Here is a 57,671-nt window from a genome sequence, read left to right as displayed (position 1 = left end):
GAAGTGGGAAACGTAAGCATGCCGGTAAACAATTCATTGGTGCGTGGTGCGCAGAATTTATTTGGTGTGAAAACCAAATTACAGTTTGGTAGAACCACTTTAACAGGTGTTTTCTCTAGACAAACTTCCGAACGAAAAACCATTGTGGCAGAAGGCGGCGGTACCGTTCAAAATTTTGAAATGTTTGCTTTGGATTATGAACAAAACCGCAACTTTTTCCTTTCGCAATACTTTAGATATCAATACGATAAAGCATTAACAAATTATCCGTATATAAACAGCCGTGTGCGCATTACCCGTTTAGAAGTGTGGGTAACAAACCGCCAAAACCGTGTGGCGCAGACAAATAACAACATGCGAAACATCATTGCTTTGCAAGATTTAGGGGAAGCCCGATTAAGCAATGCTGCAACCGATCGTATTGTGGGGATTGATGTAACGGCAAACCCAACTTTTTTTGGAACTTCTCAAGTCGATGCACCTGTTGATAACGGCAATAACCAATTCAATCCCGAAGCAATTGGTACAAACTTTTTAAACGCGGGCATTCGTGAAATAAACACAGCCCAAAGTGGATTTAATATTCAAGTAACCGAAGGGCGCGATTATGCCAAGTTAGAAAACGCCCGCAAATTATCCGAAAACGAATATAAATTCCACCCGCAATTAGGATACATCACCTTGCAGCAACCTTTGAACAATGACGAAGTGCTTGGTGTGGCTTTTGAATATACCATTGGCGGAAAAGTGTATAAAGTGGGTGAATTTGGTACCGATGGCGTAGATGCTACGGTGGTTGGTCAAGATGCCAATAACCAAGACATTCCAACCACTCAAAGTTTAATTGTGAAAATGCTGAAAAGTACTTTGGCGTCGGTAAATGAACCGGTTTGGGATTTGATGATGAAAAACATCTATCAAGTGCCCAACACACGCTATTTAGAACGCGATGGTTTTCGCTTGAACATTATGTACACCGACCCGCAACCGCTCAACTATATTTCCCCTGTTTCGGGTACTACTTTGCCACAAGGTGTTGCAGATACTCCTTTGTTAAATGTTTTTAACTTAGACCGATTAAATGCTACAAATGATCCGCAAAACGGTGGCGATGGTTGGTTCGATTATATTGCTACCAACCCAACAAGCAATCCGGCAAACAGTAACAATCCAAACCAAGGCGGCGGGTATAATAACAACAGCGGGCAACTTCAAAACATGAACAAGTTTGAAGGAATCACCATTGACGAAGAAGGGGGAAGGGTCATTTTTACCACCGTTGAACCGTTTGGAGAACATTTATTCAACAAACTAGCAACCAATCCATCTGAAAACTATGATGTGGATGCCAGCTACAATCCCAACCAAAAGAAATACGTGTATAAAAACATGTATCGAAACACGTATGTAAAAGCCTTACAAGACAGTGAAAAGAATAAGTTTCAATTAAAAGGTAAAGCAACAAGTTCCTCAGGCGATGGAATTCCTATTCCTGGATTTAATATTGCACCAGGTTCTGTTACGGTTACCGCTGGTGGAAGAATGTTGGTAGAAGGGGTAGATTATACCGTAGATTACCAACGCGGAATGGTTCAAATTTTAGATCCGGGACTTAGAGAAAGCAACACACCGATTGAAATTTCTGTGGAAGAAAATTCTATGTTCAACCAAACTCGTCGTTCGTTTTTTGGAGTGCATGTTGATCATCAGGTAAATGATAAATTAATTTTAGGTGCTACCTATTTGCGTTTAACAGAGCAGCCTTTAACGGTGAAATCAAACTTTGGAGAAGAATCGGTAAACAATACTATTTATGGATTTAACGCCAATTATACAACCGATTTGCCTTTCTTGACCCGCTGGGTGAATAAATTGCCAAATATTGATACCGATGTAATGTCGAGTTTAACATTTAGAGGCGAATTTGCATATTTGAAACCCGGCGCATCGCGTTTAGATCAAGTGAATGGGGAAGCAACTTCTTATATTGAAAATTTTGAAGGAACACAAAGTAATATCGATGTGTTGAATCCAACAATGTGGTTTATGTCTTCGGTTCCTGTGGGCTTTGGTGAAAATTTCACAGACTTGCAATCTGGATTCCGCCGAGCAAAAATGTCGTGGTACACAGTAGATCAAATTTTTTATAATCCGTATCGACGTCCTGATAACATATCTGATGCCATGCTGTCGTCCAACAGAACACGCCGTGTTAATAAAGAAGAGCTGTTCCCAACAATGGACATTGCCAATGGAGAGTTACTTACTGTGAATCCACTGAATTTAACCTACTATCCAAGAGAACGAGGGCCTTATAACTTCAATCCACAATATTTAGCTGCTAATGAATTGCCTAATCCAAGTCAAAACTGGGCAGGGATTATGCGTTCCATTGCTTCGACCAATTTTGAACAGGCAAACGTAGAGTATATTGAATTTTGGATGATGGATCCTTATACCGGAAATGCGGGCGATACAGCAGATGCAGCAAATACAGGGAAATTATTCTTTAACTTGGGATACATTTCTGAGGATATTTTGCAAGACGGAATGAAGCAATACGAAAACGGTTTGCCTTCTCCCGCTAACAACACACCAACAATTAGTTCTATTTGGGGTAAAGTACCTGCTTCTACTGCTTTGATTTATGCGTTCGATTCAGATCCTGCTAATCGCGCTTTTCAAGATGTTGGTTTAGACGGATTAAATGATGAAGAAGAAAAAGCTAAGTTTCCGCAATTTGCAGGTATGGCCGATCCGGCAGCTGATAATTATGAGTTTTTCTTAACTGCCCAAGGTGATATCATTTCGCGCTATAAGAACTATAACGGTTTGCAAGGAAATACACCCATACAATTCACTGACACCAACCGCGGAAACAGCAATTTGCCCGATGTGGAAGATATTGATAATGACAACACCATGAATACGATTAATGCGTATTATCAATATGAGGTAAATGTAACGCCAAACCCAATAATTGGCCAGAACTATGTGGTGGATGTGCGAACAACTACCGAAAAGTTTTTAAACGGAAACACCACTCCTGTGAAATGGGTACAATACAAAGTGCCAATTATTGCAAGCCAAGATTATGCCGTAGGAGCTATTTCTGATTTACAATCTGTGCGTTTTATGCGTATGTTCCTAACAGGATTCACCGATGAAGTAACTTTGCGTTTTGGAACGTTGAATTTAGTTCGAAGCGATTGGCGCAGATATACAGAAAGTTTGGTGGAAGATCCAAATATTGTGGTTCAGGGAACAAATACAGGTTTCGATGTAACTACTTTGAATATTTTAAACAACTATTCGCGTACACCTATTCCTTATGTATTGCCACCGGGAATTATTCGTGAACAAATCAATCAAAACAACAGCATCATCAACCAAAATGAACAAGCATTGTCATTGCGTGTGTATAAAGCAAATGCAACCACCACACCAAATGGTTTAGAGCCTGGAGATTCGCGTGCTGTATTTAAGAATGTTGGAAATATCGATATGCGCCAGTATAAAAAGCTACGCATGTTTTTACATGCCGAAGCCACAGAAGCGCAAACAGATATCACCCGATTGAAAGACGATGAAATGGTTGCATTTATCCGTTTTGGAAATGACTTTACCAATAACTTTTATCAAGTAGAAATACCATTAAAAGTAACCGAATGGGGAGCGTCTATGGCAGAAGAAGTTTGGCCGCTTGCCAATGAAATTGAATTGCAGTTAGAGTTGCTAACCAAATTAAAATTGATGCGCAACCGCGACAACAACCAAGATCCTAATTTTATTTATTTTAAAAACGAAGACGAGTTGGCTCCTGAATTGGCATCAAAAGTCAATAAATTGCGTATTGGTGTAAAAGGAAATCCAAACTTTGGAATGTTGCGTACCATTATGATTGGTATTCGAAACAATACCAATGTGCTGTATGAAAACAGCATTGAACAGCCAAGAGATTTGCGTGGAGAAGTTTGGTTCAATGAACTTCGCATGTCTGATATGACCAACAAAGGTGGTTGGGCTGCTGTGGCTACCGTTGATGCTAAAATTGCCGATTTTGCAGCTGTAACTGCATCGGTAAACAAACAAACCATTGGCTTTGGAGCATTGGAACAAGGGCCGCAAGAACGCAGCAGGGAAGATATTTTTCAGTACAATGTAACTACCGCAGTGAATGCCCACCAAGTATTGCCCAAAAAATGGAATTTAAACATACCTTTTAGTTATTCGGTTTCCGAAGAAAAAATTACACCAGAATACGATCCAAACGATCCGGATATTCGCTTAGAAACTAAAATGGATGATGCCCAGTCTGCAGAAGAACGCAAACTGATTAAAGACCGCGCAATTGAATATACCAAACGCACCAGTATTAATTTTATTGGTGTGAACAAACAACGTGGGCAAAATCAAAAACAGCATTTTTACGATGTGGAAAACTTAACGCTTTCCCATTCATTCAATGAAGTGCAACAACACAATTTTGAAATAGACCGTTTGTTGGATCAGCAAGCACGTTCGTCTTTAGTATATGCTTATTCCTTCAAGCCATGGAATATTGAACCGTTTAAAAAAGCAGAAAATTTCAAGAAAAGCAAATATTTTAAATTGTTAAGCGATTTCAATATAAATTTATTGCCAACCAACGTAACATTCAAGTCGGATGTGTTAAGACAATACAACCAACAAAAATACAGAATGATCGATGTGGACGGTATTGAAATTCAACCCTTGTACCGAAGAAATTATTTCTTTAATTACAACTATGGCGTTAGTTTTAACCTTACCAAAAGTTTAGTGGTTAACTACACTGCTTCCAACAACAATGTGGTGCGAAATTATATGGATGTCAACCGCAATGTGGATAACTCATTAGATATTTGGGACGGTTATTTTGATCCGGGTACGCCAAACTTGCGCATGCAAACTTTTGATGTGAATTATAAATTGCCTTTTGATAAAATTCCGTTTTTATCATTCATCAACGCAGATTATACATACAAAGGCGATTACAGCTGGCAACGTGCTACCGATGCCTTTTCAAGCATTGATTACAACGGTGTGAATTATGATTTGGGGAACACCATTCAAAATGCCAATTCTCACAATTTAACCACCACTTTGAGCATGGAGACCCTATATAAATCTGTAGGTTTAGTGCCAAGTAAATCAAAAAAGAAAACACCGCAAGCTTTAACCCAAAAACCAAAACCGGGTGAAAAAGTAGAACGCAATAAGGAATTAACCGAAAAAGAGAAAAAAGAACAAGAAGAAAATGGTTCGGCAGCATTAGATGCATTAATAAATGTTGCAACAATGGTTAAAAATGTTCAAGTAAGTTATAATGAATCAAACGGTACGGTGCTTCCGGGTTATTTAGGCGGTTTAGGTTTCTTCGGAACAGCACGCCCAACACTTGGCTATGTTTTTGGTTCGCAAGAAGATGTGCGCTATGATGCTGCTCGAAAAGGTTGGTTAACATATTATCCAGAGTTCAACCAAGAGTTTAGCCGTATGCACACTGAACGATTGACTTTCTCAGCCGAATTGAAACCTGTTCAAGATTTATTGATTACTTTAAAAGCCAATAAAGATTATAGCTACAATATGTCGGAGCAATACGATTTAGAAAACGGTGTTTACAATTCGCGTTCGCCTTATGAATTTGGAATGTATCGCACATCAAATATCATGATTGGAACAGCTTTTGGCAGAAGCGATGTAAACGGATCAGCAGTTTTTGAGCAATTCAAAGCAAACCGTATCACAGTAGCAAACCGTTTGGCTGCTGCGCGAGGCATTGATTTGTCGGATCCCGCAAATATCGACCAATATGGTTATCCAGTAGGTTATAGCCGCACCAATCAAGAAGTGTTGATTCCTTCGTTCTTAGCTGCATATTCGGGCAGTGATATTTCGAAACAAGGCAATGGATTTATGCGTAATATTCCGCTGCCAAACTGGTCGTTGCGCTATACAGGATTAGCAAAATTGGGGTGGTTTAAAAAGAATTTGAATCGTTTCACCATAACTCACAATTATATTTCAGATTACTCTGTAAACAATTTCCAAACCAATTATGAGTTTTTAGAAAATCCGAATGCCTTAAATGCAGGCGGAAACTTTCCGGCAAGAAACGTGGTGAGCAATATCACAATGATGGAAAATTTCAGTCCGCTCATTGGTATTGATTTGTTGACTAAATCAAACATAGATGTTGGTTTTAAGATAAATAAAGACCGTTTGCTTTCTATGAGTTTTGATAACAATTTGCTAACAGAAGTGCAAGGAAATGAGTTCAGCGTAAAATTAGGTTTTATCATTAAAGATGTAGGTTTCACCACAAACTTTGAAGGTGTTGCCAACGGTGGAAGAATTGTTAGTGATTTACGAATTACAAGCGAATTTTCATGGCGAAGAAACGAAACCATTATTCGCTATTTAGATTATACCAACAATCAAATAGGGGCAGGGCAGGATATGACCAATATCAGGTTGAATGCCGAGTACGATTTAAGTAAAAATTTTAGAATGATTTTTTATTACGAACACATGATGCAAAAAGCAGTTGTTTCAACCATGTTCCCAATCACCAATATACGTTCGGGCTTTACCTTGCGATATAATTTTGGAAATTAAACCCTAAAAATTTTTCAATTCTTAATAATGTTATACATTTGCTTAAAATAATAAAACAATGAATATACCAGCTAATTTAAAGTACACAAAAGACCACGAGTGGGTTCGTTTAGAAGGCGATGTTGCAACTGTTGGAATCACCGATTTTGCACAAAAAGAATTAGGCGATATTGTTTACGTGGAAGTGGAAACACTTGACCAAACTTTAGACCAAGACGAGGTTTTTGGAACAGTAGAAGCAGTAAAAACAGTTTCAGATTTATTTTTGCCAGTTGCTGGCGAAATCATTGAATTCAATGAAGGTTTAGAAACAGAACCAGAATTGGTAAACACCGATCCGTATGCAGCAGGTTGGATGATCAAAGTAAAAGTTACCGATACTGCTCAGTTCGATGCTTTATTATCAGCTGATCAATACAAAGAATTAATTGGTGCATAACAAAAAGCTGCTTGCCATAGCGTGGAACGTACTCATCTTAGTTTTTTGTTTAATAAATTTATCAAACATTAACGAAGTTCAAAAAATACGCATTCCGCATTTAGATAAAGTAGTGCATTTTGTTTTTTACACCACTTCGTCTTTCTTATGGTCATGGGCTTTGCTCAACAAAAAATCATCGGCATATCCATTGAATCGCTTGCTAATAGTTTTAGGATTGATTTTATTTGGGTTGATGATTGAATTTCTGCAAGATATATTGCCCACTCATCGTTCATTTGAATGGTTAGATGTGCTTTGCAACACCGCAGGCGTTTTATTTGGAACCACCATTTATTGGATTTATACAAGATGGAAACCTCACAATTCGTGAGGTTTTTTTATTTTTGAAAGAATTTAGGTTTAAAACCATGAAACAAATCACTGAATTTTTAGATGCCACCTATCTGCAAACAGCCGAACAAGCAAATATAAGTGCCTTTGAAAACGATGCCATTGTAGCAGATTTATTGCAAAATGCCGTTGCCAAGAAGTACAAATGTGTAATGATTTTGCCCGAATATGTACAGCAAGCCAAGCAATTTGTAACCGCGCACAAAAGTAAAGTGTTAGTTGGAACCGTAATCAGTTTTCCACAAGGCACTGCATCAACCGAAGAAAAGTGTTTGCAAATCCAAAACGCTATAAACAATGGTGCAGATGAATTAGATGTAGTGATCGATTATCTTGCATTTAAAAATGGTGCTGTTTCCTTGGTTCAAAATCAAGTAAAAGAATGCACGATGATGTGTTTGCAACAATTCAAAACGATAAAATGGATTATAGAAACGGCGGCATTATCTAATAAAGAAATCATTCAAATCACCACATTGATTAAAAATGTTGTGATTAAAAACGGTAAAGAAAATGATTATGCACGCGTTTTTGTGAAATCATCAACAGGATTTTATACCACCGAAAACAACCTACCCAATGGCGCTACACCCGAGCATATTACGTTGATGCTTGAAAATGCTACACCATTGCCTGTGAAAGCTTCCGGTGGCATTAAAAAATTGACCGATGCCTTGTTTTATATACAAATGGGAGTGAAACGCATTGGGACCTCTTCCCAAAAACAAATTTTATTAGAAACAACAACCATATAAAGTGTTTTTTCGATTTTGTTTAACACTTTAAAAGTGTAAATAGTTAGTTTTAAGATTTTTTTTCAAGTATATTTGCACACCGAATTATTTAGGAATAAACAGCTTATTTTGGAAACATCTTCATCAGTCATAAAAGTTTCAGCGCTATCAGAATTTAAAAGCATGACCAAAGTAGGTTTGGCTATTAGTGTGGTTTTTTCTACATTGGCCGGATACCTTTTAGCGGTGGAAGACTGGCAGCAAATCGATATAATGAAATTGATGATGCTTGCTGTGGGTGGCTATTGCATGGTGGGAGCATCGAATGCATTTAATCAAATCATCGAAAAAGATTTAGATGCAAAAATGGATCGCACTAAAAACCGTCCGGTTTCTTCAGGGCGTGTTTCAAAAAACACAGCGTTTACATTGGCGGCAGCGCTTACTATTGTTGGTTTGGCAATTTTGTATATCGTGAGTCCTAAAACAGCTATGTTTGGTGCTATTTCCATCTTTTTATACACAAGCGTTTATACACCTTTAAAGCCCTTAACGCCATTGGCCGTATTTGTGGGTGCTTTTCCAGGAGCCATTCCATTTATGTTGGGTTGGGTGGCGCATACTGATCAGTTTGGTATTGAAGCCGGAATGTTGTTTCTTATTCAGTTTTTCTGGCAGTTTCCCCATTTTTGGGCATTGGGTTGGTTCTTGTTCAACGATTACGAAAAAGGCGGGTTTTATTTATTGCCCACACGAAAAAAAGACAAAAAAACCGCATTGCAAGTTATTTTATACTGTGTGTGGTTAATCATTGCATCTTTATTGCCAGCAACAGGTTACACAGGAAGATTGTATCTTTCACCAATCGCAGCAGTTTTGGTTTTGGCGGCAGGTTTATGGATGCTTTATGGCGGTGTTCAGTTATACCGCAAACAAACCGATAAGTCGGCAAAAACGCTAATGCTTATAAGCGTTACCTATATTACATTGATACAGATTATTTTTATATTAGATAAATTCTTGCGATAATGAATACTGAAGAACTTCAAGCAGAAAAAATACAAAAAGGAAAAGCATACAAAACCATGCTTATTTTTGCAATGGGTAGTATTGTGATGGTTTTTGCTGGCTTAACAAGCGCTTATGTGATTAGTAAAAACCGTCCGGATTGGTTAAAAGACTTTCAATTGCCACAAGCGTTTTTATGGAGTACGTTGGTGATTGTTTTAAGCAGTATAACATTTCATTTAGCCAAAAAAGCCATACAAAAAAACAACCGTTCCACCACAAGTTTAATGTTAGGGCTTACTTTTTTATTGGGAATTACTTTTGTGATATTGCAGTTTCAAGGATTTAATCAAGTTATTGAAGCCGGATATTATTTCACAGGAAGTGCAAGTACCATCACCACATCGTTTTTATATGTAGTGGTTTTAGTACATATTGCCCATTTGGCAGGTGGATTAATTTCATTGTTAATTGTAATTTATAATCATTATAAACAAAAGTATAATGCAACTCAAACCCTTGGAATAGAGTTAAGTGCGATGTTTTGGCACTTTTTAGGATTCTTGTGGTTGTATTTGTTTTTATTTTTTACTTTTTACAAATAATCTTTTTACTTTTCTTTAAAAGAAAAAAGATGTAAATTTGGGAACTTTTTAACAACTTAAACTTTTTATGGGAGCGACAGTTACTACAGCAGCGACTAAAGAACAAACTTGGGGAGGTGGCGAAGATGTCCAACCTCTTGGAGCGAGCTATGGGAAAATGATGATGTGGTTTTTCATTTTGTCAGATTCATTAACATTTGCCGGATTCCTTGCCGCTTATGGTTTTACAAGATTCAAATTTATTGATTCATGGCCAATTGCCGATGAGGTATTTAATCACTTTCCGTTTATGCATAGTGTAGATGCACCAATGTTTTACGTAGCATTAATGACTTTTATCTTGATCTTTTCATCGGTAACGATGGTATTGGCAGTAGATGCAGGTCATCAAATGAAGCAAAAGAAAGTAGCCGTTTATATGTTATTAACCATCGTAGGCGGTCTTGTTTTCGTTGGATCACAGGCTTGGGAGTGGAAAAACTTCATCACAGGTACTTATGGTGCTGTGGAAACAAGAGGTGGCGAAATTTTGCAATTCGTTAATAAAGACGGAAAACGTGTAGCATTAGCAGAGTTTGCAGATACAACAATTGCACGTGAAGACGCTGCATTAACAAGAAGCAAAGGCGTTTGGGGAATGTCTGGAGGATCTAATACATCTGTATCACTAAGCCAAGTGAAAGCAGGTTTAGAAAACAACCCAGATATATTGATTAGAACACAATATACCGACCCAGAAAATAAACATAAAAAAATAACGTTATCTCGCGAAGAAACTTTAAAACGTGCAAACGATTTCCAATATGTGGTAGAAGGTGCCAACTTGGTGCGCAACGAATACGGTCATAAAAGTTTTGGCGATTTATTCTTCTTTATAACAGGTTTCCACGGATTCCACGTTTCAGTAGGGGTATTGTTAAACATCATTATTTTCTTTAATGTGTTGTTGGGTACTTACGAAAAAAGAAGAACCTACGAAATGGTTGAAAAAGTTGGATTATACTGGCACTTTGTAGATTTAGTATGGGTGTTTGTATTTACATTCTTCTATTTAGTATAATCATCTAAAAAAAATTAAAAAAATGGGAGCACACGCATCAAATACAAAAAGAATTTGGCAAGTATTCATTTACTTATCAATCCTTACAATAGTAGAAGTTGTTTTGGGTATTTATAAACCCGATGCATTATTTCACAACAGTTTATTAAATTTAAGCTACTTAAACTGGATTTTCATCATTTTAACCATTGTAAAAGCGTACTATATCATGTGGGCGTTCATGCACTTAGAAGGTGAAAAATCATCATTCCGCTGGTCAATCGTTGCACCAATGGTTTTCCTAATTGCTTATTTGGCATGTTTGCTATTGATAGAAGGCGATTATATCCACGATGTTTTTAAAACCTCTTCCATGAGATGGATGTTTTAAGCTATAACAATTAAAAGCTAAAAAAGCGGTTTCAGTAATTTGAAACCGCTTTTTTTATTAGAGTTATAATAATGCCACACAAATGTATTATTACGGCGCTCGTTATTATGACCCAAGAATTAGTATATTTGTAAGTGTGGACCCACTGGCGGAACAGACGATGACGCCTTACCAATATGTGAATAATAATCCAATTATGTTGGTTGATCCTACGGGGATGAGTGCTGAAGGACCACCTGAGGGTGAATTTCCTCAAGGACATCAACATACTGACGAAGATGGTACAAAATGGAAATTAAATGGTGACTTATGGGAAAACTTGAGTGGGGGTACTAATGAATTGGTTGGTAGTACTACTTTACAAGAAATAACTATTGAACATGACAATAGAAATATAGGTACAAAAATAATAGATGGATTTGTAGACGATTTCCGTAAAGAGGCATTAGCTATGGTGCCGGGTAATAGCAGTGGCGTTGATCAAAGTTGGTTTGATGCAATGAGTATAGGTGGTAGCTTTGGGATCAGTTTAGGAATTATTAATTTTAATGCTACACTTTCATTAGCAGCAACAGGAGATGATGCCGCATTAGTATACGGATTTGATTATGGAGTAGGTGAATTTACAAAGCCTGGATTTGGTGGTGGAGTTACTCTTAATGCTCATAATTTATTTGGAGGTAGTACAGATATATTAAATGAACTAGGAGGAGAAGATTTGACATATAGTGCAGGCTATGTGGTTAAAGGTAGTTATGGAACTTCTTCTAGAACTATAGGAAATAACACTCAAGCCGCAACAAGAGGGGCTAAAACTTATGGGGTAGGATTTGGTTATGGATTAGGAGTTTCAAAATCTAATACAAAATCTTATAAATTAAGTAATCTTAAAAATGATATTCCTAATGGTATGTCTAGAATCCAAAACACAGTATTACAAGCAATAACTCCACCAAAAATGTTTTAAGCAATGAAAAAAAAAATTTTTATTATTAGTTCTCTTTTTCTATTTATATCTTGTAAAACAGATTGTGAATGGAATGCAAATGGATACAGAAACGAAGAGTGCTTAATAATTGTAGATGAATTATCGCCGGATAACACTACTACAATGTCAATTAAAGGTATTAGCATAGAAGATGGTAAATATACTGTTTCAAGTGAGAATCAAAGATGGTGGTATACATACAGAGATCAAATAGAGCGTGGAGATACTATAATTAAAAGAAAAGGAGAACTAACGTTTAATATCCATAAAAAAGATACAATCCTATCTTATAATTGGGAATGTGAAGGGCAAGTTTATAAATAAAAAAAGCAATGAAAAAATTATTATTAGTATTAGTTAGCGTGTCATTTTTGTATTCTTGTAATAAACTCAATATACAAAGAAAAAATACGATAACGGACAAAATTGAGGCTGAAAAAGTAGTAAATCTTTATTTTGAGAATCTTAAATTTGATAAAAGAGATGATAATTTAAAATTATTTAGCAATAGTTTTTTTGATAAAATATCTAAAGAAGATTTTAAAAAAGATAGTGGTATTGTCGATATTAAATTAGGCAAAGTTAAAGATAGAAAACTTCTAAAATGGGAAACAAATATAGTGGATGGTACTAATCCTAAATCCGAATATTTGTTGATTTATGATGTTCAAAGGGAAAACTATAATTCTAAAGAAACATTTTATCTTCTTAAAGAAGCAACAGACTCAATTAAAATAAACTCTTACCAGGTTGAATCAGAGGGTTTGCTGAAAGAATAATGATAATATTTGGTAGTGTATCAGAAGTGTTGATAAAATTTTCTACGGCTACAAAACCCGATGGCGCGGATTTGTAATCCGTGACTATAAAAACCAACAGCCTCTTTACACACGTATTGAGGCTGTTTTGTTATAAAACACTTTACTGTTGTTGCACATTTAATAGTTTGTGTTAAAAATTAAAACGCAAATGTGTCCTCGCTACCGCACGAATCCTTTCGTGTGGGGGTTAGTAAAAAAAACGCACGCGCAGATTTAAGGTTGCAATCCGAGTGTTAAATAAATAAAAGTGAGGTATGCCAACAGAGTATAAATTAACAGACCTTAATAGTGTAAATTTTATAAACATAACAACAGTAGGTTGGGTAGATAAAGTCACGGATTGCAAATCCGCGACATCAGGGGTTTATGCTGAGCCAGTCGAAGTAACCCAAGAATTAGTATATTTGTAAGTGTGGATGTTTTTGCGGAAAACTGTGCAAGCTGAATATGTTACCAGTACGAACATATGGACTATGATGGTGAGGATTTGCTATCCCTAGCTCCAATTAGCATTACTGAAAAGTTAATTTCAAATATCAATTAAATACTAAAAATGACAAAGATATTTTTTTTGATCAGTTTTCTATTGCTTGCTACTAATTGCAATAAACAAAATGAAGATTTATCGAAGGTACAAGATAAATATATCATGAGTTATCAAAGTTGGAATTTGCAAACTGATTCTCAGATAAAACGCGATTCCGTTTTGTTTTATATAGATGAATTGATAAATATTAGTGAAGATGATTTTTATAAAATAGAAAAAATAAAATTTTTATGTCGAATAGATAAACATAACGATGCTCTATTAGTCATTAAAACATTAAAAGAGCAAGATTCATTTGCGATTGAATTATTTAGAAGTCTTGTAGAAATCAAAGGGTATTCAAACGGAGCTGATTTTGGATTAAAGAATGTTTATGATAAATATGAAGGGAAAAAGTTAACAATAGAAGAAAATTTTTATAAAATAGCTTTAGATTATTATTTTAAAGGACGAAATTATGCACTTAATGAAATTAATACTATAATTGAAAGAGATGAGTTGTCATTGTCAAATAAACAACTTTATGAATTACTTAAACAAAAAATACAGGAAGAAGAGGATGGTTTAGAAGTATTATTTTGTATATATAATCTATAATTTACGGTAATGTAGGCTGGTACAGATTTGCAATTCCCCGCTACCGCGCGAATCCTTTCGTGTGATGGTAAGTAAAAAAAACGCACGCGCAGATTTAAGGTTGCAATCCGAGTGTTAAATAAATAAAAGTGAGGTATGCCAACAGAATATAAATTAACAGACCTTAATAGTGTATATTTAATAAACATAACAACAGTAGGTTGGGTAGATAAAGTCACGGATTGCAAATCCGCGACATCAGGGTTTAATTAAACTATTTATGAATATTATAATTTTTTTAAAAAACTTTTGGCTAGATTTTTTTGCGGCTAATCATAGTAGATTAATGAAGAATGCCAGTTACGAAACGCCAATTAGTACTTTATTACATTTATCATTTACTCAAGCAGTTAATTTTAATACTGTTTTTATATTAATCTTACATTTTTTGTTTGAAATAAAACTGAACTTTGTAATATTATTTTTACCAATTGTTATAATAGCTCTTATTAATAGTTATTATTTCTATAATAAGCTAAATTCTCGGCAAAGATCAGAAATAATTAATAGAAAGCCTAATTACAAGAGATTGATTTATGATATATATGATGTGTGTTCAACACTGCTATTTATATTGTCAATGATTTTAGTTTCAAAATACAGATAAGTCCTCAGCTACTCCCGCTACCGCACGAATCCTTTCGTGTGGTGGGCTTTTTATTTTAAACCTTTACAATCGGGATTTGTAATTAATTCCATAGATTTGGAATATAATAGCGCAAGCAATTATAAAAACAACAATAAACAGTTTTTAAAAATTGTTTTCAATTAAATGCGGCACGAACTAAATGATTGCGCGAGGAAGGAGATTACTTGAACGAAAAGAAAAAATGAAGAACTATTTTATATTTTTAATATTTTCTATTTATTATAATTCATCTGCTCAAGAAGTATATCAAAGTGATTTATTTGAGTTTAAAATAAAAGGAGATACTTTTGAATTGCATAATCGATATGATATAGAAGAAGAACTGTATCAAAGAAGAAAATCATTTTGTCCACTAATAGCAAAAGGATATATTAAAAAGGAAGATAAATTTTATTATAGCCTCAGGTCTATTCATTCATCCGAAGAATTTAAATCAAAGCTACTAAAATCTGAATATCGGAAGGAATTAAAAGACTCTTTATCCATCACTATTAAAATTTTAAACGTTAATAAGTTAGATATTAATAATTTTATTTTTAGTAGTATTTATAATGTAAACATCCAAGAAGATAATGATGGTTGTAAATTAGTATTTAAGGTTTCAAAGTTGTGGACACACAAAATATATTTATTGGCCTATCCTAAAAATGAGAATTTGTTATTAACTGACGATGTGATAAGCGTATCTTTTAGCAATCAATTAGTTATTGATTTTTTTCGATACGATTTGTCATTATTAAAACATGATTATAATGATTTTTATTTTGAAATACAGAACTTTAATCCATGCAATTTATATTTGAAATATTTTGATGGAGATTTTGTGAAAATAAAAAATGATAAATTATATTGGAAAGATAAAGTGTTTTTGAAAAAACAAACCTAGGTACGCAAAGTCTCACGACTTTGAGCAACAATAAAAAGCAAATAGTTTTTGTTGCAAAAAAAGTATGTTTATTTAAGAATAATTATACTATGAAAAACATGATATTTCAGTTGTTTCCTATCAAAACTTAAAATATTTATCATCAAAATAGATTTTTGGAACATTAGTTGGTTTTTAAACTATAAATAAGCGTTAAAAAGGCGGTAATTACACCGTCTTTTTTTATTTTTGTAAAAATTTTCACCATGAAAAAATTACTGCTCTTGGTAGCACTTTTTATAGTACCCATTGTTGCATATTTGTTTTTTGCATCGGGTGTAAATTCTTTTATAAAACTACCTGTTGTCACCGAAAAAATTGCAGAACTTCCTTCAAACTGGCAACCTCTTTCGGAAAATCCTGTGCAACTAAAAAATAAAATAACCATTTTGGGTTTTCCCGGAACCGATATAAAATATGTGGAGGGTAATATCACCAATTTAGCCCATAAAATTTATGATCGCAATAAAGATTTTGTAGATTTTCAAGTCGTAATGATTGCTCCAAAAGGCACTGAAGAAGCCATTAACAAGTTAAACCAGCAATTAGGCGTAAACGTTGACCTAAAAAATTGGCACTATGTTATGGCAGATGCCAACGAAATCAAAGAATACCACAAACAATTGGGTTTGGTGGGTGGTTTAGATGATAAATACGGAACTTCGAACGTTTATATTATCGATAAAGAATTGAACTTACGAGGACGAAAAGGCAAAAACAAAAAAGGAGAAGAAGAGTATCGCGAAGGATACAACACCATTTCGGCAGCCGATTTGCACAATGAAATGGCAGACGATGTAAAGGTGATTTTAGCTGAATACCGATTGGCACTCAAAAAAAACAACAGAATTGATAACGTAACCAATTAATAATGAAAAAGAACTATTCATACATTTGGATTTCACTGGTGGTTTTAGTTTTTGGTATTTACTTTGTACCAAAAATCGTAAACCGGTTTCAAAACGCATCGGTTGTAGAAAGCGATCGTTTAAATGTGGCAAACCGAAATGATTTACTAGAAGTGGGCAAAGCACCTGCTTTTTCATTCATCAATCAAAACAAGGAAACCATTACCAACAAAGATTATGATGGAAAGGTTTATTTGGTGGAATTTTTCTTTTCTACCTGTCCAACTATTTGTCCCATAATGAATGAAAATATGGTGAAGTTGCAAAACGAATTTCAGAAAGAAGAGCGTTTTGGAATTGTATCAATCACTATTGACCCAGAAACAGATACGCCCGAAAATTTAAAAGAACACGCGCAGTTTTTAGGTGCTACAATGAAAAACTGGCATTTTTTAACAGGGAAAGAAGACGATATTTTTGCCTTGTCGCGTAAATTTAATTTATATGTTGGCAGAAATAGCGAAGCTCCCGGCGGTTTTGAACATTCAGGCTTGTTTGCTTTGATTGATAAAAACGGAATAATTCGTTCAAGGGATATCAGTATAAACGGTGATTTTCCGTATTATGATGGAACCAACGAAGAAGGCTTAAAAATGCTTAAAGAAGATATTCAACAATTAATTAAAGAATAATGGAAAGTGCACAAATTGAAAAAAAATACAGCATTTGGATTTGGATCTTGTCTATTGCCATTCCGGTTGTTGTAGCTGTTTTATTCAGTGTAAACCTACACGATTTGGGGTACAACGTGAAACCACTCACTTTTTTACCACCAATTTATGCAACTATAAACGGGATTACAGCTGTGTTGCTCGTTTGGGCTGTGCGTGCTATTAAAAAAGGAAACCAATCTTTGCATGAACGTTTAATAAAAATATGCATTGGCTGTTCGGTTGCTTTTTTGGCAATGTATGTGGCGTATCACATGACATCTGTAGAAACTAAATTTGGCGGAGAAGGTGCATTAAGATACCTTTACTTTTTTATTTTAATTACTCACATTCTTTTATCCATCATCATTATTCCATTTGTGTTGGTAACTTTTGTACGTGGTATTGCAGGTGCATATCAGCGTCACAAAAAATTGGCGCGCATCACCTATCCCATGTGGTTATATGTGGCCGTTACCGGCGTAATTGTATATTTAATGATTGCTCCGTATTATGTACACTAAAAAAGCTATAACCTTATATCTATTCGCTATTTTCTGTTTGCTATTTTCTGTTGATGGAATTGCTCAGTGTGCCATGTGCAGAGCAGCGTTGGAAACCGAAGAAACCGGGATGAAAGCCGAAGCTGTAAACGATGGAATTGTGTATTTAATGGCATTTCCTTATCTTCTTTTATTGGTGGGTGGCATTGTGATTTATCGAATCATGAAAGGAAAAAAGAAAAACAAAGCATAATGGTTTATATTTTAAATATCGAAACAGCTACAAAGAATTGCTCTGTAAGTGTTGGTGCCAATGGAACAACCATCGCTTTTAAAGAACTTTCCGAAGAGCAATTTAATCATGCCGAAAAATTGCATGTGTTTATTAAAGATGTTTTAAACCAAGCTTCTCTTGATTTATCGCAATTGCATGCAGTAGCAGTTAGTAAAGGTCCGGGTTCATATACCGGTTTGCGAATTGGTGTTTCTGCTGCAAAAGGCTTGTGTTATGCCTTGGATATTCCCTTAATTGCTGTGGATACATTGGCAGTTTTGGCAGCACAAATTTCTGTTGCAAACGGTTTGATAATTCCAATGATCGACGCCCGAAGAATGGAAGTTTTCACCCAACAATTTAATGAACACAACAAAGCAATTACCCCTGCCGAAGCTTTAATTATTGATGAAACTGCTTTTGCAGATAAAAGCGGAAATATTCATTTGGTGGGCGATGGTGCATTGAAATGTAAAACTGTTTTAACCAGTGATACATTTGTTTTCCATGAAGATGTTGTTTATCCTTCAGCAAAACAAATGAGTCCATTAAGTTATGAGAAGTTTCAGCAGAATGATTTTGTAGATGTGGCTTATTTTGAACCTTATTACCTTAAAGATTTTATGCTTACCACCAAAAAAATAACAAATTAGATGTTTTCTTTGAATACGAACTTTGTCAAAGTTTAGAACTTTTTGGCAGAATTTATAAAAGCAGAAATTTTGTAACCTAACGCTTTTTTGGTTAACCACTAGAAAAAGAAAAGACTCCCAAAAAGGAGTCTTCATTGTTTTAAAGAGTAGCTAAGAAATGTCCCAGCTTAATCATATCGGCGTCGTTTTCCTTAATTTTATTTTCTTTATAGAATTTTTTAATTTCTGCCGATTTTCCTTCAATATTTTTATCTAAGGTTTTCTGTTTTCCATCAAATTCAAACGTTTGATTGTTATAGGTAATGTAATACAAATCATTGTTTTGTTTGTAAAAAGCTTGTGAATCACTTTCATAACTATTACTAGCTTTTGTTGCAGGATTCAATTTAACACTTTGAAATTTAGAAACTTTCACATTGTTTTGATCCATTAAAATTTTATGGTATCTGCTGTAAGAATTCTTGTCATCGGTATATTGCAACAATTCATAAACACTACCGTCTTCAAATACAAAATGCGTGTTTTTTTCTTTAATCAACTCTAAAATATCGCTTCCGTCTTTGTATTCCATCACATCTGCATAAGCATTGTATCTAATTGGGAAGTTTTGAGTGCCGTTATTCACTTTTGCACTTTCAAAAGATTTTTGAATGTATTTTGATCCTGCAACAGCAGCGTCGTTAAAATCTGCACTTCTTCTAAAGGTTAAATTATTTCCACCAGTTTGAACAGTAACTTGCGCGTTTGTAGCAAGTGTAAATAATCCGAGAGAAAGTATAAAGATTGTTTTTTTCATGAGGTTTAATTTAAAATTTTAGTAAAATCGTTTGTTTCTATTTGGCAACTATGTAATGTACAAACTTGAAATTTTTTGGTTTGATTTTTATAGCCGTCTAAAATAGGAATATTTAATGAATTATTCAGTATTATTTGATGCTTATTTGCTTCATAAATAGCACGGAATTCTTCTTGTGAAACATCTTTCAAAATGATGTACTCAAAATGATTGGTAACTAATAAATAGTTTGTTAACCATTCCGAATAAGCACTGGCGTAATTGATTTGTGCAAGCACCCTTTCAATCATTTCATTGGAAACTTTTGTGAAATATTCGTTTTTAAAAAGAAATCCCAAATAAAATAAATTTCGAGCCATGATTGCATTGCCCGATGGTATCACATTGTCTTCTATTTCAAAAACCGTACCAAGTGAGTTATCTTTCGATGCTTTAAAAAAGCCTTGTTTTTCATCAAAAAATACATCTAAAGCATAAAAGGTAAGTTCTTGAGCAAACTGCAGGTGCTGCTGTTGCTGTGTTTTATTGAAAAGCTGGATAAAAGCTTCAATGGTAAACGCATAATCTTCTAATGTGCCATCGATATACAATTTATTGTTTTTAAAAACTCTTCCTAATTGATTGTTTTGAAAGGCTTTTGTTTGCAGAAAATGAGTCAAAGATGCGATACTTTGGTTGATTTTTTGTGAGGGAATGATTCTTTCTGCCATTAATAAACCAGTTAAAAGTTGAGCGTTCCACGAGGTGATGATTTTGTCATCAAGCAATGGCTTTGTTCTTTTTTCTCGATTTTTCAACAAAAGTTGCTCCCAATTCATCTTTAGTTGTTCAAGATGGTTGAGGTTTAAATGATATTTTTTGGCAATTACGGCTAAATCTTCTTTTTGAAATAAAACATACGCCTGTGCTTCTTCCCAAAATCCATCGGTATTAATTGAAAAAACATCTGCAAACAAATTCCATTCACTTGGGTCAATTAAATCCTGAAGTTCGTTTTTTTGCCAAAAATAGTAAGCACCTTCTTGCAATTTATTTTCGGTATTAAAACTATCGGCATCGTATGCGGCATAAAATCCACCCGAAGCATCTTGCCAATTTTTTGTAACGAATGCAACTGTTTTTTCTACAACATTTTTATACAATGTGTTATTTGTGCGAAGATATGCTTTGGAATAGGTTGTGAGCAGTTGGGCATTGTCATACAACATTTTTTCAAAGTGGGGAATGTGCCATTTGTGATCAACACTATAGCGCGAAAAGCCACCTTCAAGCACGTCAAACAAACCACCATAAGCCATTTTAGAAAGTGTGAGCTCTACATGCTGGGTTAAGGAAGCATCGTTTGTTGCAATTCCATATTGATAAAGAAAATTCAAATTAGTAGGCATCATGAATTTTGGTGCCCGTTGATAACCACCAAACTCATCATCGAAACTTTTTTTCCAGTTAGACAAAAGAGGATTAAAGTCAAATTGTGTTGATTGTTTTGGATAAATTTCTAACATATTATTGGCAAGCGAAATACCATTCTGAAGTTTTTCTGCATATTCATACATTTTTTCAGGGTTGCTTGCAAAAAGTTCGGCTAATTGTTCTAAAACATCTATCCATTGCGCTTTAGGTACATAAGTGGCGCCCCACACAGGCAAACCATTTGGCAAAGCTACAATGTTTAGCGGCCAGCCACCTTGCTTGGTCATTAGCTGTAATGCCTGCATATAATATGCGTCTATTGCCGGTAATTCTTCGCGGTCAATCTTAAAACTGGTAAAAGAAGCATTCATCACATGTGCAACTTCATTGTCTTCAAAACACTCTTTTTCCATCACGTGGCACCAATGGCAAGCGGCATATCCAATACTAATGATGAGTAATTTATTGGATTCTTTTGCAAAATTTCTGTTTTGGGTATTCCACATTTGCCAAAAAACAGGATTTTGGGCATGTTGCAGCAAATAGGGGGAATGTGCGTTTTTAAGCTGATTTTGCATAATTGTATTTTTTAGAATAAATAAAAAAGGCTGAGAAAACTCAACCTTATCAATTAACCGTTTAATGCTTCCACCACAATATCATTGTTTTGAAGCATTTGTCGCAGCATATTTTCGATACCATTTTTTAACGTAAAAGTTGATGACGGGCACCCGCTACATGCGCCTTTTAGCGTTACAGTAACAAGTTTGCTGGTGTCGTCATAGCTTTCGAAGGTGATATTACCACCGTCTGATTGCACAGCTGGTTTTACATATTCTTCTAAAATATTGATGATTTGTTGAGAGGTTACATCTAAATTTTCAAAATAGTCTTCTTGTTGTTGTTCGTGCTCTTTTGTTTGCGAAATTAAACTCTCATCGATAACCGTTCCGCCATTTTCAATGAATTGTTTAATAAATGAGCGCACTTCTAATGTAATTTCATCCCATTGATACGCATCAAATTTTGTTACCGAAACGTAATTTTCATCAATAAAAACTTCTTTTACATAAGGCAATTTAAACAACTCTATTGCCAAGGGTGATGGTTTAGCGTCATCGATATTCTTAAATTCCACCGCTGTTTTGGTGAGTAGTTTGTTTGATACAAATTTTAGTACGCCCGGGTTTGGTGTGGTTTCGCCATACACTGTTACCGGAATTTTTTTAGAAGAAGTTGCTTCTGTTTCTATCAGTACTTTGCCACCATTGGTAACAAAATCTTCAATTTGCTTTTTAACTTCGTCTTGCACATCACTCCATTCTACAATCGAAAAACGCTCTACCGCAACAAAATTTCCTGAAATGTAAACCGTTTTTACAAAAGGGAGATAAAAAAGTTGACGTGCCAAAGGCGAATTTGCCGTTTCATCGATGTTTTTAAACTCAAAATTGCTTCCATAGCTTATAAAATCTGGGAATTCAAATTTAATTATAGCGGGGTTTTGAGTGTCCTTTATATTTATTTTAAACATTTTTTAAGATTTTTTTCAAAATTAACAAAGAAATATCAATTGAATATTTATATTTGGAATTTAAACGTAAAATTAACATATTTGAATTCGTAACATTTTTAGATATATTTTAAAACCATAGTATATATTGTATTATAGTTTTTTATATATTTGTTAACCATTTCTAAAGAGAAAAAAAGAATTTATGAATATATTTACTAAATCTTTATTAGTTGTTATATCTTCATTATTTGTGTCACAAATAAGTAATGCGCAAGAAGGAATTCCTGTGTATCAAGATTATTTAACAGATAACTATTATCTTATCCACCCTTCAATGGCGGGTATAGCAAATTGTGCAAAAGTTCGTTTAACGGCACGCCAGCAATGGTTCGGTGAAAAAGATGCACCCGCTTTGCAAACAGCAAGTGTTAATACCGCTATTTCGGAGCGATCAGGAATTGGTTTCATCGCTTTTAACGATAGAAATGGATACCATAAACAAGCAGGAGCAAAAGTAACTTATGCACACCATATCACTTTTTCACGAAGCGATTATGATTTGAATAAACTATCTTTTGGTATTAGTGCCGGTATGGTGAATTCGCAATTAGACCAAAGTGAATGGGGCAATATTTTTGATCCTTCAGTTACTGGAGAGGAATTAAGATACAACTATTTTAATGTAGATATTGGTGCTTCATACCACTTCTTAGACTTTTATGCACACGGTACGGTTAAAAACGTAATCACTACCGATCGTGAAATTTATTCAATGGTTGAAAACGATAACATTCGCCGATACATTGTTTCTGCAGGTTATGTGTTTTCTAAAAACCGAGGATACAGATCTTATCGCGACCAAGGTTTCTCATGGGAACCATCGGTTTTATTCCAATACGCTGAAGCTACAGAAGAGAAAATGTTAGACCTTAACCTTAAAATGTATAAGGAATTTTCTAACGGACAATTTTTTGCAGGTATTTCTTACAGAACCATGTTTGAAGGGGCTGAATACATGAAAGATGTAAACGGAGAAGTTAAAAAACAAAACTATCATTCTGTTTCACCGATATTGGGTGTTAAATTCAAAAACATTATGGTGGGTTACACTTATTCGCACCAATTTGGTGAAGTGCAGTTTGCAAATGGAGGTTTTCACCAGTTAACACTTGGTTTCAACTTCTTGTGTAGAGAAAGTAATTACAAATGTAACTGCCCGTCAGTTAACTTTTAATATTAACAGAAAATCCCGATATTTATCGGGATTTTTTATTTTATACTATGGCTTTAATTAAATCTATAAACGGAAAAGCACCTCAATTTCCAGATAATTGTTTCATTGCTGAAAATGCTACCATTATTGGCGATGTACAAATGGGTGAAAACTGCAGTGTTTGGTATAATGCAGTGGTTCGTGGTGATGTACATTTTATAAAAATGGGTAACAAAGTGAATGTACAAGACAATGCAGTAATACATTGTACCTATCAAAAGCACCCCACAATTATAGGAAATAATGTTTCAATTGGTCACAACGCCGTTGTGCACGGTTGTACGATTCACGATAATGTATTAGTGGGTATGGGAGCAATAATCATGGATAATTGTGTGGTACACAGCAACGTTATTGTAGCTGCCGGTGCAGTAGTTACCCAAAATATGGAATTGTTGCCAAATGGCATTTATGCCGGAATTCCCGCTAGACGTGTGAAAGAATTAGAAGCATCTGCCTTTGCGGGCGAGATTGAACGAATAAGTAATAATTACGTGTTGTACAGTAGTTGGCAATAAAAAACAAGCTTTTATGGCTTGTTTTTTTATGTTCTCCTTAAAAAATTCGATTTGCTGTAAAATAAAATAAACTGATAGATATGTAAGGAAGCTTCGCCTTCGGTCATTCCATTATAAAGCAATCTTCTCATTAATTTTTGGTAATCTAGGGTTTCTTTAAAACGACGGTATTGATAGTCTTTAAAAAGTTTTAACTGATTGTGAGTAAATGTTTCGGTTCTTCCGATGATGCCTTTTTTTACTTCAAATACAATGTATTGGTCATATAGAGGCATTAAAGAATCGTTTGCACTGAATCTTTCTGTACCCATGCCAATATCAAACAAGCCATTCACCCAGCTTAGAAACATGGGTTCGTTTGTAGTGTTTAATTCTTGTAAAACAGACAAGTCTTTCACTTTTTGATTTTTACCGTGAATGTACATATTGTTTAAGTAAAATTTATTTTCTTTCACTTCAAAAACAGCCAAGTACTTGCGGTTGATAATGGTGGTGTCTTTATTAGGAACGGGTCGTTTACTTGGATAATATCTAAAATATTGTTCCATGTGGTGGTAACGGTACGGATACGTTTTTCCGTTCCAAATGATTTGTTCGGGTTCATAATTTTTTTGAGCAGCTACGTTTAGCGCAATCAAAAGAAAGACAAAGGTGTAAAGTTGTTTCATAGGCTTTTAAAAAAAATACCGGACAATTTGCCGGTATTTAGTATCGTAGTATCATTTTTTTAAAAATCATCGAATTCTACATTTGTAAAACTTTTTGCATCAGCCAATTCTCTTTTGAAATCTTTTTGATGTCTTTCAGAAATAACTTCTTCGCCTTTTTGTTCTAGCACATAATCGGTCATTTCATTTAAGATTTCTTTAAAAGAGGTGAAATCTTCTTTATACAAGTAAATTTTGTGTTTTTTGAAGTGGAATGATCCATCTTCTTCCGTGAACTTTTTACTCTCTGTAATGGTTACATAGTAATCATCTGCTTTGGTAGATCGCACATCAAAAAAGTAAGTTCTTCTACCTGCTCTTAATACTTTTGAAAAGATTTCTTCTTTTTCTAGCATTTCATTGTCTCTCATAGTCCTTTCGTTCTGTTAAAGTTTTTACATCTCTTCAAAAGTCTAAAAAAAATCTAATAAAACAAAATTTAAAGTACATCTTTTTCGGCTAATTGTTTATTATACAAATCTGTGTAATAGCCGTTTTGTTTTAACAGTTGAAAATGAGTGCCTTGCTCTAATATTTCGCCCTCGTTTAAGATGATGATTTTATCTGCATTTTTTGCCGATGACACCCGGTGGGTTACAATTATAGTTGTTTTTTTTGCCGAAATATCTTTTAAGTTGTTTAAAATGCGTTCTTCGGTTTCGGTATCAACAGCAGACAAGCAATCGTCTAACAACAAAACAGGAGCATCTTTTATCAGCGCACGTGCAATAGAAACCCGTTGTTTTTGTCCGCCTGATAGGGTAATGCCGCGTTCGCCCAAAATAGTTTCATAGCCGTTTTCAAATCGAATAATGTTTTTATGCACATCGGCTATTTTTGCATAATGTTCAATTTCTTCTTGTGTTGCGTTTTCTTTACCGAATTGAATGTTGGTTTTGATGGTATCCGAGAACAAAAAGGCATCTTGGGGCACCACCGCAATCTGGTCGCGAAGGTTTTCTACATTCCAATTTTTAATATCGATTCCATCAATAGCGATAGAGCCTGATGAAACATCATACAAACGAGAAATCAACTGTAAAATGGTCGATTTTCCAGAGCCGGTTTTCCCTAGAAATGCCACGGTTTCGCCTTTTTCAATTGTGAAGGAGATATTGTTTAGTGCTTGAATATTGGTGTCTTCATAAGTAAAATGCACTTTGTGGAATTCAATTTTTCCTTGCAGAAGATGCTGTTCTGTTGTGTTTGATTGAATAGATGGTTCTTCGTTTAAAAATTCATTAATGCGTTTTTGGGAAGAATCAGCTTCTTGAATCATAGACGAAACCCAGCCCAAAGATGCAATGGGCCATGTGAGCATATTTATATATAAAATAAATTGTGCAATGATACCAATTTCGGTAATTACACCATTAATATACATGCGTGCTCCAATAAAAACAATTAATAAGTTGCTTATACCGATCAATAAAATCATCAAAGGACCAATTAATGCGTTGGTATAGGTTAACCGCATAAATTTGGTTTTGCTTTCGGTTGTGGCAAGGTCGTAAGCAGTATTTTCGCGATTTTCTAAGGTGTATGCTTTAATAACGCGGATGCCTGAAAAAATTTCCTGCGAAAAAGAGGATAGTTTCGAAAGATTTTGCTGATAAGCAAAACTGCGACGGTTGATTTCGGTACTTAATTTATACATTAAGATTGCCAAAAAAGGCACAGGAATTAGAGAATACCAAGTAAGGGTGGGCGAGATGATATACATCTGCACAATAACAACCGCCATTCTAAAAACAGTGTTGATTGAATACATCACTGCCGGGCCCACATACTGTCGCACCTTTGCAACATCTTCCGAAATACGGCTCATTAAATCACCGGTGCGCTGGCGTTTGTAAAAATCTAAACTTAATTTTTGATAGTGGTCGTAAATTTCATTTTTTAGATCAAATTCAATATGGCGCGACATCACAATAATGGTTTGCCGCATTAAAAAAGTTAAAAAACCTGCGGCTAATGTGGTGCCGATAATAAGCAGCATATTGTGCCATAGTGCTTTTTTAGTGGCTTCGGCGGTTAGTTCGTTTTTTAAGAAATGTTCTAAAACCGTAATTGCATCTCCAATATATTGCGGCGTGAAAACGGTAAATATCTGCGAGGCAATTGTAATAACAATTCCGATTAAGAAGCGATATTTGTATTTTATAAAGTATTTATTAAGCTTTTGAAGTTCTTTCATAACTTATGCGGCATTTCTGCTAATAATTAATAAACCAATGTTTTTTGTTATAGCTTTTTTGTGCTATGTATTATATATTTGTCAATTTAATAATAATGTAAACATAAAATAATAATAAAAAATAATTGTTTTATATTTGATACTATCAAATTAAGTAAAATTATGACAACAAACACATATACTCCAGAAGAGTTAAAAAAAATTGATCCGGTTTTTGGACAAATTTCCTTTGATCATCACGAACAAGTTGTTTTTTGCCACGACAAAGATACTGGATTAAAAGCAATTATTGGTATTCATAATACAGTATTAGGTCCGGCATTGGGCGGTACTCGTATGTGGAATTATACTTCAGAGTGGGAAGCATTGAACGATGTTTTGCGTTTATCGCGCGGAATGACTTATAAATCTGCTATTTCTGGTTTAGATTTAGGAGGCGGTAAAGCAGTAATTATCGGTGATTCTAAAAAAGATAAAAGCCCAGAATTAATCAAAGCATTTGCAAAATATGTAGATTCTCTAAGCGGAAGATATATCACTGCAGAAGATGTAGGTACTACCACTCCCGATATGGATTTAATTCACTCAATCACCCCACACGTTACTGGAATTTCTGAAAGTTTAGGTGGATCAGGAAACCCATCACCTGTTACAGCATATGGTGTTTACATGGGATTAAAAGCAGCTACAAAGTTCAAATATGGCTCTGACGATTTAAGCGGAAAAAGAGTTTTAGTACAAGGAATTGGTAATGTTGGCGAAACATTGGTAAAACACTTGGTAAACGCCGGAGCTTTGGTAACAATTACAGATATTAGCAAAGAGCGCGTAGAAGAAGTAGCTCAAAAATACAACACAGCAATCTATATGGGCGATGATTTATATTCCTTAGATGTAGATATTTATGCACCATGTGCTTTAGGAGCTACTGTAAATACCGATTCTATTGCAAAATTAAAAGCACAAGTTATTGCCGGTGCAGCAAACAATCAATTGGCAGACGAAAGCATCCACGGAAAAATGTTGCAAGAAAAAGGTATTGTTTATGCGCCCGATTTCTTAATCAACGCTGGTGGTATCATTAATGTGTTTGGTGAAATTGCAAAATACGGTTCAGACGAAGCAATCCGCAGAACAGAAAATATTTATAACACCACATTAGATATTTTAAACTACGCAAAAGAACAAGGTATCAGACCCAACCAAGCAGCTATGAAAATGGCAGAGCAGCGTATTGAAAAGAAAAAACAAGAAAATAAATAAAATTTAAAATATTGTTTTAATTTTGCAAAGCGAAAATCAATCAGGTTTTCGCTTTCTTTATAAAAATAAGTTCTTAGTAGCATGGTAAACCGTCGTCATATCCGTTCAAAAGTATTGCAGGCAATATATGCAATGACCCAAAACCAATCCGATCAATTAGATGTATATGAAAAATATCTTTTCAGTAGTTTAGAAAACATCCGTGAATTGTATCTATTAATGCTTTCTTCATTAGTAGAACTTCAAAAAGTAGAAGCAACTTTTTTAGAAGTATCGGCACAAAAACACTTAGCTACACCACAAGAAAAAAATCCGAATAAAAAGTTTGTAAACAACGCTGTGCTGCAAATTTTACTGCAATCTGAAACTTTAAAAAACTGGACAGAAGAGTTGCACGTGAATCAGTTTCAGGTAAACGATCACTATATTAAAGCGCTTTTGCAAGAAATAAAAACCAGCGATTTGTATAAAAATTATATGCGAAACGGGGTGAATACATTTGCAGAAGACAAAGAGTTTGTAATTAAACTTTTTACCGATTTTATTGCACCCAACGAGAAAATTTACGAATTTTTAGAAGATTATAAAATATCTTGGATCGATGATATTCCGGTTGTAAACACAGCGATTTTGAAACAATTGGAAGGATTGAAAAACGAAAGCAGCTACTTTAAATTAAACAAAGTTTTTAAAGACGACGAAGACAAAGATTTTGCCAAACAATTGTTTAGAAAAACAGCTTTAAACGCCGATGTTTTTGTGAAGGAATACGAAGACAAAACCCGCAATTGGGATTTGGATCGTATTGCAGAAATTGATAGCATTATCTTGAATTTAGGAGTTTGCGAATTACAAAAATTTCCATCGATACCCGTAAAAGTAACAATTAACGAATATTTAGAACTTGCAAAAGAATATTCCACACCAAAAAGTAGTATATTTATCAACGGAATTTTAGACGCTTTAGTCAAAGAATACCGCGAAGCAAATAAATTAAACAAAATAGGAAGAGGATTAATTGAATAAAATTATGAGAAAATTAATGTTTGTGGCGGGTTTAGCCGCTTTAAGTTTAACAGCTTGCAACAAAAAAGAAGACGCTTCATCTCGTATAGGTAACACTGCGTCAACCACCACCACCGAAACTACAACAACTACCGAAACCGATGCAAACGGTGCAGCAGAAACCACAACTTCTACCAGCACCCAAACAGGTTTTCCTAAAATCGCATTCAACGAAACCACCCACGATTTCGGCGAATTGAAAAAAGGTTCAAAAGGCGAAGTTGAGTTTGAAATTAAGAACGAAGGAACTGTGGATTTAGTAATCATCGATGCAAAAGCATCTTGTGGATGTACCGTTCCTGAAAAGCCAAACGAACCAATCAAACCTGGTAAATCGGCAAAAATGAAAGTAGTATTTTCTGCAAACAGCCTTGGTGCACAAAGTAAGACAGTTACTTTAACAACCAATACCGAAGCGGGAAGCGAAATATTAACGGTAAAAGCAAACGTAACAGAATAATAAAATGGATCAAGTACAACAGTTTTTACCTTTTGTTTTAATTATGGCAGCTATGTATTTTTTAATGATACGCCCACAACAACAAAGAGTAAAAAAAGAAAAAGAATTTGAAAGCAACTTAAAAGTAGGCGATAAAATTGTAACGAAAGCTGGTATTCACGGCAGAATTTCCGAACTTGCAGAAACAACAATGATTGTAGAAACAATGGCAGGAAAAGTGAAAATGGAAAAAGCAGCCATCTCGTTAGAATTAAGCAGAAAAGTAAATGCTTCTCCTGTAGTTGAAAAAAACTAAAAAAAACTCCTAAAGAAATTTAGGAGTTTTTTGCATTAGTTAAGGTCTGTTTCCAGTAATTAGTCGGTATAAAATGGCAATAACTGCCAACACCAATAAAACGTGTATAAAACTTCCTACGGCATCTGCGAAACCAAAATATCCCACAGCCCATAAAATAATTAATACTACGGCAATAAGCCAAATTAAATCTCTCATAGCATACTATTTTTTAAAATTAGTATATTAAAATTAGTAAAAAAATCGGCGCCATGCAATTTAACTTTTTATTTTTTTTAAACTTTGGCTGCTACAATACATTTTAGTACTTTTATCGCACATATTTTTAAGTAAACAAAAAGCTCTTATGCTTACAGAAAAAAAAGATATCGCTATTGCGGGTGCTGGTTTGGTGGGAACACTTTTAGGCATTTATCTTAAAAAGAAAAACTACAATGTAACGGTTTTTGACCGTAGTGAAGATATTCGAAAAATAAAATTTTCAGGTCGTTCTATAAATCTTGCCATGTCAACACGCGGTTGGAATGCTTTGGATAAAGTGGGTATCGGCGACGAAATTAGAAAAATTGCCATTGCAATGGATAAAAGAGCCATTCATTTAAAAGACGGTTCTTTGTCTTTTCAGCCCTATGGCATTAACGGCGAAGCCATCTATTCTATTTCGCGCGGCGGTTTAAACCGAATGATGATCGATTTAGCAGAGAAAGCCGGCGTGCATTTTGAATTCAACCAAAAAATTTGGGATGTAAATTTAGAAACAGCAACCTTATATATAGGTGAAAACGAACACGGCCCTTTTGAAGAACAGCAGTTTGATCAAGTATATGGTGCCGATGGTGCTTTTTCTCGCATTCGTCACCGCATGCAGCGCCAAAACAGGTTCAACTATTCGCAGTATTTTTTAAATATCGGCTATAAAGAATTGACCATTCCTGCCAATGCAGACGGCTCGCATAAGATCGATCCGAATTCGTTTCACATTTGGCCACGCGGTGAATTTATGCTTATAGCACTTTCAAACGATGATGGCTCGTTCACCTGCACCTTATTTATGCCTTTTGAAGGAGTAAATTCGTTTGAAGAAATTAATACGGAAGACAAACTAACTGCTTTTTTTAACGAATATTTCTCTGATACGAAGGATTTAATCATCGATTTAAAGAAAGATTATTTCACAAACCCAACTTCTTCATTGGTGACCATGCATTGCTATCCGTGGACATATAAGGATAAAGTAGCTTTAATTGGCGATTCGGCCCATGCCATTGTTCCTTTTTATGGACAAGGGATGAATGCCGGTTTTGAAGATATTACAGCTTTGAGCGAGTTGCTAGACGAATTTCCAAACGATATCCAAACTGTTTTTGAGAAATATCAGGAAAAGCGAAAGCCAAATGCCGATGCCATCGCAGAGCTTTCTTATAGAAATTTTATTGAAATGAGTACCAAAACAGCCGATGCTGATTTTTTATTACAAAAGAAAATAGAAGCATGGTTCACTAAATTGCATCCAGAAAAGTGGTTGCCGCTTTATGACCGGGTTACATTTAGTTTAAATCCGTATGAAGATGCCCTAGCAATTGGCGATTTTCAGAAAAATGTAATGGATCAAGTAATGAAATTGCCAAACATTCACAGCGATTGGCAAACCAAAGAAGTAGAAAATTTTATCTTAGGTTTATTAGATACAACAAAAGCAGACAGTTAGTCTGCTTTTGTTTTGAAATTATTTTTTGAAAATTTTGGTAAGCACTCCAAATGCACCTCTAATGAAAGTGGCACTCGTTAGCACCTTTATAATTTGTTTGGTAAAATAACTTTCTTCTTTTTTTGGTGCAGCACTTCGGCTGGATTTTTTTGCCGTGGTTTCTTGAGTACTTTCTTCCTGCGCTGAAAGTTTTTTGTGCAGCAATTCATAAGCACTTTCTCTATCAACCACCTGATTGTATTTGTTTTTAAGAGGCGATTTTTGTATCAACCCATCAATTTCGGTGGGCGATAAAACATCCATACGGCTCATAGGTGCTTGTATCATGCAAACCACCAATGGTGTTGGAATACCTTTTTCGTTCAACACAGTAACCAAGGCTTCACCTGTTCCCAATTGGGTGATGATTTCACTGGTCTTATAATAAGGAGTAGAGGGGAAGTTTTCCGAAGCCAATTTTATTGCTTTGCGGTCTTTATCAGTAAAAGCCCGAAGCGCATGTTGAATTTTTAAACCCAATTGCGCCAAAACACCATCGGGCACATCGGTAGGATTTTGTGTGATAAAATACAGACCAATTCCTTTAGATCGAATCAGTTTCACAATGGTTTCTATTTGATCTAAAAGTGCTTTGCTGGCTTCTTTAAAGATTAAATGTGCTTCATCGATAAAAATAACCAAATCGGGTTGACCGCTGTCGCCTTGTTCGGGCATGGTGTTGTACACTTCTGCCAATAAACACAACATAAATGTAGAAAACAATTTGGGTTTATCTTGAATGTCGTTCAATCGAAGAATGTTTACAAAGCCTTTTCCGTTTTCATCAATCCGCATTAAATCTTTTATATCAAACGAAGTTTCGCCAAAAAATAAATCAGCATCTTGCTGTTCCAGTTCAATTAATTTGCGCAAAATGGCACCGGTTGATGCAGTAGAAACGCGGCCATATTCCTTTTCAATATCTTCTTTGCCTTCGTTGGTTATAAATTGAATCACCTTTTTAAGATCTTTTAAATCCAGTAAAGGCAGTTGGTGGTCGTCGCAATATTTAAAAATTAATGACATAACACCCGATTGGGTATCGTTTAAATCTAAGATGCGCGAAAGCAATACCGGACCAAACTCAGAAATAGTTGCTCGTAAGCGCACGCCGTTCTGTTCAGAAATCGTTAAAAGTTCCACCGGAAATGCAGCTGGCTCATAGGGAAGATTCATTTTTGCATGGCGTTCTTCTATAAAAGCCGTTTTTTCTCCCTTAGCGGCAATTCCACTAAAATCACCCTTAATATCCATCATTAAAACGGGAATACCTTTGATGGAAAGTTGTTCCGATAAAACTTGTATGGTTTTTGTTTTGCCCGTTCCGGTTGCCCCTGCAATTAATCCATGACGATTTAATGTTTTTAACGGTATGTGTATCAGTAAATCGGCAATAGCTTGCTTGTCTGCCATTGCCCCCCCAAGCGTGATAAAGTCGGTTTTAAAAGTGTATCCGTCCTTAATAGTTTGTTGAAATTTTTCTAAATCCATCGAAATAAATACTATTTTTGATAAAGATAGGAAGTTCTTGCAACAAAAAAATGCAAGAAAATCTAATATTAATTAATTGTTATTAAAAAAGTGGTGTTAAAATACAATAATAAAGATAATGAAACGTTTATAATTTAGGGATATGATAAAAAAATATTAAAAAGTAAAATAATTGTTTCTTTTTCGTTAATTTTAAAATCTTTAAGTACACGAACTAAAAAATTATTTTTTTATTTCAACTAAACAACTAAATTTGCTTTGCTTGAATGAAAGCACAAAACTAATTTTAAAAATTGAGTAAACATTAAATTTAAATTTTATTAAGATGACACAAACAGTTGAGAAAAATCCAAGTAGTTCAGGATTATCAAACGTGGCTGCGGCGATTGCTATTATTCTATGTTTAGTTTTTGGGTATATTATCTGGAGATTTGTTCTAGGTTCATCCGTACACTTCATGAATGGTGATCGTAATGGCGATCCTCTTCCAGGTGACTTGTTGGGAATGATGTATAAAGGAGGTCCGGTAATTGCTTTATTAATTGGATTGTTAACAACAACTATTGTATTTGGTATTGAAAGATTCATTGTGGTAAGTAAAGCTGCTGGTGCTGGTGACGTGAAAGGTTATGTTGCAAAAGTACAGTCTTTAGTAAACGCTAACCAAATCGATGATGCTATTGAGCTTTCAGACAAACAAAAAGGTTCTGTTGCAAATGTGGTAAAATCAGCGTTAATTAAACTAAAAGAAGTAAAACGTGAAGGTTTTGATGCAGATAAAGCTACTGAAACTATTCAGAAAGAAATTGAAGAAGCTACTGTATTAGAAATGCCTATGTTAGAGAAAAACATGATTATTTTGGCAACATTAGTATCAATCGGTACCTTAGTGGGTCTATTAGGAACAGTAACAGGTATGATTAAAGCATTCTCGGCTTTATCAACAGCTGGATCACCAGATTCAACAGCTTTAGCAACAGGTATTTCTGAAGCGTTAATGTGTACAGCTACTGGTATTGGTACATCTGCATTAGCTATTGTTTTCTATAACGTTTTCACAACTAAAATCGATAAGTTAACGCATTTTATCGACGAAGCCGGATTCGCAATTACACAATCATACAGAAGACACAATAAATAATTTATTGTAACTCGTATTAATTGTATAATTCCAGATTTTAATCTGGTTAAAAAAGAAGAAAGAATATGGCAAAAATGAAAAAATCAAGTATAAGGATTGATATGACCGCTATGTGTGACGTATCATTCCTATTGCTAACATTCTTCGTTTTAACCTCTACAGCAAAAACACCAGAAGTATATCCGGTTGATTTGCCTGCATCTACAAAAGAAACTAAAATTCCTACAGATGATATTTTAACCATTACTGTAGGGCAAGAAAATGTTTTTGTTGGTTTGTCAGGTAGAGATGATAAGATAGATGTACTTAAAAGAATGGGGCAAGAGTATAATATTCAATTTACAGAAGAAGAATTGAATGCTTTTGCAGGAATGGAAAACTTTGGTGTTGATATCCGTGAAATGAAGAGTTTGTTGGCAAAACCTGCTAGCGAGCGTATGAGTAAAGATTTGCATAAGGGTATTCCTTATAAAGACTCTTTAAACAACCAACTTTCGTCTTGGGTGCGCAATGCACGTGAGTCTTCTTATATTAGAAAATCTACTGAAGATAAAAAGAATTTCTTGAAAGTAGCTATTAAAGGAGATGCAAACGAACAGTTTGGAACTGTAAAGAAAGTAATTGATATACTACAAGAACAACGTCAAAACCGCTTTTACCTTGTTACAGGTTTAAGAACAGACGATTTTTAATCTACTAAATTTTAAAAAGAAATGGCAGAATTAAATACGGGTGGTAACGAAGGCAAAGGCGGCAAAAAAGTAAGAAGTAAAAAACAAAATGCCGGCGTTGATTTAACGGCAATGGTAGATTTGGCATTCTTATTGATTACGTTCTTTATGTTGACCACCTCTTTATCAAAACCACAGTCTATGGACTTACAGATGCCTGATAAAAAGGATGTTCCTATTGAAGATAGAATTAAAGTGAAAGAATCTAAAACAATGACGATTCTCTTAGGTAAAAACAATATGTTGAAGTACTATGTAGGTATGTTTAGTTCTCCAATTGAAGGTCCAACTGATTCTACTTATGGTAAAGATGGCATTAGAAAAGTTATTTTACAAAAGATAGCAAATTTGAAAGCTCAAGGGTTAACTGGAGAACAAGGACAAATTGTTATTATCAAAGCTACAGATGAAGCTACTTATACCAACATGATTGATATTTTAGATGAAATGGCAATTACTGGTATAGAGGTATATGCAATCAATGATATTACTGAAGCTGAAAAGGCAATAATGCAGTAATTATATAATAAAAATAAACTACTATGGCTAATATTAATTTATTTGGAAAGGATTGGACGAATATTGTATTTGAAGGACGCAACAAAGCGTACGGAGCCTACAAATTACGTCAAGAAAATCCTAAAACAACCCTACTCGCTTTATTGCTAGGAGTGGTTTGTATTGGGTTAGCTTTTGGTGGATCTTTGGCGTATAAATCAATTTTTGGAGAAGTATTTAACAAAAAGAAGGATGAATCAGGCGTAGAAATTCTGGATGTACAATTGCCAGAACTTCCTGAACCTGAAGAACCTATTGAGGAAATCAAAGAAGAGCCTATTGTAGAGCCTCCAAAAGAAGAACCAGCTGATGCTTCAAAATCTGTTCAAGATGAAAAGAAATTCACTGAAATGGATGTGAAAAAAGATAATGAAGTTAAAAAGGAAGAACAAAAATCTCAAAAAGAGTTTAATGATGACACCCAATCTGGACGTGAGGACAGAAAAGGTGATAACGAGGGGGATTTTAAATCGAAAGGTGAGCAAACTGGAGGAGCTGATAAAGGTTCAAAAGGTGATGGAAAAGGAGATAAATTTTCTGAAGAAGAAAACCCTAACAAAGTACACACTTTTGTACAGAAAAAGGCTGCACCAAACGAAGGTCTTCAAGGCTTTTTCAATAACTTTATTAGAAAGTTCAACGCTCCAGATGTGGGCGGAAACGTGAAAGAGATTTCTGTTCGCTTAAAGTTCGTTGTTGAAAAAGATGGTTCTTTTACCGATATTCAAATTGCTGGAGCAGATCCGCACAACATTGGTAAAGAAGCAATCAGAGTACTAAAAAGTATGCCTAAATGGAAACCGGCAGAGCACAATGGTAAAACTGTGCGTTCAAGCTTTACGTTACCAATTAAAGTTAGAGTAAATAACTAATATGTTACAAAATTTTATAAATAACTTTAAACAAAAATCGCTTTTACAGCGATTTTTGTTCTTTGTGGGATTAGTGTTTTTAACACTTTATTTTATATTGGGATGTATGTTTATCTTTTGGAAATCAATCCCTTTAGAGCTTTCGTATAATCGAAGGTTGCTTTTCGGGATTTTACTAATTGTGTACAGCATTTTCAGATTTTATAGAATCATCAATAGCAGGCAGGAATAAACTTCCTGCTTTTTTTATGGGTTGCTATACAATAAATGCATATTTTTTACGTTTAACTATAAATAGCTGGTTTAATTTTTGTATATTTAGTTAAATGATAAAAGATATGGTTTGAAAAGTACACTTAACTTAAAAATGTTTTATTATGAGCAATTTGAATTTATTTGGAAAAGAGTGGACCAATATTGTGTTTGAAAACCGCAATAAATTGTATGGAGCCTATAAATTACGGCAAGAAAGTCATAAAACCACTTTTATTGCATTGGCAATTGGTTTAACAATTATCAGTTTAGGTTTCGGTAGTTCGTATTTGTATGCATCTAACAAAAATGAAAACACTGTATTTACCCCTGCTGATGATTCTTCTGAAAAAGTTACATTAGTAGAAACTGATTTAGATAAAATTGTAGAACCACCTGTTACGGAAAAACCTGCCGGAACAAAAGATGAACCAACAAAGGCAGTAGAAACCAAAACAGATGTGATGGACAATAAAAAACTGACCGATGTTAATATAGTGGAAGATCACAAAGTGAAAAATGATGACTTAACAGCGCAAGATGAATTTGACGATAACACCAATTCAAGCACTGATAATGTCGATGCAAATAAAAATGGGTCTTTAAATACCGATGGTACCAAACCAGGAGATAAAAACACAAAACCCGGTAAAGATAAAATTGGTGATGGATCTACCTCTGGATCTACTGCGCTAAAAGGAAATGAAATTGTAACATTGGTGCAAAAAAAGGCAGTGCCTGTGGAAGGCTACCAAAAGTTTTTTGATGCATTTGTGCGGAAGTTTTCTAAGAACACCACTGAAACAAGTTTAAAAGAAGTGACTATCAAATTGCGTTTTGTGGTAGAAAAAGATGGCTCGTTTACCGATATTCAGATCGTTGAAGATAAATTGGGAATGGGTCAAGAAGCAATTCGTGTGTTGCAAACCATGCCCAAATGGAAACCCGCAGAGCATAACGGAAAAACCGTGCGTTCAAAATTTACATTACCCATAAAAATTAAAATAAACAACTAAAAAAGAATCTCGCACAAAAGCGAGATTCTTCGTTATAAACTACATATAATTGTAAAATTTAACAGAGCGTAAAACCAGATTTTGGTCGCTTAGAATTTTTGTTTGTTAAAAATGCAAAATTTGTCAAGTTTATTAAAAAAAAAATTAGTAGATTTAGCAATCAATTAATGTGTAAAAAGATGAAGCAAGTAATTTGGTGTATTTTAGGTATAAGTTTGTTTATTTCATGTAAGCAAGAAACCCAGCAAAATAAAACCAAAAGCCAAGAAGCATATAATAAAGGAACAACCGAAATGTATGTGGAATCATCGGTTTTTCCTATAGTTGAAGATATAAATGAAGTTTTTAAAACATATTACAACGATACGGATATTCAGTTGAAAATGCTTTCGCAAAACGAAATTCTGAAAGCGGTTTACTCTGATTCCATTCGATTGGCGATTGTGCCAAAAACGTTTAACGAAAAAGAGCTTAACGTTTTTAAAGGCAGGGTAGTGCCCAAGATTACGCCAATAGCAAAAGATGCGGTGTTGTTTATCACACAAAAAAGCAGCAACGACACCTTGATTCATTATAACGATGTGGTGGCTATCTTCAAAGGAACAAAAGCTTCAGATAAAGTATTTGTTTTTCACGATGCCAATTCCAATATCGTAAACAAAATTATGAGTGATGCACAAGTGAAAGAGGTGAGTAAAAATGTATATTACGTGAACTCGGTTGAAGAGATTGTGGCTTATATCAATAAAAACAAAAATGCAGTAGGCGTTGTTGGAATCAATTGGATGGTGCAACCCGATGCAAAAATCAAAGAAGGAATTAAACAACTGCGTTCGATGTTGGTTTATAATGATTCGCTGAAACAATATGTACAACCGTCGCAAAGCACCATAGCCGATAACAGTTATCCGCTGATCCGTACAATAAGCATTATCGATGTGCAGGGAAAAGCAGGTTTGGGAACAGGTTTTGCAAGCTTTGCCGCTTCAGACAAAGGACAGCGTATCGTTTTAAAATCGGGTCTTATGCCCATAACATTACCAAAACGCGAAATTAACATAGTAGAATAATCTAGATTTTCAATACATTAGTAATTATGAATAAAAAAATTACCCTAAGTTTAGCTTTATTATCTTTTATTTTTAGTGCAAATGCCCAAGACGGCAATGAAATTGATACGGCAATAAAATATGGTCGTTACGATGTTGCTAAAAAAGAATTATATCGCCTTATTCGCTCACAACCCAATCAAGGAAAAAACTTTTATCGATTAGGGGTAATTCATTTAAACGAGAACAATAAAGACTCTGCCAGTTTTTATTTTAAACAAGGATTAAGAGCTGTAAAAAATGCCGATGTAAACAATATTGGTATTGCAAAAATTGGTTTACTTGACCAAAAAGATAAAGAAGCAAAATCAAAATTTAATGCAGCAACGCTAAACCTTTCACCAAGTGATTTTGAAACCTATTTGGTGATTGCAAACGCATATACTTTTGCGCCAAAACCCGATTTTGATGCCGCATTAGACTATGTGAATTTAGCAATGTTGGTAAACAAAGATACACCAGAGCCGCACATTGCTCGCGGAGATATTTATTTTGCAGAAAAACAGTTTGTAGATGCCCGCCGAGTATATTATGCTACTTCTAAAATGTTTCCGAACAGTTTGTTGCCAAAAATGAAGCTAGCCGATGTGTACCGTGCCGGAAATGAATTTGAAGAGGCAATAAAAGTTTATGATACCATTGTTTCAAAAGATCCAAATTATGCAGATGTTTATAAGCAGTTGGGATTAACTTATGCAGATTACGCTCGCTTCAAAGACGATCGTTCTTTGTTAGACAAAGGGGTGGAAAACTACTTTAAATACCACGGAATGATTGGAGAAAGTATGGATGTGGACAATGAGTTGGCAGCATATTTAATCAAAAATAAAGATTACAAATCATTAGGAGATTTAGTACGCACCAAATGGTACACACGCGGTGATAACTTCTTAATGTATCGCTACCGTGCCATTGCCGATTTCCAAAACGGAAAGTTCTTAGACGCAAAAGAAAGCATTGATAAGTATTTCGATGTGCAAGATAAAAAAGAACAAATATTACCAATTGACTATTTATACAAAGGATTGTCTGAATTGGAAGCATCTAGAAACGAAGACGGAACATTTAATGAAGGAGTTTACAAAAAATCCATTCAAGAAATGACTAAAGCCGTTCAAGATAATCCAAAATTGGGAGTAGCATTACACGAATTGGGTGTGGATTTGTTTAAAGATGAGCACTATGAGCAAGCCTATTTTGTGTTTGATTTAGCATCAAAAGATGAAAAATCACCTTATTATGTGTACGATATGTATTACAAAGGAAATGCATTATACATGGCAAGCGATAAGCCAATGTTTAACGATCAATTGCAAAAGGCAAAAACCAACTTAGACAGTTCGTTAAAGAAAACACCAACTTTTGAAGCATATTTGATCAGTGCGCGTGTAAACCGAAACTTAAACACGCAAACGTCTATGGCACAAATGGAGAAAGATTATGAAGGATTTATCAATCTTTTAACCCAAAAGGGTAGAGCCAACGACGCTGCTTTTAAAGACGCCTTAATCGAAGCTTACACGATGATTGGGAACTACAATCAAAATGTAAACAAGGCAAAAGCAGTGCAATCGTTTCAAAAAGTATTGCAATTAGACTCTAGCAACGAATATGCACGAAAGCAAGTGCAAAATTCTAAATCAACAACAAAAAGCAACTGAAAGGTTGCTTTTTTTGTATAACATAATTTTTAACCATAACAACAGTAGGTTGCGTAGATAAAGTCACGGATTGCAAATCCGCGACATCGGGGAGTTTCTACTTCACCCACATAAATACAATTAAGGCAATAAAAACAGCAATCTGAAAATAATTCATGTACACTTGGAAATCGTAATCTAAATAAATGAAGATTATTGCATAAAAAAGTTAAACTTGTGTTAATTTTAATTTTATTCATTTTTATGTTTTATATATTGCAAATTAAAATTTTCGCGAAATTTCTTGTAAAATTAATTTTATTAATTAAAATTTTTAAAGATATATGAAACGAGTAATTTTATTTTTTATGACTATTAGTTTGTTATCTTGTTCTAAAGAAGAAACTAATTTAAATGATTCCGCAGATTTTAATAATATTAAAGCAAAATCGTCCGGCTTTACAGTAGGAGAAATTCATAATGATTATATGGATTTAGTAAACAACAGTTTTATTGGAGACGAAACAATAACTAATCTTAATGATGGTTATGGGTTTTACTATTCTTTTCTTGAGAATTATACTAATACATATCCAAAATTTACAAATGATGAAAAATCTTTATTTTTAAATTCATATAATAATCATAAAAATCTATTACACTCCAATAATGTGGTTGGCATTATAAATAATAATGTCCTAATCGATAACCCTCTAAAGAATAAACAAACCACATTAAGCGAATTAATATTTGATTTAAAAGAGAATAATGTTATTGGGAATGATGAATTTACTAAAATAAACAATTTACAATATACACTTTCACAAGCTTTTGAAGGAAATATTAGTTATGAAAGTTTTGATTTGTTTATTAAAGATTTAGCCAACGATGTTAGCGAGAATGATTATTTATTGTTAGATCCCATTTCAAGTATTGCTGTACATTCTAATGATTGGTGGACTACTAATTCTCCTGAAATTTATTTGCCAGAACCTATAGGAAGTGTTAATCCTGAAGACAGTAATTACACAACTTATGCTGTTCCTGTAGTAGCAATGGATGCAGCAGGAGCACTAATAGGAGCTGCTGGCACAGCTATTAATCAACACTATAATAATAACGGTAAAATTACAGTTGGCGCAGTAGCTACAGGAGCTGTGATTGGAGCAGTAGTTGCGTCAACAGGAATTGTTGGTAGATTAGGCAAGTGGTTATCTAGAATATAATCTTTTTATTATGACATATAGTGATTGGATTTATGGTATTATTGGTGGACTTATAGGTGGTATTGCTGCCCCCTATATAGTTAAACTATTTTACAAGAAAAGAAATAAAAAAAATAATTAAAAAAAAGTAGAAGCTGTCCGAAAAGTCGGACAGCTTTTTTTTGTTGTATTTTTTCTCCAAAATAATTATCTTAGAGTTGCACAAAAAACCAACAATGGCTAAAGTAGTTTTTAAAAATCAAACAGGCAATAGTCCTGAACTTTTTCCGATTAATATTTTTGATAAAATCCCTAATAATCACCCTGTTCGATTAATCGAAGAGGTTGTTAACTCGTTGGGTATTAGCAATATAATTAAGTTGTACAAAGGAGGTGGTACCTCTGCATATCATCCAAGAATGATGATTAAAGTTTTGTTTTACAGCTATTTGTCAAACGTTTATTCTTGCCGGAAAAATAGCTAAAGCACTCACCGAAAACATCTATTTCATGTACATTTCGGGCAACTCTACCCCGATCGCGCGGATTTGCAATCCGTGCCATTAAAACCACCACAGCCTCTTTACACACGTATTCAGGCTGTTTTGTTATAAAACACTTTACTGCTGTTGTACATTTAATAGTTTGTGGTAAAAAGCAAAACGCAGGCAGGTAGCGAGGCTTTTTTTAGTTTTATAGATTCCAAGAGCGCATTTATAAAGATTTGTGATAACTATCGTATCTTTGCAAAAAAAAGAATGACAGCAACAGAAAAAATCGTTGAAAAATTACCTTTAATGGAAGCGTTTTACACCATTCAAGGGGAAGGTTTTTATACCGGTCATGCCGCATATTTTATACGTTTGGCAGGATGCGATGTGGGCTGTCATTGGTGCGATGTGAAAGAAAGCTGGGATGAAAACCTGCATCCTAAAATTTTGGTAAGCGATATTGTGTCGCAAGCGCAAGAAAACGGAAATTTGGTTGTAATCACAGGTGGCGAACCGCTAATGTGGAATTTAGATTATCTCACATCAAAGTTAAAAGAAAAAGGAATTCAAACAAATATAGAAACATCGGGTGCTTATGAGCTTTCGGGTTTTTGGGATTGGATTTGCTTATCGCCAAAGAAAAAGAAATTGCCCACGCAGAGTGTGTACGATGCTGCCAATGAGCTTAAATGCATCATTTATAACCACCACGATTTTATTTTTGCCGAAGAACAAGCTGCAAAAGTGAATAAAAACGCCAAGTTGTATTTGCAAGTAGAGTGGAGTAAGAAGGCAGAAATGCTTCCAACGCTTATAGAATATGTGAAAAACAATCCAAAATGGGCTATTTCTACACAAACACATAAATATTTGGATATTCCGTAGAAAATTATAATTTTACTCAAAAAAATGAGGTATGAAAAAAATTGTTGTAGTATTGTTTTTAACCGTTTTTACAAACACATTTGCCCAAGCTAATAAAGCCGATGTATTAAAATTGGTAGAACTTTCTGGTGAAGTAAAAGAGTTTTACAATATTGCCGATGAAATTTCGAAACAACTTTCTGTAAATAATAGAGAACGTTTTAAAAAAGATATGGAACCGCTCATTGCCAAACAAAAAAAGAACTTAATTGCCTATTATTCGCAAAACTTATCACAAAGCGAAGTAGAAAATTTGATTGAATTTTATCAAACACCATTGGCAAAAAAATTCATGATGGTAAAAAGCAATTATGCTGTTGTTTTAAGCAATCGGTCGGAGGCTTTTAAAGCCGAAATTCAAGGTATTATTATGAAATATATGATGTAAAAAAGAGAGGCAGCTGCTTCTCTTTTTTTTGATTTTAAGCCTAAGACTGGCATTCTGAGCGAAATGAAGTGTAGTGAAGACCCAAGTTTGCGAATTGGCAAAGCAATCTTATTGTTAGCGATTCCTTCTTCGTTGGATTGACAAGTTTGATTGATCGTATTTTTTTTTTCTTAACCACAGATTTTAAGATGAAAAGGATTTTTTAATCTGTGAAAATTTGTGAAATTCGTATTTAAAGTAAAAATTCTTGATGGTTTATTTTGTAATTCGGGCTAAATAATCAAAATTAGATCCTTCTAAAATCAATTCACATTTTAAATTTTGTGCCATACATGCGTTCTGCAAAGTATTAAAATCAAGGTACAACCAATCAAAAGGAGTTTCTTTTTCTCCTTTGTAAGATATATGAAAGGTAAGTTCGCCATAATAATCACCATACATCGGAATCCATTTTCCGCCGTCTTCGTCTTCATCAAACATGTAAATCAAATCCGAACTGTCAATTAAAAGCTGTCCGTTATCGGTTAATAATTTTTTTAATTTAGAAAGATATTGATCGATATTTTTCAATTTACCAAAGATTCCGGTTCCATTCATCAAAAGCAGAATGGTATCAAATTGTTCCGATTCATCCACCTGTAAAATATCCATCTGTACAGCATTTTCAACCCCACGAATTTTACAAGCTTCCACAGCATTTGCAGATATATCAATCGCCAAAACATTGCATCCCTTTTCCTGCAAATACAGCGCATGGCTTCCGGCACCACAGCCAACATCTAGCACTTTTCCTTTACAAAGCTTTAATGCTTTTTGTTCGATTTTTGGCATATCATTGAACGATCGAAAAAGATACGAAACATCCATTTCATCGGCTTCGCTGATATTGGTTTCGGTGACTATATTTTCGGGCTGATTATTTTGCACATAATCCAGCATGGCTTTGCCAAAAAGGTCTTTAAACATATAATTATTTTTTTTGCAACCACATAATAACATACATTTTCTGATTCTATTTTTGTTGAAACTTAGATTCAACTAATAAATGCAACATCATAAAAAAAACAGGGGGAACATTTTAGCCCCGCGGGGCTAAAATGTTCCCCCTGTTGGCGAAAAAATACCTTACTTTGTGGTTCCGACACTACAAAATAAAGATGGGACATTTAACGCTTGAACAAGATACAAAATTGAAACTTACCACAGCTTAGGTAAAACGAATTATTGAAATTGCCGACTATATCGGGGAAAGACAAATCGGTTGTTTCCAGAGAAATCAAGAGAAAATTCTGATGGCAGAAACGGCATCTATAAAGCCAGTTTAACATCGAAAAGCCCAAAAAAGGCATCAAATCAAGCCTAAAAAACTTACATTCACTCCAGAGGTTATAAGCAATGTAAAACAGTATTTAGCACAAGATTTCAGTCAGAGCAAATGGTGGGAAGAGCCGTTTTAGAAGGAAAAAAAATGGTTTCTCACGAACGTATTTATCAGTATATCTGGAAAGATAAGCGAGCCGGTGGCAACCTATACAAACATTTGAGAACCAAAGGTAAAAAATACCGCAAAAGAGGTAGTTCAAAAGACAATAGAGGCTTGATAGCCAATAGGGTAGATATCAGCAAACGACCGCAAATTGTGGGAGAAAAAAGAACGATTTGGAGATCTAGAAATAGATTTAGTTATTGGTAAAGATCATAAAGGTGCACTATTAAACGATTAACGACCGAGCCACAGGATTACTTTTTATGGGAAAAATTGACAGCAAAGAAGCAAAAGCCGTAGAAACCAAAACCATAGAACTTTTAAAAGACTGGAAACCTTTATTACACACCATTACATCAGACAATGGAAAGGAATTTGCCAACCACGAGCAACTCTCAGAAAAGCTCGCAATTGATTACTTTTTTGCAAAGGCCTATCATAGTTGGGAAAGAGGTGGTAATGAAAATTTAAATGGTTTAGTAAGACAATATTTTCCTAAAAGTTCTAACTTTGAATCGATAACCCAAGATCAAATTAATAGAGTTATTAATATTTTAAACAACAGACCACGAAAAAGATTTGGTTTCAAAACGCCTAACGAAGTTTTTGCTCTAAAAATGAACGAAAATAGACGAGTTGCATTTAAAACTTGAATCCACGAAAACATAGTGAACTATTAAACAGTTATGTACTCATTAAGCAAAAGCAATGAAATTCTATGTGGTTAAAAGTTTAAATGTCGGTATTTATTTTTTGTAATTTCGCATTTTAAAATTGCAATGGAAAACTATTTAAAACAATTGCCAAAGTTAGCAAAAGATAAGCACACTGAAAACAAGAAGTATTTTGATAAACTAAAGAAAAAAACACCCAAAGATTTAGATTATAAAATGCAGCAAATTCATGACGATGTGTTTAAAAAAACCGATTGTTTGTCGTGTGCAAATTGTTGTAAAACCACCGGTCCTTTGTTTACCATGGCTGATATTGAGCGTATTGCAAAACATTTGCGCCAAAAGCCCCAACAATTTATAGACCAATATTTGCGGATTGATGAGGATAATGATTATGTGTTGCAAAGCGTGCCTTGTACGTTTTTAGACCACGAAAATTATTGCATGATTTATGATGTGCGCCCGAAAGCTTGTAGGGAATTTCCGCATACCGACCGAAAGAAGTTTCAGCAAATAAGTCATTTAACCTTAAAGAATGTGGCAATTTGTCCCGCAGCGTTTGCTGTTGTTGAAGAAATGAAAAAGAAAATGCCTTTATAAAGCAAAGGCATTTTTTTATATAAAACTGTGTTCGTTGTCTAAATAATTCTTTAGAAAAGCTTGAGCGTCTTCTTCCGAGCTAAAAGTGTCGATTACATATTCTACTAATTTTAAAATAAATTCTTTAAAACGTTCAAATAAATCAACAACATTCCCAAGAATACGCAAAAACCATTCATAAATAGATTGAAAACGATCAATGATCGCAATTACAGCGTTGGTTGTGTCCATAACAATTAAATTTTTTTTACTTGAAATCAAATATAGTAAAAGTTTAGCTATTTTTAAACAGGCATATTGATAAATTGAAGTTAAAAAAGAGGATAAATTAAATAGTGCTCGCGCATTTTCTTAAATCGTTCTAAATCATTTTTCCAAGATTTTTTAATTGTTTCTTCCGATAATCCGTTCTCAATTTGCTTTTGCAACTGTTTGGTTCCGGCGAGTTTGATAAAAAAGTTGTTAAAGAATTTTTCTTTGTTTGCGGTGTTTTTATACGCTTTTAAGAGCCATTGCAGCGATAAACCATCAATTGGCTCTTGTTCAGATAAATCTTCGCCAAAACATTTTACACCGTTGTGCATTGGGTTTTTTGCGCCTTCGTTTGGTTCGGGTATAAAACTAAAATCCATATTTTTTAAAAAAGGCGATCCGTAAATTTGAAACTGCTTTTCGGTGCCACGCCCCACACTCACATTCGTTCCTTCAAAAAAACATAAGCTGGTGTATAGGTTTATCGATACATCATTTGGTAAATTAGGTGATGGTTTTACAGGCAATGAATAATGCATACCTTTATTGTAATTTTTGCAAGGAATAACAGTTAATTTTGCCTGAACGCCATTTTTCAACCATTTTTCACCATTAATCATTTGGGCATATTCGCCAATGGTCATTCCGTGCAAAACAGGGATAGGGTGCATGCCTACAAAACTTTTGTATTTCATATCTAAAACAGGTCCGTCAACCGTTGCGCCTTTCGGATTTGGTCGGTCCAAAACAATCACAGGAATATCGTTTTCAGCACAAGCTTCCATTAAATAGTGTAACGATGAAATATAGGTATAAAATCGTGCGCCTACATCCTGCAAATCAAAAAGCATCACATCTATTCCAGCAAGCTGCTCTTTTGTTGGTTTTTTATTGTTTCCGTAGAGCGAAATAATCGGTAAACCGGTCTTGGTATCTTTTCCGTCTTTAATAAGTTCACCAGCATCAGCAGTTCCTCGAAAACCATGTTCGGGTGCGTAGATTTTTTTAAGGTTGATTTTGTTCTGAATTAAAAAGTCAACCAAATGCATTTGTTTATAGTTTATTGTTGCTATTTTCAAATCATGTGGATGAGTTCCTTCATCTTCATATTTGTAATCAAAATTTATAATTCCCGTTTGATTAGTCAAAATGCCTACTTTTTTATCTTTTAACAATGGAAGATAATTTTCTGGTTGATCTGCTCCGGTTTTGATCTGTGCATTGCCTTCAAAACTTAAATTGGCAAAAACTATTACAAAGAAAAATAAAAATGTATTTTTGGAGTGAATTATATATTTCATAGTTTTGAATGTATCTTATTTTATAGCTAAACGTTTAGCAACTTCTAAAAAGTATAAAAATAGTGTTTCTGCGCCAATAATAAAAATTGCAATTGCCGCAGTTGCCATCAGTGTGATTATGATGCTGGTCTCGGTGGCAACAGGTTTGGGTTTGCAGGAAAAAATACGCGATAAAATTACATCGTTTAATGGGCATATTGTGGTGTCGAATTTTGATAACAACCAGTCCGAAATCACTTTAGAACCGCTTTCTACCCAACAAAATTTCTATCCAAACTTTACCGAAGTACCCGAAGTGACAGCGGTGCATCCGTTTGCTACCAAAGCGGGAGTAGTTCGAACCGAAAAATCGTTTGAAGGAATTGTATTTAAAGGAGTTGATAAAGATTATCAATGGAACTATTTAGCAGATTATCTCTCAGAAGGAAAGTTGCCGGAATATAAAGCAGAAGGAATGACCAACGAAGTGCTTATTTCGGGTTATTTAGCCAATCGACTAGAGTTGAAAGTAGGCGACAAGTTAGAAACCTATTTTTTAAGAAATCAAGAAGCCGAAATGCCCAATGTGCGTTCCTTTACTATTGTAGGAATTTATGATTCAGGCTTTCCTCAGTTCGATGAAACCTTTGTTATTGGCGATTTAAAACACGTGCAACGCTTAAATAAATGGCAACAAGACGAGGTGGGTGGTTTTGAACTTTTCATAAACGATTTCACCCAGATTGATGCCGTTGCTGATAAAGTGTATAGTCATATTCCATCAACCTTAAACAGTGAGCCAATAAGCACCAAATACTTTCATATTTTTGATTGGCTAAAACTATTCGATTTTAATATTTATATTATTGTAGGGCTGATGATTTTGGTAGCAGTTATAAATATGGTAGTTGCTTTATTGGTTTTAATATTAGAACGCACGCAGATGATAGGTATATTAAAAGCTTTAGGAGCAAGCAATTGGAGTATTCGGAAGATATTTGTGTACAATGCCACTTATATAGTATTGATAGGTTTAGTGATAGGAAACATCATAGGCTTAGGATTGTTGCTGATTCAGAAATATTTTGGTATTATCACTCTAGACCCCACGCAATACTACGTAAAAGAAGCCCCAGTGCAAATTTCACTGTTTTATATCCTTTTAATAAATGTGATTTTAGTAGTAATTAGTTATATAATCATGTTGTTACCTTCGGTGCTCATCACAAAAATTTCTCCCGTAAAATCGATTAAGTTTCAGTAGGAGTGTAGTTGTTTTTTATTAGTTTTTTTGAAAAGTTATTAGTGTTTGATGCAATTTGGATAATCGATATATGCCCATGTATATAGAAAATCTGGGAATTCCTAAATTATAGAAATGTTAATTTTAGTTTGATTAAGATTTTTTTATGATTTTTTATAAAAAATAAAATCTTTCGATGTATCTTGCATAAAATATAGATTAAAAATATTTGTATGTGTTTCACTTTTAGAAATAAGAAATTTTAAATATGAAGAAGAAATTATATTTAAGAACAAACAGTTTTTGGGTAGGTTTACTACTGTTATTTTCAGTTTTAGGTTTTAGCCAACCAATTACTGTTAATACTACTACCTATACGCCAGAGCAATTGGTTAAAGATGTTTTAATTAAAACACCTTGTGCCCAAATAACAAATGTCACCTGGTCAACAGGAAGCAGTTTTCCAACAGGTGACCAATCAAATGGTATTGGTTATTTTCAGAATACCAATCCCGCTTTTGATATGGCTGATGGTATTATTTTAAGTACAGGTAAAGCGATCGACGGTCCAGGTCCAAGAGGATTAAACGGAGGCTCAAGCAGTGGTACAGTGAATGCATGGCCTGATGATTTGCAACTTACCACCTACATGAATAATATATTAGGTAATACGGATGCGTATCATAATGCCACTATTTTAGAATTTGATTTTGTTCCTTTTACAAGTGAAATGCAATTTAATTTTATTTTTGCTTCTGAAGAATATGGGTCTTTTCAATGTGATTTTTCTGATGCATTTGCTTTTTTCTTAACGAATACAGTAGCTGGTACAACTACTAATCTAGCAATTGTACCCAATACTACAAGCCCTATTTCTGTAGTAACTATTAGAGATGCAGCGCATAATGCAAACTGTCCTTCTGTTAACGAACAGTTTTTTGATAGTTATAATGATGGAAGTACAACAAGTGCTATAAATTTTAGAGGACAAACCGTTAAAATGACGGCCGAATCTCCTGTTGTACCCTTTACTAAATATCATATCAAAATGGTTATTCAAGACAGAGGGGATTCTGCTCTTGATTCTGCTGTTTTTATCGAAGGAGGAAGTTTCAATATTGGTAATTTAAATTTAGGTAACCCTGTTTTAATTGAAAATGGCGAAGGTTTATGTGTGGGCGATAGCTACACTTTAAACGCTGGTTTAGACCCTAATTTATTTACTTTTGAGTGGTTTAAAGATGGTGTACAAATTCCAGGTCAAACAGGTCCTACTTTAACGGTAACAGAAACTGGAGATTATCATGTGGTTGCATTTGTTCCAAATGTACTATGTGATTTTGTGTCAGATCCCGTTCGAATAGAATTTTTTGATTATGTAACGATTTCCGCGCCCCAGAATATATCATTGTGTCCGAGTTCAGGTTCTTCGACCCGATTTAATTTAGACGATGCTTTGACGGGAGTAACGAGCAATCCAGATATATTATTCAGTTATTATTTAACGCAACAAGATGCGGAGAATGATACCAATGCAATTTCTAATTTTTATAATTTACCAAATAGTACTGTCGGTTCATTAACGATATGGGTTCGTGCCTACGAGTTAAACAATCCATGTCCTTATGTAACCTCATTTACAATCAGTTTACTAAATTGTAGTTTAACGTTAAATCCTTTACCGGACTTATCGATATGTGAAGGTGAAAGTGTACAGACATTTGATTTAACCGTTCAAACCCCAGTTGTTTACAACAATGCAGCAGGATATATAGTAACTTACCATTTAAGCAAACCCGATGCAGATACAGGCATCAATGCGATACCATCGGGAAGTTTAGCAACCTATAACGGAACAAATGGTGAACGTATATGGGTTCGCGTAACCGATAGTAACAACTCATTGTCATTTGGAGTAACTTCTTTCTATTTATATAGAAACTTATTACCGTTAATCCAAACCACAGTTTTACCAATCACAGCATGTGAAAACGGAAATACAGGTTTAGCAAATTTCGATTTAAATTTAGCTTATAGCACCGTACCTGTTAGTCCACTAGGTGTGTCTTTAGAGTTTTACAGCACGCAGCAAGATGCATTATTAGGCAACACCGCTTTAATGTTACCTGTAAATTACACCGGAGCAGCGGGAACCATTTATGTGCGTGTACGCAATTTAGATGGCGACTGTTTCACGGTAGTTCCTTTGCAGTTACAAATCATCAACACTCCAGTAGCTAACAGCATTGCACCATTAACATATTGTGATTTAAACAATGATGGATTTGGAGAGTTTAACTTAGATGTAACCCGCGTATTAATCGCAGGAAACCCAATGCCGGCTAATTCGGTAGTTACTTTCCACGAAACCCAAGGAGATGCAGATGCTAATGCCAATGCCATCTTCAATACCGGCGCTTACATCAATAAAGTAAAAGACCAACAAACGATTTATGTGCGCGTAGGGTTTACCAACTCTAGCTGTTATAACACGGTTCCTTTGGTGTTAATCGTAAACAAAACCCCTGCCATTACCCCAATTCGAGGTCTTCAGGTTTGTGACATTAATAATGATGGTGTAGAAACAGTAAACTTACGCAGCAAAGAATCAGAAATGTTAACCGGTTTAAACGCTGCTAACTATACAGTAAGCTACCATATAAGTTCAGCCGCAGCAATGGCAAATACGGGAGCAATAGGCAACCCAACCAATTTTTCAACCAATGTATCAACAGTAGTTTATGTACGTGTAACCGATAACACCACAGGCTGTTTCGTAGTAAGCCGCATCAATATTGAATTGGTAGCTATGCCGGTTGTAGCCAATCCGTTACCAACGGTTACAAAATGTGATACCAATGGCGATGGTTTTGAAGTGTTTGATTTAGCAAGCTTAAAAGCAGGAATCATCGGTACGCAACAAGGTTTAGATGTAAGTTTCCATTACAACAACATTGATGCGCAAACTGGGGTAAACCCATTGGCAAACCAATACCAAAATGTATCTGCCAACGTACAAACCATCTATGTACGCGTATTTAACGCAAGTACCGGATGTTTTGTAGTAAGCACTATGAATTTAGAAGTAAAAGCCAACCCTGTTATTGCCGTACCAAGTACACCTTACATAATATGTAGCGATTCAGGTTTTGGTACCATTAACATTTACTTATACGGAAAAGCATTGATAGATGCTACGGGTCAAAACTACGGATTCCAGTTTTTCGAAACCGAGTCTGATGCCATGAACAATATAAATAATATATCGAACCCGGTAGCCTATAACAATTTAACGCCAGGAAACTCAACGATTTGGATCCGCGTAAACGATCCGGTATCCGGTTGTTTCTCTGTATATCCAATTGCCTTCCAATTGGTAGTTCCACCAAAATTACCTGCGAGTTTACCAAAATTGGTGGAATGTGACGTGTTAGGAAGCACTCAAGATCAATTAAGCATATTTGATTTAACCGAGCAAAATGCGGCATTATTAGCGGCACAAACAGCTCAAGGAACCTACCAAATCCGTTTACTTTACTACCCAAGCATTGGCTAATAGTAATACGAATTGGATTGTAAACCCTACACAGTTCCAAAATACAGTAAACCCACAAACAATATGGGTTCGTATAGAAGATACATCAAAACCAGGTGGTTGTGCACGTGTGATGAGTTTCCAAATAGAGGTAGTTGCACCATTTGTGTTACAGCAGCCATTGCCAATCGTATTATGTGATACCGATCAAATAAACGATGGATTGCGCGAGTTTGATTTAACCATCCGCGAATATGAATTGTTTGGCGGTCAGCCACCATTTGGAACAGTAATCAATTATTACCTAACCCAGCAAGCAGCAGAGAACGATTTCAACAAAATCGCAAATCCAAGCAAGTTCTATAATACGGTAAACCCACAAACCATTTATATCGGCGTGGAGAACCAATACGGTTGTAGAAGTGTAACTACCTTAACATTACGCGTGTTACCAGTACCTGAACCGAACTATACACCAACACCATTGGAATTGTGTGAAGATACGTTTAATACAGGTATGGCAACCTTTGATTTAAGAGATGCAGAAGCAAGTATCGGTAATTTTGGTAATTATACCTATACGTATTATGCTTCAGAGATAGGTGCTCATACACAAGATCCTTTAAGCTTAATAGGTACACCAAGTAATTTCTTTACTGGTACATCACAAGTTTATGTACGTGTAGAAAACAGTTTCACAGATACAAACCAACGTTGTTATGTGGTTGTTGTTTTAGATTTGGTGGTACACCCATGGCCAACAGTAGGACCAATGACAACTTTGGCAGCATGTATGGATAACCCAACGCGTAGCACAAAGTTCAACCTACGCGATAAAGATGCGCAAGCCTTGGGTACGCAAGATCCAGCAACGCATATCGTAAGATATTTTGCTACCGAGGAAAATGCAGAAGACAATGTAAACCCATTGCCATATACCTATGAAAACACTACCTTAGATCGTCAGCAAATCTGGGTTCGTGTAGAAAACAGTGAAACAGGATGTTTTAATATATCTACCTTCTTTATCCAAATTGAGCAAGCAGTATATGCCTTTGCAGCGAGTGATACAGAATTCTGTGAAACCGATTTTGAAAACGATGGAGTATCGATAGTAGATTTAAGCGGATTAGACGCAGAGATTATTGGCAACCAACCAGCAGCAGCAGATGTATTTGTACAGTATGAGCGTTGGGATGGCACCATTGTAAACAAAAACAGCGTACAAGTTTTCGATGGGGAAGTAATAAGAGCAGTAGTAAAATACACCAATACGAATTTAGTATGTAGTGCAAGTGTAACCTTTACGGTTCGATTAAAAGACGCACCGGAAGTTTTACCATTAGAAAACGGAGTAGTATGTTACGAATACCGTGACCAATCTTCGATTATCAGTGGACATTACCTAGAAACAGGAATTCAAGAAGATACGGGTTATACCCTTGTTTGGACACGTGATGGGCAACCTTTAACGCCAACTGTAGCAGACGTGTTAAACGACGGCGGGCGATTATATGTAAAACGCGGTGGTACTTACCGAGTAGTGGTAACCGGTCCAAACGGATGTAGCACTACACGCACGGCAGTAGTAAATGAAGCGCCAAGCGTAACAATCGACGAAGTGAAGCTAACAGATAGCTTTGGTGATACCAACGCAATCGAAGTAATGGCTTATGCAGGTCCGGGCGTACAATTAGAGTATAAATTAGACAACGGTCCATGGCAAGATTCGAATATCTTTTTAGATGTAACGCCGGGTGAGCACACAGTTTATGTACGTATTCAAGGACAACCATGTGAGGCAAGTAAAGTAATCAACGTGATGGATTATCCAAAATACTTTACACCAAACAACGACGGTTACAACGATACTTGGAACATTTGGTCGTTAAAGAATCAGCCAAATGCCAAAATATACATCTTTGACCGTTTTGGAAAACTGATTAAACAATTAAGTGGAGCAAGCGAAGGCTGGGACGGAACCTTTAACGGAAAACCAATGCCATCAACCGACTACTGGTTTAAAGCAGAGTATGTAGATCCAAAAACAGGATTAACAAAAGAAGTTACAGGTCACTTCTCGTTGAAACGATAACCACTTGTAAATAACAACCAAAAAAGAGGAAGCGAAAGCTTCCTCTTTTTTTATAAACGAATAATTTTCGCATATCTTTTTTATATAATCTGTAAAAGATGTATCTTGCGAAGTCGAAATAAAATCAATAATGGAACAAAAAATATATACACCTATAAACAAAGTTCGTATCGTTACAGCTGCTGCTTTGTTTGATGGGCACGATGCAGCAATAAACATTATGCGCCGAATTATTCAAGCTACTGGCTGTGAAGTAATTCACTTAGGTCATGATAAATCGGTTGAAGACGTGGTGAACACTGCTATTCAAGAAGATGCAAATGCTATTGCCATGACTTCTTATCAAGGTGGACACAATGAATATTTTAAGTATATGTATGATTTGCTTCAAGAAAAAGGAGCAGGTCATATAAAAATAGTTGGCGGCGGCGGCGGCGTAATACTTCCAACTGAAATTAAAGAGTTGATGGATTATGGTATTACACGTATTTATTCGCCAGACGATGGTCGTGAGTTGGGGTTACAAGGCATGATTAACGATATGGTGCAAAAAGCCGATTTCCCAACAGGTTCACTCCAAATTCCTGCGGGGAAAGACATCTATCAATCGTTAAAAGACAAAGATATTACTACAATTGCCCGATTAATTTCATTGGCAGAGAACCGCGAGGAAGACTTTTTAAAAGTTTTCGATTTTAATAAAGTTGAAAACAAATCGGCACCCGTTTTAGGAATTACAGGGACAGGTGGTGCAGGTAAATCGTCGATGGTTGATGAAATCGTGCGCAGATTTTTGATTGATTTTCCTGAAAAAACCATAGCGTTGGTTTCAGTAGATCCATCTAAAAAGAAAACCGGCGGTGCTTTGTTGGGCGATCGTATTCGTATGAATTCTATCAATAATCCGCGTGTGTATATGCGTTCATTGGCTACACGTCAATCCAATTTGGCACTTTCAAAATATGTAGAAGAAGCCATTCAGGTTTTAAAAGCAGCACAGTATGATTTAATTATATTAGAAACATCAGGGATTGGACAATCTGATACCGAGATTTTGGATCATTCTGATGCTTCATTGTATATTATGACACCTGAATTTGGTGCAGCTACACAGTTAGAAAAAATCGACATGTTGGATTTTGCAGATATCGTAGCCATTAATAAATTCGATAAACGTGGCGCATTAGATGCCTTGCGTGATGTAAAAAAACAATACCAACGCAATCATAATTTGTGGGATGTGAATCCTGATGAAATGCCGGTTTTTGGAACAATAGCTTCACAGTTCAACGATCCAGGAACCAATCAATTGTATCAATCAATCATTGATAAAGTGGTGGAAAAAACCGGTGCAGATTTAAAATCTACTTTTGAAATTACAAAGGAAATGTCTGAGAAAATCTTTGTAATTCCACCAGCTCGTATCCGTTATTTGTCTGAAATTGCAGAAAACAACAGAGCTTACGATAACAAAACACTTTCACAAAAAGAAGTTGCTCAAAAATTATACGGAATCTTTAAAACCATTGAAACAGTTTCGGGTAAATTACCTATTCTAACACAGCATGGAATTGAAATTTCAGGAATGCAAAATGAAGATTTATCAAAACTTTTATTAGCCGAATTTGATAAATTAAAACGCGATTTAAATCCATACAATTGGGAAGTAATCACTACTTGGGACGAAAAAGTAAACAAGTATAAAAATCCGATTTATTCATTCAAAGTTCGCGATAAAGAAATTAAAATTCAAACACATTCCGAATCGTTATCACACTTACAAATTCCTAAAATTGCTTTACCAAAATACGAAGCTTGGGGCGATATTTTACGCTGGGTGTTGCAAGAAAATGTACCAGGAGAATTTCCATTTACATCAGGCTTGTATCCGTTTAAGCGAGAAGGCGAAGACCCAACACGTATGTTTGCTGGTGAAGGCGGTCCGGAGCGTACCAATCGTCGTTTCCACTATGTATCAAAAGGAATGCCTGCTAAAAGGTTGTCAACCGCTTTTGATTCGGTAACTTTATACGGAAATGACCCAGGTTTTAGACCCGATATTTACGGAAAAATTGGTAATGCAGGAGTTTCGATTTGTTGTTTAGATGATGCGAAAAAATTGTATTCTGGTTTCGATTTATCACACCCGGCAACATCGGTTTCTATGACCATCAACGGACCAGCGCCTATGTTGTTAGGCTTTTTTATGAATGCCGCAATCGATCAAAACTGTGAAAAATACATTAAAGAAAATGGTTTAGAAGCAGAAATTGAAGCAAAAATAAAAGCAATTTACGAAGACAATGGCTTAGAAAGACCAAGATACAATGGCGATTTGCCGGAAGGAAACGATGGTTTAGGTTTGATGCTATTGGGTGTAACAGGCGATCAGGTTTTACCGGCTGATGTATATGCTGAAATTAAAAAGAACACCTTGGCACAAGTTCGTGGAACGGTTCAGGCAGATATTTTAAAAGAAGATCAAGCACAAAACACGTGTATTTTCTCCACCGAATTTGCATTGCGTTTAATGGGCGATGTGCAGGAATATTTCATTGAAAAAAATGTTCGTAATTTTTATTCGGTTTCCATTTCGGGCTATCATATTGCCGAAGCAGGTGCAAATCCGGTGA

The 57,671-nt window shown here is 35.0% G+C and carries 50 protein-coding genes and 3 pseudogenes (2 of these 53 running past the window's edge); 42 read left to right on the top strand and 11 right to left on the bottom strand.

Features of this window, described 5'->3' with window-relative positions; all coding sequences use genetic code 11:
• The 18 genes and pseudogenes from sov to tsaB form a co-directional block, all read left to right on the top strand.
• Positions 1-6,642 carry the 3' portion of a T9SS outer membrane translocon Sov/SprA gene (gene sov / locus NPX36_RS01360; RefSeq protein WP_257499647.1) on the top strand. 675 nt of this gene lie to the left of the window's left edge, so 6,642 of the gene's 7,317 nt are visible here — the last part of the coding sequence; the start codon falls outside the window, past its left edge; it ends in the stop codon at positions 6,640-6,642.
• A 58-nt stretch (positions 6,643-6,700) separates the two neighbouring features.
• Entirely contained in the window at positions 6,701-7,081 is a 381-nt protein-coding gene (gcvH, locus tag NPX36_RS01355; protein WP_257499646.1) for a glycine cleavage system protein GcvH, read from the top strand.
• A complete protein-coding gene (locus NPX36_RS01350; RefSeq protein WP_257500705.1) occupies positions 7,074-7,454 on the top strand; it encodes a VanZ family protein in 381 nt (126 codons plus the stop codon). Before gcvH ends, NPX36_RS01350 begins: the two co-directional genes overlap by 8 nt.
• A 37-nt stretch (positions 7,455-7,491) precedes the next feature.
• The gene (gene deoC, locus NPX36_RS01345; RefSeq protein ID WP_257499645.1) at positions 7,492-8,229 is read left to right on the top strand and encodes a deoxyribose-phosphate aldolase; all 738 of its coding nucleotides are present in this window, start codon (positions 7,492-7,494) and stop codon (positions 8,227-8,229) included.
• A gap of 162 nt (positions 8,230-8,391) precedes the next feature.
• Positions 8,392-9,237 carry a heme o synthase gene (gene cyoE / locus NPX36_RS01340; RefSeq protein WP_257500704.1) on the top strand — a complete coding sequence of 282 codons (846 nt, stop codon included), beginning with the start codon at positions 8,392-8,394 and terminating at the stop codon, positions 9,235-9,237.
• A complete protein-coding gene (locus NPX36_RS01335) occupies positions 9,237-9,821 on the top strand; it encodes a cytochrome c oxidase subunit 3 (RefSeq protein WP_257499644.1) in 585 nt (194 codons plus the stop codon). Before cyoE ends, NPX36_RS01335 begins: the two co-directional genes overlap by 1 nt.
• A 67-nt stretch (positions 9,822-9,888) precedes the next feature.
• On the top strand, positions 9,889-10,881 hold the full coding sequence (locus tag NPX36_RS01330) for a cytochrome c oxidase subunit 3 (protein WP_257499643.1): 993 nt from the start codon (positions 9,889-9,891) through the stop codon (positions 10,879-10,881).
• A gap of 22 nt (positions 10,882-10,903) precedes the next feature.
• Positions 10,904-11,251, top strand: a complete 348-nt coding sequence (locus tag NPX36_RS01325; RefSeq protein ID WP_257499642.1) for a cytochrome C oxidase subunit IV family protein — start codon at positions 10,904-10,906, stop codon at positions 11,249-11,251.
• 79 nt (positions 11,252-11,330) lie between these two features.
• Positions 11,331-12,218, top strand: a pseudogene (locus NPX36_RS01320) (RHS repeat-associated core domain-containing protein); the annotation flags it as partial.
• Between the two features lie 3 nt (positions 12,219-12,221).
• A complete protein-coding gene (locus tag NPX36_RS01315; protein WP_257499640.1) occupies positions 12,222-12,563 on the top strand; it encodes a hypothetical protein in 342 nt (113 codons plus the stop codon).
• A gap of 8 nt (positions 12,564-12,571) precedes the next feature.
• Positions 12,572-13,018: a hypothetical protein gene (locus NPX36_RS01310; RefSeq protein ID WP_257499639.1), complete on the top strand. Its 447-nt coding sequence runs from the start codon at positions 12,572-12,574 to the stop codon at positions 13,016-13,018.
• Positions 13,019-13,613: 595 nt separating this feature from the next.
• Positions 13,614-14,204: a hypothetical protein gene (locus NPX36_RS01305; RefSeq protein ID WP_257499638.1), complete on the top strand. Its 591-nt coding sequence runs from the start codon at positions 13,614-13,616 to the stop codon at positions 14,202-14,204.
• A gap of 869 nt (positions 14,205-15,073) precedes the next feature.
• The gene (locus NPX36_RS01300) at positions 15,074-15,778 is read left to right on the top strand and encodes a hypothetical protein (protein ID WP_257499637.1); all 705 of its coding nucleotides are present in this window, start codon (positions 15,074-15,076) and stop codon (positions 15,776-15,778) included.
• A gap of 245 nt (positions 15,779-16,023) precedes the next feature.
• Positions 16,024-16,686, top strand: coding sequence for a hypothetical protein (locus tag NPX36_RS01295; protein WP_257499636.1), 663 nt, complete (start codon positions 16,024-16,026; stop codon positions 16,684-16,686).
• 2 nt (positions 16,687-16,688) lie between these two features.
• A complete protein-coding gene (locus NPX36_RS01290) occupies positions 16,689-17,357 on the top strand; it encodes an SCO family protein (protein WP_257499635.1) in 669 nt (222 codons plus the stop codon).
• Positions 17,357-17,899 (top strand): DUF420 domain-containing protein, encoded by a 543-nt coding sequence (locus tag NPX36_RS01285; RefSeq protein ID WP_257499634.1) that lies wholly within the window; start codon positions 17,357-17,359, stop codon positions 17,897-17,899. The genes NPX36_RS01290 and NPX36_RS01285 overlap by 1 nt, the downstream gene beginning before the upstream one ends.
• Complete coding sequence (locus tag NPX36_RS01280) at positions 17,889-18,131, top strand: hypothetical protein (protein ID WP_257499633.1); 243 nt, start codon at positions 17,889-17,891, stop codon at positions 18,129-18,131. The genes NPX36_RS01285 and NPX36_RS01280 overlap by 11 nt, the downstream gene beginning before the upstream one ends.
• Entirely contained in the window at positions 18,131-18,805 is a 675-nt protein-coding gene (tsaB, locus tag NPX36_RS01275; RefSeq protein ID WP_257499632.1) for a tRNA (adenosine(37)-N6)-threonylcarbamoyltransferase complex dimerization subunit type 1 TsaB, read from the top strand. The genes NPX36_RS01280 and tsaB overlap by 1 nt, the downstream gene beginning before the upstream one ends.
• Before the next feature lie 139 nt (positions 18,806-18,944).
• Here tsaB and NPX36_RS01270 read toward each other — a convergent pair whose 3' ends face one another.
• From NPX36_RS01270 to NPX36_RS01260, 3 genes are read right to left on the bottom strand one after another with little or no spacing between them, the layout of a single operon-like run.
• Entirely contained in the window at positions 18,945-19,601 is a 657-nt protein-coding gene (locus NPX36_RS01270; protein ID WP_257499631.1) for a hypothetical protein, read from the bottom strand.
• Positions 19,602-19,606: 5 nt separating this feature from the next.
• The gene (locus tag NPX36_RS01265) at positions 19,607-21,592 is read right to left on the bottom strand and encodes a thioredoxin domain-containing protein (RefSeq protein WP_257499630.1); all 1,986 of its coding nucleotides are present in this window, start codon (positions 21,590-21,592) and stop codon (positions 19,607-19,609) included.
• A 53-nt stretch (positions 21,593-21,645) separates the two neighbouring features.
• Positions 21,646-22,548, bottom strand: coding sequence for a NifU family protein (locus NPX36_RS01260; RefSeq protein ID WP_257499629.1), 903 nt, complete (start codon positions 22,546-22,548; stop codon positions 21,646-21,648).
• A 184-nt stretch (positions 22,549-22,732) separates the two neighbouring features.
• On the opposite strand from NPX36_RS01260, the gene NPX36_RS01255 reads away from it, so the two are divergent.
• Together NPX36_RS01255 and NPX36_RS01250 are read left to right on the top strand one after the other, a co-directional pair.
• Positions 22,733-23,764, top strand: coding sequence for a PorP/SprF family type IX secretion system membrane protein (locus tag NPX36_RS01255; RefSeq protein WP_257499628.1), 1,032 nt, complete (start codon positions 22,733-22,735; stop codon positions 23,762-23,764).
• Positions 23,765-23,811: 47 nt separating this feature from the next.
• Complete coding sequence (locus NPX36_RS01250) at positions 23,812-24,321, top strand: gamma carbonic anhydrase family protein (protein WP_257499627.1); 510 nt, start codon at positions 23,812-23,814, stop codon at positions 24,319-24,321.
• A 26-nt stretch (positions 24,322-24,347) separates the two neighbouring features.
• On the opposite strand, the gene NPX36_RS01245 is transcribed toward NPX36_RS01250, so the two are convergent.
• The 3 genes from NPX36_RS01245 to NPX36_RS01235 all read right to left on the bottom strand — a co-directional run bounded on the left by NPX36_RS01245 (position 24,348) and on the right by NPX36_RS01235 (position 27,225).
• Complete coding sequence (locus NPX36_RS01245) at positions 24,348-24,989, bottom strand: hypothetical protein (protein WP_257499626.1); 642 nt, start codon at positions 24,987-24,989, stop codon at positions 24,348-24,350.
• Positions 24,990-25,048: 59 nt separating this feature from the next.
• Positions 25,049-25,399 carry a PUR family DNA/RNA-binding protein gene (locus NPX36_RS01240; protein WP_257499625.1) on the bottom strand — a complete coding sequence of 117 codons (351 nt, stop codon included), beginning with the start codon at positions 25,397-25,399 and terminating at the stop codon, positions 25,049-25,051.
• A gap of 68 nt (positions 25,400-25,467) precedes the next feature.
• Complete coding sequence (locus tag NPX36_RS01235) at positions 25,468-27,225, bottom strand: ABC transporter ATP-binding protein (RefSeq protein WP_257499624.1); 1,758 nt, start codon at positions 27,223-27,225, stop codon at positions 25,468-25,470.
• A 162-nt stretch (positions 27,226-27,387) separates the two neighbouring features.
• Here NPX36_RS01235 and NPX36_RS01230 point away from each other — a divergent pair, with 162 nt between their 5' ends.
• The 4 genes from NPX36_RS01230 to yajC all read left to right on the top strand — a co-directional run bounded on the left by NPX36_RS01230 (position 27,388) and on the right by yajC (position 30,308).
• On the top strand, positions 27,388-28,488 hold the full coding sequence (locus NPX36_RS01230; RefSeq protein WP_257499623.1) for a Glu/Leu/Phe/Val dehydrogenase dimerization domain-containing protein: 1,101 nt from the start codon (positions 27,388-27,390) through the stop codon (positions 28,486-28,488).
• An 81-nt stretch (positions 28,489-28,569) separates the two neighbouring features.
• Positions 28,570-29,514 (top strand): transcription antitermination factor NusB, encoded by a 945-nt coding sequence (nusB, locus tag NPX36_RS01225; protein ID WP_257499622.1) that lies wholly within the window; start codon positions 28,570-28,572, stop codon positions 29,512-29,514.
• A 4-nt stretch (positions 29,515-29,518) separates the two neighbouring features.
• The gene (locus NPX36_RS01220; RefSeq protein ID WP_257499621.1) at positions 29,519-30,013 is read left to right on the top strand and encodes a DUF1573 domain-containing protein; all 495 of its coding nucleotides are present in this window, start codon (positions 29,519-29,521) and stop codon (positions 30,011-30,013) included.
• A 4-nt stretch (positions 30,014-30,017) separates the two neighbouring features.
• Positions 30,018-30,308 carry a preprotein translocase subunit YajC gene (gene yajC / locus NPX36_RS01215; RefSeq protein WP_257499620.1) on the top strand — a complete coding sequence of 97 codons (291 nt, stop codon included), beginning with the start codon at positions 30,018-30,020 and terminating at the stop codon, positions 30,306-30,308.
• 39 nt (positions 30,309-30,347) lie between these two features.
• Here the strand turns inward: yajC and NPX36_RS01210 are convergent, their stop codons facing one another.
• Positions 30,348-30,506, bottom strand: a complete 159-nt coding sequence (locus NPX36_RS01210) for a lmo0937 family membrane protein (RefSeq protein WP_124899743.1) — start codon at positions 30,504-30,506, stop codon at positions 30,348-30,350.
• A gap of 148 nt (positions 30,507-30,654) precedes the next feature.
• On the opposite strand from NPX36_RS01210, the gene NPX36_RS01205 reads away from it, so the two are divergent.
• Complete coding sequence (locus NPX36_RS01205; protein ID WP_257499619.1) at positions 30,655-32,016, top strand: FAD-dependent oxidoreductase; 1,362 nt, start codon at positions 30,655-30,657, stop codon at positions 32,014-32,016.
• 18 nt (positions 32,017-32,034) lie between these two features.
• Here the strand turns inward: NPX36_RS01205 and NPX36_RS01200 are convergent, their stop codons facing one another.
• Complete coding sequence (locus tag NPX36_RS01200) at positions 32,035-33,546, bottom strand: DUF853 domain-containing protein (RefSeq protein ID WP_257499618.1); 1,512 nt, start codon at positions 33,544-33,546, stop codon at positions 32,035-32,037.
• 325 nt (positions 33,547-33,871) lie between these two features.
• On the opposite strand from NPX36_RS01200, the gene NPX36_RS01195 reads away from it, so the two are divergent.
• The 11 genes and pseudogenes from NPX36_RS01195 to NPX36_RS01145 all read left to right on the top strand — a co-directional run bounded on the left by NPX36_RS01195 (position 33,872) and on the right by NPX36_RS01145 (position 43,873).
• Positions 33,872-34,687, top strand: coding sequence for a MotA/TolQ/ExbB proton channel family protein (locus NPX36_RS01195; protein ID WP_257499617.1), 816 nt, complete (start codon positions 33,872-33,874; stop codon positions 34,685-34,687).
• A 74-nt stretch (positions 34,688-34,761) separates the two neighbouring features.
• Positions 34,762-35,379 carry an ExbD/TolR family protein gene (locus NPX36_RS01190; RefSeq protein WP_317618266.1) on the top strand — a complete coding sequence of 206 codons (618 nt, stop codon included), beginning with the start codon at positions 34,762-34,764 and terminating at the stop codon, positions 35,377-35,379.
• A gap of 21 nt (positions 35,380-35,400) precedes the next feature.
• Positions 35,401-35,937 carry an ExbD/TolR family protein gene (locus tag NPX36_RS01185; protein WP_257499615.1) on the top strand — a complete coding sequence of 179 codons (537 nt, stop codon included), beginning with the start codon at positions 35,401-35,403 and terminating at the stop codon, positions 35,935-35,937.
• 23 nt (positions 35,938-35,960) lie between these two features.
• Entirely contained in the window at positions 35,961-36,848 is an 888-nt protein-coding gene (locus tag NPX36_RS01180; RefSeq protein ID WP_257499614.1) for an energy transducer TonB, read from the top strand.
• A gap of 377 nt (positions 36,849-37,225) precedes the next feature.
• On the top strand, positions 37,226-38,116 hold the full coding sequence (locus tag NPX36_RS01175) for an energy transducer TonB (RefSeq protein ID WP_257499613.1): 891 nt from the start codon (positions 37,226-37,228) through the stop codon (positions 38,114-38,116).
• Between the two features lie 179 nt (positions 38,117-38,295).
• Positions 38,296-39,186 (top strand): PstS family phosphate ABC transporter substrate-binding protein, encoded by an 891-nt coding sequence (locus NPX36_RS01170; protein WP_257499612.1) that lies wholly within the window; start codon positions 38,296-38,298, stop codon positions 39,184-39,186.
• Positions 39,187-39,212: 26 nt separating this feature from the next.
• On the top strand, positions 39,213-40,886 hold the full coding sequence (locus NPX36_RS01165; RefSeq protein ID WP_257499611.1) for a tetratricopeptide repeat protein: 1,674 nt from the start codon (positions 39,213-39,215) through the stop codon (positions 40,884-40,886).
• A gap of 323 nt (positions 40,887-41,209) precedes the next feature.
• Positions 41,210-42,091: a hypothetical protein gene (locus tag NPX36_RS01160; protein ID WP_257499610.1), complete on the top strand. Its 882-nt coding sequence runs from the start codon at positions 41,210-41,212 to the stop codon at positions 42,089-42,091.
• A 215-nt stretch (positions 42,092-42,306) separates the two neighbouring features.
• Positions 42,307-42,625 (top strand): annotated as a pseudogene (locus NPX36_RS01155) (transposase); the annotation flags it as partial.
• Between the two features lie 203 nt (positions 42,626-42,828).
• Positions 42,829-43,446 carry a 7-carboxy-7-deazaguanine synthase QueE gene (locus NPX36_RS01150; protein WP_257499609.1) on the top strand — a complete coding sequence of 206 codons (618 nt, stop codon included), beginning with the start codon at positions 42,829-42,831 and terminating at the stop codon, positions 43,444-43,446.
• Positions 43,447-43,477: 31 nt separating this feature from the next.
• On the top strand, positions 43,478-43,873 hold the full coding sequence (locus tag NPX36_RS01145) for a DUF2059 domain-containing protein (RefSeq protein WP_257499608.1): 396 nt from the start codon (positions 43,478-43,480) through the stop codon (positions 43,871-43,873).
• Between the two features lie 255 nt (positions 43,874-44,128).
• Here the strand turns inward: NPX36_RS01145 and NPX36_RS01140 are convergent, their stop codons facing one another.
• A complete protein-coding gene (locus NPX36_RS01140) occupies positions 44,129-44,839 on the bottom strand; it encodes a class I SAM-dependent methyltransferase (RefSeq protein ID WP_257499607.1) in 711 nt (236 codons plus the stop codon).
• A 191-nt stretch (positions 44,840-45,030) separates the two neighbouring features.
• Here NPX36_RS01140 and NPX36_RS14410 point away from each other — a divergent pair.
• Together NPX36_RS14410 and NPX36_RS01125 are read left to right on the top strand one after the other, a co-directional pair.
• A pseudogene (locus NPX36_RS14410) lies at positions 45,031-46,012 on the top strand (IS30 family transposase).
• Positions 46,013-46,138: 126 nt separating this feature from the next.
• Positions 46,139-46,633: a YkgJ family cysteine cluster protein gene (locus NPX36_RS01125; protein WP_257499604.1), complete on the top strand. Its 495-nt coding sequence runs from the start codon at positions 46,139-46,141 to the stop codon at positions 46,631-46,633.
• Between the two features lie 15 nt (positions 46,634-46,648).
• On the opposite strand, the gene NPX36_RS01120 is transcribed toward NPX36_RS01125, so the two are convergent.
• Both NPX36_RS01120 and NPX36_RS01115 read right to left on the bottom strand, forming a co-directional pair.
• The gene (locus NPX36_RS01120) at positions 46,649-46,864 is read right to left on the bottom strand and encodes a hypothetical protein (protein ID WP_257499603.1); all 216 of its coding nucleotides are present in this window, start codon (positions 46,862-46,864) and stop codon (positions 46,649-46,651) included.
• Between the two features lie 80 nt (positions 46,865-46,944).
• A complete protein-coding gene (locus tag NPX36_RS01115) occupies positions 46,945-48,186 on the bottom strand; it encodes an exo-beta-N-acetylmuramidase NamZ family protein (protein WP_257499602.1) in 1,242 nt (413 codons plus the stop codon).
• A gap of 4 nt (positions 48,187-48,190) precedes the next feature.
• Between NPX36_RS01115 and NPX36_RS01110 the strand changes: the two genes are divergently transcribed.
• The 4 genes from NPX36_RS01110 to NPX36_RS01095 all read left to right on the top strand — a co-directional run.
• On the top strand, positions 48,191-49,429 hold the full coding sequence (locus NPX36_RS01110) for an ABC transporter permease (protein WP_257499601.1): 1,239 nt from the start codon (positions 48,191-48,193) through the stop codon (positions 49,427-49,429).
• Positions 49,430-49,676: 247 nt separating this feature from the next.
• Positions 49,677-52,964: a choice-of-anchor L domain-containing protein gene (locus NPX36_RS01105; protein ID WP_257499600.1), complete on the top strand. Its 3,288-nt coding sequence runs from the start codon at positions 49,677-49,679 to the stop codon at positions 52,962-52,964.
• Entirely contained in the window at positions 52,957-55,038 is a 2,082-nt protein-coding gene (locus tag NPX36_RS01100) for a T9SS type B sorting domain-containing protein (protein WP_257499599.1), read from the top strand. Before NPX36_RS01105 ends, NPX36_RS01100 begins: the two co-directional genes overlap by 8 nt.
• 130 nt (positions 55,039-55,168) lie before the next feature.
• On the top strand, positions 55,169-57,671 hold the 5' portion of the coding sequence (locus tag NPX36_RS01095) for a methylmalonyl-CoA mutase family protein (RefSeq protein ID WP_257499598.1). The gene runs 914 nt beyond the window's last position; the window shows 2,503 of its 3,417 coding nt (coding positions 1-2,503); the start codon lies at positions 55,169-55,171; the stop codon falls past the right edge of the window.

The sequence above is a fragment of the Paenimyroides aestuarii genome, from assembly GCF_024628805.1.
Classification (GTDB): Bacteria; Bacteroidota; Bacteroidia; order Flavobacteriales; family Flavobacteriaceae; genus Flavobacterium; species Flavobacterium aestuarii_A.
Note: the sequence above shows the minus strand (reverse complement) of the source record. Positions and strands in the feature narration are given on the sequence as shown.

What these genes read in the sequence shown, in the direction of transcription:
- gcvH (WP_257499646.1), top strand. Translation starts at nt 6,701, where the DNA reads ATGAATATACCAGCTAATTTAAAGTACACAAAAGACCACGAGTGGGTT.
- deoC (WP_257499645.1), top strand. Translation starts at nt 7,492, where the DNA reads ATGAAACAAATCACTGAATTTTTAGATGCCACCTATCTGCAAACAGCC.
- cyoE (WP_257500704.1), top strand. Translation starts at nt 8,392, where the DNA reads ATGACCAAAGTAGGTTTGGCTATTAGTGTGGTTTTTTCTACATTGGCC.
- NPX36_RS01335 (WP_257499644.1), top strand. Translation starts at nt 9,237, where the DNA reads ATGAATACTGAAGAACTTCAAGCAGAAAAAATACAAAAAGGAAAAGCA.
- NPX36_RS01330 (WP_257499643.1), top strand. Translation starts at nt 9,889, where the DNA reads ATGGGAGCGACAGTTACTACAGCAGCGACTAAAGAACAAACTTGGGGA.
- NPX36_RS01325 (WP_257499642.1), top strand. Translation starts at nt 10,904, where the DNA reads ATGGGAGCACACGCATCAAATACAAAAAGAATTTGGCAAGTATTCATT.
- NPX36_RS01315 (WP_257499640.1), top strand. Translation starts at nt 12,222, where the DNA reads ATGAAAAAAAAAATTTTTATTATTAGTTCTCTTTTTCTATTTATATCT.
- NPX36_RS01310 (WP_257499639.1), top strand. Translation starts at nt 12,572, where the DNA reads ATGAAAAAATTATTATTAGTATTAGTTAGCGTGTCATTTTTGTATTCT.
- NPX36_RS01305 (WP_257499638.1), top strand. Translation starts at nt 13,614, where the DNA reads ATGACAAAGATATTTTTTTTGATCAGTTTTCTATTGCTTGCTACTAAT.
- NPX36_RS01300 (WP_257499637.1), top strand. Translation starts at nt 15,074, where the DNA reads ATGAAGAACTATTTTATATTTTTAATATTTTCTATTTATTATAATTCA.
- NPX36_RS01295 (WP_257499636.1), top strand. Translation starts at nt 16,024, where the DNA reads ATGAAAAAATTACTGCTCTTGGTAGCACTTTTTATAGTACCCATTGTT.
- NPX36_RS01290 (WP_257499635.1), top strand. Translation starts at nt 16,689, where the DNA reads ATGAAAAAGAACTATTCATACATTTGGATTTCACTGGTGGTTTTAGTT.
- NPX36_RS01285 (WP_257499634.1), top strand. Translation starts at nt 17,357, where the DNA reads ATGGAAAGTGCACAAATTGAAAAAAAATACAGCATTTGGATTTGGATC.
- NPX36_RS01280 (WP_257499633.1), top strand. Translation starts at nt 17,889, where the DNA reads ATGTACACTAAAAAAGCTATAACCTTATATCTATTCGCTATTTTCTGT.
- tsaB (WP_257499632.1), top strand. Translation starts at nt 18,131, where the DNA reads ATGGTTTATATTTTAAATATCGAAACAGCTACAAAGAATTGCTCTGTA.
- NPX36_RS01270 (WP_257499631.1), bottom strand. Translation starts at nt 19,601, where the DNA reads ATGAAAAAAACAATCTTTATACTTTCTCTCGGATTATTTACACTTGCT.
- NPX36_RS01265 (WP_257499630.1), bottom strand. Translation starts at nt 21,592, where the DNA reads ATGCAAAATCAGCTTAAAAACGCACATTCCCCCTATTTGCTGCAACAT.
- NPX36_RS01260 (WP_257499629.1), bottom strand. Translation starts at nt 22,548, where the DNA reads ATGTTTAAAATAAATATAAAGGACACTCAAAACCCCGCTATAATTAAA.
- NPX36_RS01255 (WP_257499628.1), top strand. Translation starts at nt 22,733, where the DNA reads ATGAATATATTTACTAAATCTTTATTAGTTGTTATATCTTCATTATTT.
- NPX36_RS01250 (WP_257499627.1), top strand. Translation starts at nt 23,812, where the DNA reads ATGGCTTTAATTAAATCTATAAACGGAAAAGCACCTCAATTTCCAGAT.
- NPX36_RS01245 (WP_257499626.1), bottom strand. Translation starts at nt 24,989, where the DNA reads ATGAAACAACTTTACACCTTTGTCTTTCTTTTGATTGCGCTAAACGTA.
- NPX36_RS01240 (WP_257499625.1), bottom strand. Translation starts at nt 25,399, where the DNA reads ATGAGAGACAATGAAATGCTAGAAAAAGAAGAAATCTTTTCAAAAGTA.
- NPX36_RS01235 (WP_257499624.1), bottom strand. Translation starts at nt 27,225, where the DNA reads ATGAAAGAACTTCAAAAGCTTAATAAATACTTTATAAAATACAAATAT.
- NPX36_RS01230 (WP_257499623.1), top strand. Translation starts at nt 27,388, where the DNA reads ATGACAACAAACACATATACTCCAGAAGAGTTAAAAAAAATTGATCCG.
- nusB (WP_257499622.1), top strand. Translation starts at nt 28,570, where the DNA reads ATGGTAAACCGTCGTCATATCCGTTCAAAAGTATTGCAGGCAATATAT.
- NPX36_RS01220 (WP_257499621.1), top strand. Translation starts at nt 29,519, where the DNA reads ATGAGAAAATTAATGTTTGTGGCGGGTTTAGCCGCTTTAAGTTTAACA.
- yajC (WP_257499620.1), top strand. Translation starts at nt 30,018, where the DNA reads ATGGATCAAGTACAACAGTTTTTACCTTTTGTTTTAATTATGGCAGCT.
- NPX36_RS01210 (WP_124899743.1), bottom strand. Translation starts at nt 30,506, where the DNA reads ATGAGAGATTTAATTTGGCTTATTGCCGTAGTATTAATTATTTTATGG.
- NPX36_RS01205 (WP_257499619.1), top strand. Translation starts at nt 30,655, where the DNA reads ATGCTTACAGAAAAAAAAGATATCGCTATTGCGGGTGCTGGTTTGGTG.
- NPX36_RS01200 (WP_257499618.1), bottom strand. Translation starts at nt 33,546, where the DNA reads ATGGATTTAGAAAAATTTCAACAAACTATTAAGGACGGATACACTTTT.
- NPX36_RS01195 (WP_257499617.1), top strand. Translation starts at nt 33,872, where the DNA reads ATGACACAAACAGTTGAGAAAAATCCAAGTAGTTCAGGATTATCAAAC.
- NPX36_RS01190 (WP_317618266.1), top strand. Translation starts at nt 34,762, where the DNA reads ATGAAAAAATCAAGTATAAGGATTGATATGACCGCTATGTGTGACGTA.
- NPX36_RS01185 (WP_257499615.1), top strand. Translation starts at nt 35,401, where the DNA reads ATGGCAGAATTAAATACGGGTGGTAACGAAGGCAAAGGCGGCAAAAAA.
- NPX36_RS01180 (WP_257499614.1), top strand. Translation starts at nt 35,961, where the DNA reads ATGGCTAATATTAATTTATTTGGAAAGGATTGGACGAATATTGTATTT.
- NPX36_RS01175 (WP_257499613.1), top strand. Translation starts at nt 37,226, where the DNA reads ATGAGCAATTTGAATTTATTTGGAAAAGAGTGGACCAATATTGTGTTT.
- NPX36_RS01170 (WP_257499612.1), top strand. Translation starts at nt 38,296, where the DNA reads ATGAAGCAAGTAATTTGGTGTATTTTAGGTATAAGTTTGTTTATTTCA.
- NPX36_RS01165 (WP_257499611.1), top strand. Translation starts at nt 39,213, where the DNA reads ATGAATAAAAAAATTACCCTAAGTTTAGCTTTATTATCTTTTATTTTT.
- NPX36_RS01160 (WP_257499610.1), top strand. Translation starts at nt 41,210, where the DNA reads ATGAAACGAGTAATTTTATTTTTTATGACTATTAGTTTGTTATCTTGT.
- NPX36_RS01150 (WP_257499609.1), top strand. Translation starts at nt 42,829, where the DNA reads ATGACAGCAACAGAAAAAATCGTTGAAAAATTACCTTTAATGGAAGCG.
- NPX36_RS01145 (WP_257499608.1), top strand. Translation starts at nt 43,478, where the DNA reads ATGAAAAAAATTGTTGTAGTATTGTTTTTAACCGTTTTTACAAACACA.
- NPX36_RS01140 (WP_257499607.1), bottom strand. Translation starts at nt 44,839, where the DNA reads ATGTTTAAAGACCTTTTTGGCAAAGCCATGCTGGATTATGTGCAAAAT.
- NPX36_RS01125 (WP_257499604.1), top strand. Translation starts at nt 46,139, where the DNA reads ATGGAAAACTATTTAAAACAATTGCCAAAGTTAGCAAAAGATAAGCAC.
- NPX36_RS01120 (WP_257499603.1), bottom strand. Translation starts at nt 46,864, where the DNA reads ATGGACACAACCAACGCTGTAATTGCGATCATTGATCGTTTTCAATCT.
- NPX36_RS01115 (WP_257499602.1), bottom strand. Translation starts at nt 48,186, where the DNA reads ATGAAATATATAATTCACTCCAAAAATACATTTTTATTTTTCTTTGTA.
- NPX36_RS01105 (WP_257499600.1), top strand. Translation starts at nt 49,677, where the DNA reads ATGAAGAAGAAATTATATTTAAGAACAAACAGTTTTTGGGTAGGTTTA.